Genomic DNA, 55,867 nt, shown 5'->3' on the forward strand with positions numbered 1-55,867 from the left:
GCCCGGGAGGCAAGGCAGGCTCGCCTCCCGGGCATCGGCGTCGACGCGGGTCACGCACACACGGGAACGGACGAGGTCACTTCCGACAGGGAACGGAAGAGCAGTTCGGTCGAGGCGGCCCCGGGGTCCAGATAGCCGATGCTGCGATGGCCGAGATAGGACGCCCGCCCCTTGCGCGCCAGCAACGGAATCGTGGACTCGGCGCCGGCCCGCGCCGCCGTCGCCGCGACGGACGACGCACGGCGCAGACACCTGACCTCGACGCAGGAGCCGCGGAAGGCATCCAGCGCAGGAACGAAGGCATCCACCATGGTCTTGTCCCCGGGGGCGGCGGCTCCCAGCTTGACGATGACGGCGAGCCCGGCGTCGAGCGCGTCCGCGAACTGTTCGGGGTCGGCCTCGGCGGTCGGCAGCGCGGCTCCGATCGCCTGGAAGGCCTTGCCGTACAGCACTCCCGAAGCACCGCCCACCCGGGCCAGAAGCAGCACTCCGGCCTCACTCAGCACGCCACCCACCGAGTCCGGTACGTCGCCCTCCTCCAGCCACCGGCAGACATGCGAGAGCCCTCGGCACAGATTCACACCATGATCGCCGTCGCCGATCGCGGAGTCCAAGATGGTGAGGTGGCCTCGGTTGTCGTAGGCCGCCCTTGCAAAGGCTCGTAACCAGTCTCGAGCCAGTACGCCATCCACTCGGTTTCCCTTCAGCCGTGACGATAGGGGGACGCCGTCCCTCGACCACACTGTCAAGCGACATCACAGGATGCTCACGCAAAGAGCACGAACCTCAGCAGAAATTTGACCGTAATGCCTCGCGTCACCGCCGACAACGAGCGATCAGTAAAAACGAGCCCAAGTAGAAGTTTCCCTAGAAGTCCGGACACACCATCTGCGGTTCGAACAAGGGTAGTTGATGGTCCGCGACCTACCGGCCCGTACACGGCAGACGTTCACACGCACGTCAAGAAGGCCTCGGCGCCGAGGAGTCGACGAGCTTGTATACATGGCCGGCTTCGACGGGTGCACCGTCGCCCGACCAGCCAAGTCGTGGTCCGGACCAGGATGTTGACGGAGCCTCAGGAGTAACGCGAGGGCCTCGGCGGCGCGCGCGTCACTCGCGCAAAACGCTGTTCAGCATTGCTGAATGACATTCTGCGAACTAGGCTCGGGTCCCGTCCAGGCCGCACATCCATGTGAAGGACGTACACATGTCTCTGGAGCGTGATCTCTTCGGCGCCGACCAGGCCGCCGACGAAAAGGTACGAATACTGGTGGCGGACCACGACCCGATCTCGCGGCACGTCCTCACGAGTGTCCTCCGCAGATCGCCGCACCTCGAGGTGGCGGGCAGCGTGAACGACCAACAACAGCTGCACCAGTGGCCGTTGGACCGGGTCGACGTAGTGGTCCTGGCCTCCGCCCCGCGCGACAACGTCACGGACCTGGTACGCCAGCTGGAGTCGCGGAAGGTGCGCGTGCTGCTCGTCGGCACCGCCTGGAGCAAGCGACGGCTCGACGCCGCCTTCGCGGCCGGCGCCACCGGCTGCCTGGTGAAGAACATTCAGGTCGCCGGACTCTCGGCGGCCATCCGCGCGGTGGCGTCCGGACACACCGTGCTCTCCCCGGAGTTGCGGGTCCTCTACGCGCAGCGGACGCCCGCCGCGTCGAGCGCGCACCCGGCCGGGTCCGAGCAACTGCTGCGCACGCTGACCTCACGCGAGCAGGAGGTGCTGAGGAGTCTGGCCGGCGGCATGTCGACGGCGGAGACCGCGGCCCAACTGCACGTGTCCCCCGCCACGGTCAAGAGTCACGTCTCCCACGTGCTGACCAAACTCGGTGCCCGCAACCGGCTGGAGGCCGTTCTGCTGTTCCAGCGTTCCGACGGTCTCGACACGGAGACGGTGCCGGGTCATCTGACGGCCATGGTCGGGTGAGACGGGCACTGGGGTCGAACCGGCCGGTGGCCGAACTGACCTTGCGCCGACGGCCCGTTGGCGTGCGCGCGCTCAGCCCGCCGGCCGGGACAGCATGACCGGCAGGCCCTCATCGCCGGCCACGGCTCCTCCCCCGGCGGCCACCTCACCTCACCACCAGGTGGTCCAGATAGCCCCGCACATTGCGGTGGGTCTCGGTGACGTGGTCGCCGCCGAACTTCTCCGCCACCGCGTCCGCCAGGACCAGAGCCACCATCGCCTCCGCGACGATGCCGGCGGCCGGCACCGCGCACACGTCGGAGCGCTGGTGGTGGGCTCTGGTGGCCTCGCCGGTACGGGTGTCGATGGTGGCGAGCGCACGGGGCACGGTCGCGATCGGTTTCATGGCCGCGCGCACCCGCAGCGGTTCACCGGTGGACAGGCCGCCCTCCGTACCCCCCGAACGGCCGGACCCGCGCCGCACGCCGTCCGCGCCCGGCAGGATCTCGTCGTGGGCCCGCGATCCCACCACGCGGGCCAGCTCGAACCCGTCGCCCAGTTCCACGCCCTTGATCGCCTGGATGCCCATCAGCGCCGCCGCGAGCCGTGCGTCCAGCCGCCGGTCCCAGTGCACGTGCGAGCCGAGGCCCACCGGCACGCCGTGGGCGATCACCTCGACGACTCCGCCGAGGGTGTCACCGTCCCGGTGGGCCTGTTCTATCTCGGCGACCATCCGCTTCGAGGCGTCCGCGTCCAGGCAGCGCACCGGATCCGCGTCCAGGCGCGCCTCGTCGTCCGGTACCGGCAGGATCCCGGCGGGGGCCTTCGCCGCACCCAGCTCCACCACGTGGGAGACCAGCTCGATGCCGCAGGTCCGCCGCAGATAGGAGCGGGCCACGGCGCCGATCGCGACGCGTGCCGCGGTCTCCCGGGCGCTGGCGCGCTCCAGGACCGGGCGGGCTTCGGCCAGCGAGTACTTCTGCATACCCGCCAGGTCCGCGTGACCGGGCCGGGGCCGGGTCAGCGGCTCGTTGCGGGCCAGCCCTGCCAGCACCTGCGGATCCACCGGGTCGGCGGACATGACCTGTTCCCACTTGGGCCACTCGGTGTTGCCCACCATGATCGCCACCGGGGAGCCCAGCGTCAGTCCGTGCCGGACCCCGCCCAGGAAGGTCACCACGTCCTGCTCGAACTTCATCCGGGCGCCGCGGCCGTGGCCGAGCCGCCGCCGCGCCAGCGCGCCGGCCACCAGCTCCGTGGTGACCGGCACACCCGCGGGCAGCCCCTCCAGCGTCGCGACGAGCGCGGGGCCGTGCGACTCCCCTGCCGTCAGCCAGCGCAGGGTGCTCATGGGCGCCACGTCCTTTCGAGTGCCTGTGTTGTCGGTGCGACGCGGTGTCCGGGGAGGTCCCGCCGGGACTCGGCGGGAGTGCAGCGAACGGACACCGGTCGCGGGGGCCGGGGGGCGGGGGCTGGGGGCGGGGGCCGGGGGCCGGGGGCCGGGGGACTTCACTCCCCGGTCACTCCCCCCGGTACATCTCCGCAACGAGAAAGGCCAGGTCGAGGGACTGGCTGCGGTTGAGCCGCGGATCGCAGGCGGTCTCGTAGCGCTGGTGGAGGTGGCCGACGAGGACCTCGTCGCCGCCTCCCACGCACTCGGTCACGTCGCTGCCGGTCAGCTCCACGTGGATGCCGCCCGGATGGGTGCCGAGGCCGCGGTGCACCTCGAAGAAGCCCTTGACCTCGTCCAGCACCGCGTCGAAACTGCGGGTCTTGTGGCCGCTGGACGCCTCGAAGGTGTTGCCGTGCATCGGGTCGCAGATCCAGGCGACCTGGGCGCCGCTCGCGGTGACCTTCTCCACCAGACCGGGCAGCTTGTCGCGGACCTTGCCCGCTCCCATCCGGGTGATGAAGCTCAGCCGGCCCGGCTCTCGGTCGGGGTCCAGCCTGTCGATCAGTGCCAGGGCCTCGTCCGCCGAGGTGCCCGGCCCGAGCTTGACCCCGATCGGATTGCGCACCTTGGACGCGAACTCGATGTGCGCCCCGTCCAGTTGGCGGGTCCGCTCACCGATCCAGATCATGTGCGCGGACACGTCGTAGAGCCCGCCGCCGCGTGAGTCCTCCCGGGTCAGGGCGGTTTCGTAGTCCAGTACGAGTGCCTCGTGGCTGGAGTAGAACTCGACGTTCTCGAACTCCTCGGGGTGCACCCCGCACGCCGTCATGAAGGCCAGCGCGCGGTCGATCTCCTGGGCCAGCTTCTCGTAGCGCTCGCCGCTGGCCGACAGGGCGACGAAGTCCCGGTTCCAGGCGTGCACCTGGTCCAGTGCCGCGTAACCACCGGTGGTGAAGGAGCGCACCAGGTTCAGCGTGGCGGCCGACGCGTTGTACATGCGCCGCAGCCGCTCGGGGTCGGGGGTGCGGGACTCGGGGGTGAAGGCCAGGCCGTTGACCGAGTCGCCGCGGTAGACCGGCAGCGTCACACCGTCCCGGGTCTCGGTGTCCTTGGACCGGGGCTTGGAGTACTGTCCGGCGATCCGGCCCACCTTGACCACCGGCACCGAGGCCGCGTAGGTCAGCACCGCGGCCATCTGCAGCAGCGTCTTGAGGGTGTTGCGGATCTGGTCGGCGGAGACCGCGTCGAAGGTCTCCGCGCAGTCACCGCCCTGGAGCAGGAACGCCTCGCCCCGGGCGACCGAGGCCAGCCGGAGGCGGAGCTGGTCGCTCTCGCCGGCGAAGACGAGGGGGACGGCGGTCGACAGGTCCGCGAGCACCGAGCTCAGCGCCTCGGGGTCCGGCCAGGTGGGCTGCTGTGCCGCCGGCTTCGTACGCCATGACTGGAGGCCGAGTTCATCTTGGGTCATGTTCGGATCGGGCGGCAGGTGACTACCGCCGCTCCCTTCCGTTGCAGTGAGAATTCTGAAGAGGGAATTCAGACCCGCGGCAGGGTCGCCGACAAAAGCGGGAGTACGGAACACGAGGTGAACGGTTCTGGCGGGGCCCCGATCAACTCCGGGACAATTCAAGCAGTCCCTTTCTCCTCCCCGCATCGGCTGATGGCCGAGTTCTTCTGAACTTAAGGAGGAGGAGAAACAGGACGAGGGGACCGCGCGGGCTCAGGAGGACGGGTCGGCCAGCGTCTGCCGGAAGCGGGTGTACTCCGCGCGCTCCTCGTCCACCAGCGGGTGGGGCTCGGCGTAGACATGGTCGAAGACCGCGTCCATGGACGGTGAGGGCAGCGCGCGCACCTGCTCGCGCACGCCGACCGCCAGCTCCTCGGCCTCCTTGTCCACCGTCGCGAAGTAGCCCTCGTCGGCCTGGCCTTCCCGGGTCAGGTAGGAGGCCAGCCGCGCCAGGGGATCCTTGCGTGCCCAGCGGGCGGTCTCCTCCTCGCCCCGGTAGCGCGTCGGGTCGTCGGAGGTCGCGTGGCCGTTCATCCGGTAGGTGAGGGCCTCGACCAGGACGGGGCCGGCGCCGCTGCGGGCGTGGGCCAGCGCCGCCCGCGTCACCGCGAGCACCGCGAGGACGTCGTTGCCGTCCACATAGAGGCCGGGGAAACCGAATCCGGCCGCCCGGCGGTGGATGGGGACGCGTGACTGCAACGCCACCGGGGTGGAGATGGCCCACTGGTTGTTCTGGCAGAAGAACACCACGGGGGCCTGTCGGACCGCGGCGAAATTGAATGCCTCGGACACATCGCCCTGGCTGGACGCGCCGTCCCCGAAATAGGAGAGGACCGCCGATTCCTCGCCGTCCATCGCGACACCCATGGCATAGCCGGTCGCGTGCAGGGTGGGTGCGCCGATCACCAGCGAGTAGATGTTCATGCCGTGGTCCGAGGTGGACCAGCTCCCGTTGTCCACACCGCGGTACAGGCGCAGCAGTGCCAGCGGGTCCACTCCGCGGTGCAGCGCGACGGCGTGCTCGCGGTAGGTGGGGAAGATGTGGTCGTCGCGCCGGGTGGCGTGCGCGGAGCCGACCTGGGCGGCCTCCTGCCCGCGCAGCGACGCCCACAGGGCCAGCTCGCCCTGGCGTTGCAGGGCGACCGCTTCGCTGTCGATCCGTCGGGCGACCACCATGTCGCGGTACAGCTCGCGCAGTTCACCGGGAGTGATGTCGAGCGGGTACCCGGGGTGTTGGACGCGTTCGCCTTCGGGTGTGAGCAGCTGAACGGGGTCGGTGCCCGGCTCCCCCGAGGGGAGGAAGGCGGCTTTCTGCTTCGTGTCCAACTCCGGCTCCTCATGAATGTCCCGTGCCGGCTGGTCTCGTGTGCACGGGCTGCGTAGGGTGCGTTTCCGCCGGGCGCTCGTGACGCCGGTCAGCGCGTCAGGATCGTATTCACTGCGGGACTTCCCTGGTTTCGAGCGCCGCGGCGAGGCGGTCGACGGCGGCCGTCAGGGTGTCGGATGACGCCGCGAAGGAAAGCCGGACATGCTGTTCCGCGGTGGGACCGAAAGCACTTCCGGGCGTGACGACGACCCCGGCGCGCTCGATCAGCCAGGCGGAGAATTCCTGTGCCGATCCGAATCCGAGCCGGGAGATGTCCGGCAGGACGTAGAAGGCACCTTCGGGGTCGGCGCAGGAAATACCGGGGATCTTGTTGAGCGCGCCGACGAGGAGCCGTCGCCGGGCGTCGTAGCTCGCCACCATCTCGTCGACGGCGACGCGGGACTCCCCGCTCAGCGCGGCGAGCGCGCCGCGCTGGACGAACGAGGCGGCGCAGCCGACGGTGTGCTCCTGCACCTTCACGACGTCCCGCATCACGGCCGCCGGACCCGCCACGTAGCCGAGCCGCCAGCCGGTCATGGCGTAGCTCTTGGAGAAGCCGTTGATGGTGAGCGTGCGGCCTTCGCAGCCCGGCCAGGCGGCCAGGCTGCGGTGCGGCCGGCCGTCGTAGCGGATGTACTCGTAGATCTCGTCCGCGAGTACGGCGAGGTCGTGCCGGCCGGCGACCTCCGCGATGGCGTCGGCCTCGGCGGCGGTGAGCATGCGGCCCGTCGGGTTGTTCGGGGTGTTCACCAGGATGGCCCGGGTACGCGGGGTGACCGCGGCCGACAGCTGCTCCGCGGTGATCGTGAACCCGTCCCGGGGATCGAGCGGTACGTCGACCGCGCGCCCCCCGAGCAGCGTGATCATCGGGGCGTAGCTGACCCAGGCGGGCGACGGCACGAGCACCTCGTCACCGGGCCCGATGACGCCGGCGAGGGCGATGAACATCCCGTGTTTGGCCGACGGGGTGACGATGATGTCGGTCCCGGGGTCCGCGACGATCCCGTTGTCGGCGTGCAGCTTGCCCGCGATGGCCTCGCGCAGCTCCAGGATGCCCCGGCTCGCCGTGTAGTGCGTGAAGCCGGCCTGCAACGCCTCGACGGCCGGCCGGACCACGTGGTCGGGCGTCGCGAAGTCGGGCTCGCCGCCGCTGAGGTTGACCACGTCGACGCCGCGGGCCTTCTGGCGCTGGACCTCGTCGAGGAGGGCGACGGTGGGCGACCGTCCGATGGACGCCGCGACCGGCGCGGACCGGGTGCTCATGCGGCGGCCCGCCCCGCCTCCGGGAGTGCCTGGTCGACGCTTGTGACCACGGCGGTGCGGGCGAGCATGAGCCGTGCGGCGTCCTGCAGTTCCTCGTCCCCGGTGGCCGTGGCGTCCTCGAGCACCTGGACGGCGAAGTCGCGGTCGTGCGCCTCGCGGGCGGTGGTGAGCACCACCAGGTCGGTGGCGACCCCGGTGAGCAGCAGTGTGTCGATCTTCCGGGATCTGAGCAGGAATTCGAGGTTCGTGCAGTAGAACGGGCTCACCCGCTGCTTGACCACGATGTCCTCACCGGGCTCGGGCGTCAGCCGCTCGTGGACCTGGGTGCCCCAGCTGCCGAGGGTGAAGCGGTGCTCCGGGTCGGGCGGCCCGAAGAGGCTGGACGCGGCGGGCCAGTCCTCGTAGTGGCTGCTGTAGCCGAGCACGACGTAGATGACGGGTATGCCGTCCGCGCGGGCGCGTTCGATCGCGGCCGCGGTGCGGTCGATCACCCCGCGGGCGGCCACCTGCTTGAGGGACACGTGCGCGTAGTGCCCGTCGGGGTGGACGAGTTCGTTGACCATGTCGAGCACGAGCAGTGCTGACCGTGACATCTTCAGCCTCCGATCACCAAGGACTGGTGGACGTTCAGTTCGGCGGAGCGCAGCAGGTGGGACGCGACGTCGTCCGCGTCACGCATGAACTCGCTCCACGCGGTGGGCCCGGTCGCGACGACCTGGGTGAAGAAGCGGGAGTACTCGGTGGGGATGCCGAGCACGTACAGACCCTGTACCGGCCGGCCGTCCGCGCCGATCGGGTGGAACGGCGACCGGGTCACCGCGACACCTCCGGTGTGGAACTCCCCGCCGTTGACGAACTCCCGCCACAGCCCACGGCGCAGCAGCATGCGGGTCAACGGGGAGGTGTCCGCCCGGACGTCGGGCGCCGGGATCCGGGCGTCGATGATGGTGTCGACCGCCTCGGACGCTCCCGGTATCGCGGGTGAGACGACGCCGAACTTCCCTGTCTCGGCATCGGTCACGTAGGTGGCCTGGGGCCCGATGACCCGCAGGATTCCCGCCTCGATCAGGGCGCGCGTCTCGCGCAGCCGGACCAGGGGCGGCCCGGCGGCGAGGAAGGCGCTGCGCGGTGCGTACCAGTCGACGAGGCCGTCCCGGTGCGATGCCGCAGCCAGCCCGCCGAAGTCGGTGAGCTCCCGGATGATCCAGCGCAGACTGCGCAGGATGTCGAGGCCGGCCTTGACCGGGGAGTCGACGTTGCCGCGCTCCGCCTCGCGCACGTCGGCGTCCAGCGCGACCAGCAGTTCCTTGTCGAAGGTGGCCCGGTCGGCGAAGGTCCGGTGGGCGAACGGAAGGGCCAGGGTGTCGAAGTCGAGACCTGGCAGGTCCCCGAGGCCGAAGTCCGCGGCGCACCGTGCGAGGTCGGAGACCGAGGCGCCGCCGCCGGCCCGCACCCGCGCGGCGAACTCGTCGGCGGTGGCCGCTCCGGAGCGTTCGCGCAGCACCGTGGTGAAGTAGACGAAGTCGACCTCCGCCCGCAGCCGGGGCAGCAAGTGCCGGTGGAAGTCCAGGCGTTCGGCACCCGCGGAGGCGCGGACGAGGTCCTCGGTGAAGAAGACGGGCCGGTAGCCGAAGCCGGACGGCTTCTGGTTGCGGCCGCGTCCCGGCTGCGGGAACCCGCTGCGCGAACCGGCGACGAGGTACGGCTCGTTCCCGCTCGGCGTGTAGACGAGACCGTCCGGCGACTCGGTGAAGCTGCCGCCGCGCCCGACCGTGAGGGCGGCCACCACGTCGTAGAAGGTGAGCCCCATCCCGATCACGCCGGCCTTGCTGCCCGGGGCGATGTCCGGCAGCGGCATGTCCGCGGCCGAACCCCCGGGAATGAAGCGGAGGTTGGGGTGGCTCTCCGCGAACCGCTGGAGTTCGAGCAGGCGCCCCGACAACCGCGGCCGGGCGTGGCCCGTGACGAGGGCCGCCTGGTCGGCGTACAGCTCGCTGCCGTCGTCGAGGGACAGGCGGAACCCCTCCCCCTCCCTGCGCAGGTCGCTCACGGTGGCGACGACCCGGTGCAGGGTGACGGAGGACGGCAGCGCCCGCTCGATCGTGTCGAGGAGGAAGAGCAGGTACCGGCCGTAAATGCCGCGCGGCGCGTAGTCGTTGGCGTGCTCGCGCCCCGGGTCGACCATGTCCCACCACTGGGCGAACGAGGGGCCGGCGCCCGGCCGGGCGGGCCCCCCGTCCGGCGGACCGGAGAACGCGGTGATCTCGCCGGCCACCGTGTTCATCAGGTACCAGTCCGGCTGGTCGGTGCGCCAGACCTGGCCGCAGCCGACCTGCACGGAGTCGATGAGATGGATCTCGACCGGTTCGAGGGACTCGGACGCCCGGGCGGCGAGCCGCTCCAGGATGCTCATGGCCCGGGGTCCGCCCCCGACGACGGCGATCCTGGTCATCGTGTCTGCCTCGCGTTTCCACGGCACAACTCGAGTACGAGATCCGCCAGTTGGGTGCCGGGGTCGCCGAGGCGGTCGGCGTACCGCTGGACGATCCACTGCTCGCGGTCCGAGGCGAGCCGGCTGCCGCCGTCGCTCATCCGGGTCCGCTGGATCTTCAGGGAGAACGCCATCCGCTGCTCCAGGAGCGAGATGATCCTCTCGTCGAGGACGTCGATCTCGGTCCGCCAGCTCGCGATGGTGTCCGTGGCCTCCGGACTCATGCCGCTTTCTCCTTCCGTGGGACCAGCGGCACGGCGACGGCCGACGCGACGCCCGCGAACAGCCACACCACGCTCCAGGTCGACCAGCCGAGCAGCAGCGGGATGAACAGCGGGATCACGAAGCCCATCGCGAACACCATGGTGTTCTCCAGGCCGAGCGCGGTGCCCGCGCGGCCGGCTCCCGCCATCGAGGCGATCTCGGTGTAGGCCACGCCGTGCCAGGCGTTGGCGAACACACCGCCGAGCACCAGCGCGACGACGGCGGCCGGGGAGGACGCCTGGGCGAGCAGCGCGGAGACGCCGAGCGCCACCGCGGACAGCGCACCGAGGATCCTGATCATCGGGCGCCGGTTGCCTCGCTTGTCCGTGAACCGGCCGCTCCAGATACGGGCCGCACCGCCGCCGAACTGCACGATGCACATGGCGACCACGGCGGCGAGAACGCCCGCGTGCTCGACGTCGTGCAGATAGATCGCGAGGAAGGTGATCACTCCGAACTGCGGCACGGTCAGCAGGGAGCTGGCCAGGGCCAGCCGCCAGACGTCCCAGCGGCGCAGCGGGGAGCGGCTGTCGACCTGCACGGCTCCGGCGGCCGCGGTGACCTCCGGGGGCTCGTGGAGCCAGCGCCAGGTGGCCGCGGCCGCGGCGAGGCACAGGGCGGCGAGCAGCAGATAGACCGGGCGGAAGCCGGAGCTGCTGGCCAGGCCCGGGAGTACGGCGATGCCGATGGCGCCGCCCGCGGGCATCGCCGTCTGCCGGATGCTCATGGCCAGACCGCGCTGACCGTCCTGGAACCAGGTCATCACCGCTCGTCCGGACGAGCCGTTGATGCTGCCGCCGAAGAGACCCACGAGGAGCATCGCCAGGACGAGCAGTGCGAGCGGTGGCGCGTCACCGTGACTGGGCACCAGGGCGACCCCCATGAGGGCGAGCACCGCGCCGGTGGAGAGCAGGCCGAGCAGCAGGACCCGGCGTTCGCCGAAGCGGTCCGTCCACACCCCCCAGAGGATCTCGGACGCGGCGATGCCCAGGTAGATCACGCCGATCACCAGGCCGAGCTGGAAGTTGCTCAGTCCGTACTGGGAGCGCAGCTGGGGGCCCGCCACCGGGAGCCCGGAGATCGCGGCGGAGAAGCTGGCCTGCGCCGCGACACCGATGCTGAGGATCACCCAGCGGTGGTTGGCGCCGACGGTGGGGAGGCGACGTTCGGCGGCCTTCACGTTCGTGCTCATGCGCCGATCACCGCCAGGACGTCGGCCTCGATCAGCAGTTCTCCCGGCAGGTGCACCCATACCGTCGTGCGGGCCGGCCGGACCTCGCCGAACACCTCGTCGAAGATCTCGTTCATGGCCGCGAAGTCCTCTTCACGGGCCAGATAGAGCCTGACCATCAGGACGTCGGAGACACTGGCGCCGGCGGTCTCGAGCAGCTCCTGGAGGTAGGTGAACACCGTCCGGGCCTGCTCACGGAAGCCCGGGGTGGGACCTTCGAGCTGACCGGGGAGAAACGGGACCTGCCCCGAGACCGCGAGCAGCGGTCCCCGGCGGACGACCGGTGAATACCGTGCTGCCGGCGCCGGAGCACCGGGCGCGGAGAACGTTTGGCTGAGCATGAATGACCTTTTCCGAAGGATATGGGGGGAGTTCGGCGCGCGATGTGATGGTTCGTCAGTTCCGCGTTACGCGCGATCCGCGGACGTCGTCTGTCCGCTGTCCGCTTCCGAGCGGTGCCCGGAAGAAGCTGTGCCCGGTCCGGCCGGGTCCGTTGCTGCCGGCCTCGACCGTCACAGGGCGGGTTCCTTCGCCTCGTACTCCTCGATCTCGGCGAGGTGGGCCAGCGTCTCGGCGATCCGGTCGCCCGGCTCCAACAGGCGGCGCCGCAGCGGCTCGTCGATCCGGAACGGGCTCTCCACGGCACCGCAGCTCAGGCGCCGGGTGGCCAGGTCGACCGTGACGGTCAGCCACGGGTCCGCCTCGATCTCCGCCCACAGCCGTTCGATCACCTCGTGGTCGACCTCGGCCGTCCACAGGCCCCGGGTCGTGGCGTTGCCCCGGAAGATGTCGCCGAACCGGTCGGCGACGACCACCTGGAAACCCGCGCTCTGCAGGGCCCAGACGGCCGACTCACGGGATGACCCGGTCCCGAAGTCGCGACCCGCGACGAGGACCGTCGCCCCTTGGTACTGGGGCTGGTTGAGGACGAAGGCGGGATCGCTGCGCCAGTCCGCGAGCAGGATGTTCGTGAAACCGTTCGGCCGGTAGTACGGGACGAACCGGGCCGGCGCGAGCTGGTCGGTGTCGACGTCGTCGCGCCGCAGCGGAACCGCGGTCCCGGTGCGCAGGGCGGGCTCGCTCACAGGTCCTCCGGTGTGGTGAAGTGGCCGGAGACCGCGGTGGCGGCCGCGACCCGGGGCGAGACGAGGTGGGTCCGTGACTGCTTGCCCTGGCGTCCCTCGAAGTTCCGGTTGCTGGTGGACGCGGCCCGCTCGCCCGGCGCCAGCCGGTCCTCGTTGAGCGCACAGCACATCGAGCAGCCGGCCCCGGCACGGAAGTCCGCGCCGGCCGCGTCGAACACCTTGTCCAGGCCCTCGTCGACGGCCTGGCGCCGGACGGCCGCGGAGCCGGGCACGATCAGCATGCGTACGCCGTCGGCGACACGACGCCCGTCAAGGACGGACGCGGCCTCGCGGAGGTCCTCGATCCGCCCGTTGGTGCACGAGCCGAGGAAGACCGTGCTCACCTCGAGGTCCCGCACCACCTGGCCCGGACGCAGGCCCATGTAGTCCATGGACCGCTCGGCGGAGGCCCAGTCCTCGGCGGTGGCGAAGTCCGTCCTGGACGGGACCCGCCCGTCGATGAGCAGGTTCTGCGCGGGATTGGTACCCCAGGAGACCCGGGGGCCGACGCGGGTGGCGTCGAGGTGCACGACGTCGTCGAACCGGGCGTCGTCGTCGCTGCGCATCCCGCGCCACCGGGCCTCGGCGGCGGCGAAGTCCTCGCCCTTGCCCAGGGCGGCCGGCCGGGCGCGCAGGTAGTCGATCGTCACGTCGTCGGCCGCCACCAGGCCGGCCCGCGAGCCGGCCTCGATGCTCATGTTGCAGAGCGTCATCCGGCCTTCCATGGACAGCCGGCGGATGGCCTCGCCGCGATACTCGATGACGCTGCCCTGCCCGCCCCCGGTGCCGATCTGGGCGATCAGCGCGAGCGCGAGATCCTTGGCCGTGGCCCCGTCCGGCAGCACGCCGGAGACCTCGACGGCGAGGTCCTTCGGCCGGTGCACGGGCAGGGTCTGGGTGGCGAGCACGTGCTCGACCTGGCCGGTCCCGATGCCGAACGCGAGCACGCCGAGGGCGCCGAGCGTCGAGGTGTGCGAGTCGCAGCAGACGATCGTCATGCCGGGCCGGGCCAGGCCCAGTTCGGGGACGATGACGTGCACGATCCCCTGGTCGGCGTCGCCCAGCCGGTGCAGCTGGATGTCGAACTCGGCGCAGTTGGCGCGGATCAGCTCACGCTGCCGCCGCCCCGCCAGGTCCTCCAGCGCGCCGTCCCTGGTCGGGGTGTTGTGGTCCTCGACCGCGAGGGTGCGGTCCGGGCGGCGGACGGTCCTGCCCGACGCCCGCAGATCGTCGAAGGCCCGTGGCGTGTTGACCTCGTGCAGGACGTGCAGGTCCACGTAGAGCAGATCGGCACCGTCGTCGAGGGGCCGCACGACATGGCTGGACCAGATCTTCTCGGCGAGCGTCCTCCCCATGTCAGGCCGCCACGGGGTCGACGGCCCGGGCCAGGCGGAAGACCGACCAGAGCATGTCGATGGGCCGGGTTTCCGAGATGAACGTCAGCCCGTACCGCTCGGCCGAGGGCTGGGTGGTCAGGGCCGCGTCGACCCGGCCCGACCGGGCCGCGAGCGCGGCCGCGCTGGTGGAGTCGGCCGGCACGACCTCCTTGACGCTCAGGTCCTTCGGCAGCAGCTGCTCGATCAGGGGGACCGGCGCCGGGTGGCTGGCGATCCGGACCGGCCCGGTCAGTGTGACGCCGGCCGGCGCCGCGATCCCGTACTGAGGGGTCTGGTAGTGGTACGCACCGACCAGGCTGAGCGTGGTGTCCATGTAGAACTCGGAGACGTTGGCGTAGGCGTTGGCCACCACCAGCAGGTCGGCCGTGCCCTGGATCACCGCCCTCGACGCCATCTCGTAGCTGTGGAACAGCTCGGGAGTCGGCTCGACGGCCACGCCGGGAAGCCGCTTGATGAGGTGCTGGGCCGCCAGCTCACTGCTCGTGCCGGTCGGGCCCAGCGTGGCCACCTTCCACCCCTTGGCCGTGGTGGGCAGCGAGATGTCCAAGAACCCCTGGTCTATTGATTGCTCCACTGCTTTCCTTCCCCCTGTACCTCGGTGCATCAGTCGTGCGGAGTCATATGGAATGGACGGGCGTGAGCCAGGAGGCGTAGTCGGGGCGCCGGCCGCGCACCACCTCGTCGTAGACATCGCGGAGTTTCGAGGTCACGGCCCCCGCCCGTCCCGTGCCGACCTTGCGGTGGTCGATCGATGTCACAGGGCAGATCTCGACCCCCGTGCCGGTGGTGAACACCTCCTCGGCCTCCGCCAGTTCAGCCGCGGCCACCGGACGCTCCTCGACCGCTGTGCCGAACTCGCGCTCGAACAGCTCGATGGCGGTCGCCCGGGTGATGCCAGGCAGGATGTCGGCGGTGACCGGGGGTGTCGCGACGCTTCCGTCCCGGCCGACCACGAAGACGTTGGACGTGCTCGCCTCGGTGAGGTTGCCGTCGAGGCCGAGCATCAGCGCGTCGTCGCACCCCTCGGCATGGGCTTCCTCGACGGCCAGCGCGTTGTTGGCGTAGGTGCCCGTGATCTTCGCCCCGGACGGGACACTCACCGACGGCACCCGGCGGACCGTGCTCACCTTGCAGCGCAGGCCTTCGCTCGGCACGTACGAACCCATCCGCACCGTGGTGACGGTGAACTGCGCGGAGACACCGCTCAGCCGGACACCGAACGGCGTGCCGGGTTCGAGCGCGAGCTTGTAGGCGAGAGGACGGATGTACGTGTCGCCGCCGCTGTTGTTGCGCCGCAGCAGGTCCAGTACGACTTCGGTCAACTCCTCAGTGCTGAGCGGGAGTTGGATGCGCAGCGTACCGGCGGACCGTTCCAGGCGCTCCAGGTGCTCCCGGAGCCGGAACACCGCGAGCTTGGCCGGGCCTTCCTGGGCGTACGCGCGAATGCCCTCGAAGACACCGGTCCCGTAGTGCAGGGCCTGTGTGCTCAGCGGCAGCCGGACGGCGGCCGCCTCCACGAACTCCCCGTTGTGGAAGGCGTATAGGGGTGCGGCCACGGCGGTCGTCATCGCGCGTCACGTCCCGTGGCGATCGCCAGCGCGGCCAGTCGCTCCGGCTCGGGCTCGCCGGCCCGCCGGTCGTGGATCCGCGCGGCCTTCCAGCTGACCATGGCGCCGGTGCTGGTGATGGCGTCCATGGAGCCGAGTACGACCTCGCAGCGGACGCCGAAGGTGCCGGCGACGGCCCGCCGGATCGCCTCCCGGTCGATGCGCAGGCCCGCCGCCTCGTCCGCCGGCTCGAGATTGACGGTGACCAGGTCCTGCCCGTCCACCTCGTCGATGAACAGGAAGTAGTCGATGACACCGCGGATGTGGGTGAACAGAGCCTGTTCCAGGTCGAAGGCGGTCACCCGCCGGCCGCCCAGGTGCAGCGCGTCCCGGACCCGGCCGATCGGCTGCAGCACCTCGTGGACCGAACCGTCCTGCGCGGAGAGCCGGACCATGTCACCGGTGCGGTACCGCACCAGGGGCTTGGCGCCCTGGTACAGGTGCGTGACGACGAGCTCGCCCTCCCGCACCCCGTTCACCGCGTCGACCGCCTGACCCGTCTCCGGGTCGACCACCTCGAAGTAGTTGTTCAGCGGGACCGTGTGCAGCTGTCCGTCCGCATGGCAGGCCGCCATGATCGACGCCTCCTGCGAGGCGTACATGCAGTTGTAGACGCTCGCCGACCACAGGTCGCCCAGGTTCTCCAGCATGGCCGGCGAGGTCAGCTCACCGAGGGTGAGGATGAGCCGGATCCCGAGGCGGGACTTCAGGTCGACACCGGCGGCACGGGCCGCCTTGGCCAGCGAGATGGCCATGCCGGGGGTGCACACCAGCGCGGTCACGCCGAGCTGCTCCAGCAGGGCCAGCGCACGCGGGAACCCGACGACCGGCGAGTGCGGCCACATCTTGACCACGGTGTGGCCAAGATTGCGCAGTACGTCGCCGAAGGTGTCGCCGGTCGAGTGGAGTTCGGTCGGCCCCATCACCGCGACCACGTGACGCTCGCCGTGCTGGGCGAAGATCTCCTCGTACGCCAGCGTCAGGGCGGTGTTGTTGACGATGGAGTCGCGCTCGTCCCGGGGGCACGGGGTGGCGCGGCCGGTCGTGCCGGTCGTCTCGTAGAAGACCCAGGCCTTGTCGATCGGCTGCGACATGACGTCGAACAGGTCCGCGCGCAGGTCGTCCTTGGTGGTGAACGGCACCGCCGCGAGCTCCTGCGCGCTGATCGGCCCGGCTGGGGCGAGGCCGACATCGCTCAACCGGTCCCGGTAGAAAGCCGAGTTGGCCCGGACGTAGCGGATGGTCTCCGCGGCCCGCTCCATCTGCAGCGCGTGCAGATCCCCGGCCGACCAGCCGCCCTTGTGGAGCTGTCGCTGCTCCGTGATGGCTTCGCGGGCAATGGCCTCGAGTTCCGGCCTGAAGAGGGTGAACACCGCTGTCCTTTCGGTCTGTCGTGGCTGAGGTCTGCGGATGCCGGCGGAGGTCAGCGCATCAGCGGAAGGCTGCCGACGATCTTGTTGACCGGCTTCCGCGGGCCGAACACACCCACCCCGACGAAGTCGAGATCCTGTGTCGCCGTCCCGGACAGCCGGTCGGTGTACTCGTCGTACGTGCGGCAGGACTGCGCCAGTGAGCTGAAGCCGACCCGGACCACATCGCCGTGCCCGGCGAGCTCCCAGATCTCCCGGAGCCGGTCGTTCGACGCGGTCAGCACGGGCACCGGGATCAGGACGATCCCCGGGTGCACGACGCCGTCGGCGTCCTTGACATCCGGCCCGAGCAGCCCGGGGACCCGGTGGCCCAGGGTCATCGTGAGGACCGAGGCGGCGTTGGCCCCCAACCCGGCGGGAAGCTGGTCGCTCACCACCACCGCGCACTTGCCGCCGGTGATCTCCGAAGCCGTGAACTCGGCGCTCATCGGGCCGGCTCCGCGAGCAGCGCGTCCTCGGAGTCGTCGAGGTCGACCACCACCCACGTGCTCAGCTCGGTCCAGGCCCGCACGCCCCGCTGGTGGTCGGGGTGGACCCGGTACCGGTCGAGCGCGGCCCGGTCCTCGAACTGGCCGATCACGGCGAAGTCATGGGCGGCTTCACGGATCGTGGTGTTGCGTCCCACCGACCAGGACACGATGTCGGGGATGTGCTCGGGATGGGCGCGGGAGATGGCCTCGGCCGCGACGGCCCGTGGGTCCGCCCAGGTGATCCCCGGCAGAAACCGGAAACAGACTATGTGGCTGATCATTTCGTGCTCCCCGGTCAGCTCGGCACCGGAGCGAGCTCGGCGGCCAGGCGTTCCCGCAGCACGGAGATGTCCTCGCAGTCGCTCTCGACCCGCTCGGCGATGTACTCGCGGTAGATCTCGTTCAGCTTGAACTCGTCGATCTTCAGGCCCAGTTCACTCAGCAGGTGACGCAGTACGGCCCGGCCGGAGTGCCGGCTGATCAGCAGGGTGCGCTCCCTGCCGAAGCGGGACGGCTCGACGTACTCGTACGTCGCCGGGTTGCGGAGCATGCCCGCCTGGTGGATGCCCGCCGCCGTCCCGAACGCGTACTTGCCGAAGATGGCCTTGTTCCGCGGCTCTTCTAGGCGGATGACCTCGCGGAGACGGTTGTAGACGGCGTAGATGCCGGCGAGGTCGACCTCGGTGTACAGGCCCAACTGGTCGCCCTTGTAGGCGAGAAGGGCGGCGACCTCCTCCATGGCGGTGTTGCCGGCCCGCTCGCCGATGCCGCCGACCGTGACCTGGACGTCGTCCGCGCCGGCCTGGAGTCCGGCGATCGCGTTGGCGGTCGCGAGGCCGAAGTCGTTGTGGCAGTGCACGCCGATGCGCACCGGCGCCGGCGCCCACTCCCGGATCTTGGCGATGAGGTCGCCGAACTCCTGGGGGGACGCGCACCCGGAGGTGTCGGCGATCGGGACATAGCGGGCCCCGGCCTCCACCGCGCGCTCGGTCAGCTGCTGGAGATAGCCGAAGTCGCCGCGCGTGGCGTCCTCGATCCCCACCGCCACGGTCTCCACCCCGAGGGAGGTGGCCAGCTTCGCCGCGTCCACGGCGTCGTCGATCGCCTGCTGCCGGGTGATGCCGAGCTTGTGCTCCAGGTGGATGTCGCTGCCGGTCCCCATGATCTGCAGGACGTGGTTGCGGCTGCCCGCGGCCTGGACCGCCTTCTCGATGTCGTCCCTGCGGGCCCGGGACAACGTTGCCACCTGGGCCCGGCTCAGTGCCGCGGAGACCGCCTGGGTGGCCTCGAAGTCGCTGGACGACGACGCCGGGAAGCCGGCCTCGATCACGTCCACGTTCAGCGCTTCGAGCCGGAGCGCCAGATCGAGCTTGTCCTGCGCGGACATGGCGTTGCCGGGAGCCTGCTCTCCGTCGCGCAGCGTCGTGTCGAATATCCCGATGCGTCGTGCGGCTTGCTTGTTGGTCATGTGATTCCTTGGGTGAAGGAGGGCCGTGCGGCGCTCTCCCCGCAGAAGCCCTGCCCTCTGCGGATACGGCTACTGCGCGAGTAGGTCCCGCACAGCCCTCAACGCTTCGAACCGATCACTGAGCAGGCCGTACCGGCTGCTCCCACACCACGAGTCCGACGGCACCCTTGGGGCTGCGCGGGGTGTGCACGCTGTCGGGAGGCATCACCAGCAGGCTGCCCGCGGGATAAACACCGTCGTCGGTCTCGAGCTCGCCCTCGACGATCCAGATGATTTCGTATCCGGGGTGCCGGTGCGGCTGAGCGTGCGCACTCGGCAGATAGCGGACTATGGCCGCCGCGGGGCCGTTCTCGCCGGTTTCTTCCGTCGAGTAGAGCGAATGAATCTCGGCGCCGATACGGCCATCTCGAATCAGCGGCTCGAACTTGTAGTTCACCGGTCCGAAAGACTCCCCGGGAACGCCGCCGTAAAGCTGCGGAAGTGCGCTTGAGTCACCCTGATCAGACATACGTATTCCTTTGCAGGTCGAGTGGAGAACAGGGATCAGTCGCCGACTTTGCCCGGGATCCCGTCGATCCAGGCGTCGCTGTGCGCATCGGCCGCGGCCTGGTCCGCAAAGGCGTAGGTCTTGAGCAGCCAGCGGCCGAGCGCGCGCTGGGCGTCGCTGATCTCGATCTGCTCCCGGTTGTGCAGGCCGTGCTGGTTGGCGAACGTGAGCACGTCGCCCTCCTGCATGCGGTGCCGCTCCTTGGGCACGCGGGTCAGCGCGTTCTTCAGCGCCAGCAGCGCGTCCTTGGCCTCGACGGGCGCGTCCGGGGCGGTCGAGGTGTGCGTGTCGAGGTAGCGCAGTGCGGAGACCCCGCTCAGGATCGCGTGCGTCGGCGTGCTGCCGAGCTCGGCGTTCGCGTCCCGGGAGACGACGTCGAACGGGGTGATGAAGTACGGCTTGCGCAGCACCTGCTGTATTTCCGGCGACAGTTCGGCGATGAGCCGACGGCCGGAGACGAAGCCGGTGAAGACCAGGTCCTCGGTCGGGCAGCGCATGCCCAGCAGGGTGATGTAGTCGGCCCGGACGGGGTGAGCGGTGCGGTCGTTGTGGAACACCACCTCGCCGCCGTTGTAGCCGGTCTGCTGTCCCAGGTACTTGTTGATGGCGATGACGTCGATGAAGAAGTCGCCGCCGAAGCGATTCGCGTAGGACAGCAGCGGTGTCTTGGTGATCTGGGCCAGCAGCTCCAGGAATCCCTCACCGATGAACGTGATCTTCCGGCTCTTCTTCTCGCTGGAGGGATCCTCGTTGCCGATCTCCGGGAGGTCCTCGTCCACCGGGCAGTTACGCAGGACATGCGCCTCGGCAAGTCCCTGGGAACGCTCGAGTCGAATCTGCTCGGCCGCCTCGAGGAGCCGAGCGGGAACTCCGCCGTCGGCCACGACCTTGGAAATAAGTTCGCTGAATGCCGGGTAGTCCTTGTAAGGACTGGCCTCGACGCCTTCGAGCTTCTCGACGAGCTGAGCCCGCTCACTGTCCGTCAGAACCAGCAGCGCTTCCAAATCCCGACCCCCACATTCTTTTGATTCGGCACGAGCATTCAACCAATGCACGCTCGTTCCCTGCATCGGCTGACGGTTGAGATCCGCCTCAACCTAAGGAGGAGACCGGGCCGTTGGCGGGGGCCCGGACACGCGCCCCGGAGCACGGGCGAACCCAAGGGGCCGGCCTCTTCCGGTCCGCTCAGCGCCGCGACGGCCACGAGGTGCCCCGGGGGAGGCGTGCCGGACGGCGGCCACGGGTGCGTGGCATAGCATCAGCTGCCCTCTCCACTGGGCCACTTACTCCGAAGGCCAGGGACGGTGACGAAGCTGAGCACGTGGAAGCGGAGCCTGACGGCGGCCGGGGTCCGGGAGCCGGAGCTCCGGAACGACTACGACGACGGGCGTCGGCTGGTGGCGCGGTTCCGCCGTAGTTCCTATCTGGCGGCCCGTCTGCTGCTGCCGCCGTCGGTGCTGCCGCATGTGGTGGCCGCGACGGCCGTGATGCACCACGGGGACAACCTGCTGGACACCGGCTCGAAGCCGCAGCGGGTCGCGGCGTGGGCGTCCTGGGAGCAGCACGTACGCAAGGCGCTGGACACGGGAGTGGCCGACGAGCCGCTGATCCGCACCTTGCTGCACACCGTCGCCGCGTATCCACGGCTTCGGGGCGCGGTGGAGGAGTATCTGTCCACCGCCGGCGCCGAGTTGGACTTCACCGGCTTCGTCTCCGAGGCCGACTACCAGGCCTACGTGGACGCCTACTCACTGCCCGCCTTCATGCTGGTCGCCGTACTGCTGGGCCCTGACGACGATGACGGCGGGTACCGGGCGATGTGCCGCACGCTCATGGAAGGCAGCCAGCGGCTGGACTTCGTCAATGATCTCGCCGAGGACGTCGCGGAAGGGCGTGTGGGCATTCCGGCTCAGACGCTGGCGCGTTGCTCCGTCACGGTGGCCGACCTCGCGGTGGGGCACGAGCCGCCGGGGCTCGTCCTGTTGGTGGAGCACGAGGTCAGGGCGGCCCGGGCCGCCCTGGAGGGAGCCCAGGAGCTGCTCACCCAGGTCTCGGCTCCCGGCCGGACCCTGCTGAACGCGTTCATCGAGATCGAGCTGCTGACCGCCGACGCGGCACTGGCGCGCGGAGCGGGGCTGCTGCACGGCTCCGCGAGCCCTCCGCTGCCGGGCACGCTGCGGGTCCTGCGGAATGCTCGCCGAAGGGCGAGAAGCGCCGGGCGTTGAACCGGAACATCCACCCGCGCGGGGCGGTGTCGTCCCGGTTTACGGGCGGGGCGGTGCCGTCCCCGTTTACGCGCGGGAGCCGTGCCGTCCCCGTTTACGGGCGGGGCGGTGCCGTCCCCGTTTACCCGCGGGGCCGTGTCGTCCCCGCTTCCCCGAACCGGGGACGACACGGCACAGGCAGGCCTCAAGCCGTCAACGTCGCGCGGGGAGTGCCGGGTTCTTCGGAGGGGTGAGCGTCCCGGTGCCCTCGTCGAGCTTCTTCTCGCCGTGCACGGTGAACAGCCGAATGCTCTTGTCGATCGGCGTACTGAAGACGGACAGGTGGGCGTTGAGTGTTCCGGTCACGTCATAGCCCCCGAACACCGCCCACGCGACCACGGCGCCACCGGACCCGGCGGAGGTCCCGGTGCCCCGGCCCGTTGCCGAGACGCGTGCGTACGGTGCGACGTCGACCGTGAGGTCCACGGCCCCGTACAGGCCGACGGACGCCTCCGCTCCCAGCGTGGCCTTCACGTTCCCCGCGGCCGTCACCGACGACTTGACGGGCGTGGCCGTCATGTCGGCCTCGTTGACCGGGGTCCACCCCTTGGTCCGGCTGTAGCTGCCGCCGGCCTTGAAGTCGCCCTTCGCGCTCTGCGAGACCTTGACGCTGACCTTTCCGTCGGCATCCACCTGGTAGTAGAGGACGTAGCCGAGGTTGACCACGACCGGCACCGGACCGACGTAGATCACGACATCGGTGTGCAGTTCGGCGAACGGCACTCGCGTGCCCTTCTGCGCGGCGGACGCCTGCCCGTCCAGCTCCCACTGGGAGGTCCAGTCACCGGAGAGGCCGAGGTAGGCGGAGTCGGGGTTGTCACCGCTTCCGGGGGCGTCACCGTCGTAGGCGAACTCGATTTCCGGAGCAAGCTGGACGTAGCCCTTGATCGACGCCTTGGCGGACGACGAAGCGCCATCGGCGGTCTGCACCGAGTCACTGACGTCCACACGCAGGCTCCCCAGCGGCACCTTCGCTCCGCCTGGACCGAAGGTGGCCCCGCTGCCCTTCTTCCCGGAGACCTCGACATCCGCGTCGAGTCCCTTGACCTCGATGCCGGAAGGGTCCACCGACGCCGTTTCGTTGACCTTGCTGCTGCCGAGCAGTTCGTGGAGCGTGGCCGGTTCGGTGTCGACCTTGGTGCCCTTGTCCGTCTCACCCAGCACCCGGGTGACCTTGACCAGCAGGCCTTCGGGGGCCGAGGGGACCGGTGCACTGGCCACGACGTCGCCGACGGCCACGGCGCTGCGGCTCGACGTACCGTCTGAGACGACGGCCCGTCCATTGCTGTCGTCGTACGAAGTCACCTTCAGCGACGACTTCTTCGCCGACGGCTCCCCGTCGGCGGCATGGGCCACCGCTGCCGAGGTGGTCTTGGACGCGGTGACCGCGGTGGAGGTGCCGGCCTTCTTGGCGGAGGAAGACGGCGCCACCGTCCCCGCCACCGGCTCCGCTCCGCCGCCCGCCGCGGCGCCTGTCCCGGCCGCTCCCGCCGCAGAGCAGCCAGTGACGAGCAGGGCGGTGACCACCAGGGCCGGTATCAGCGCATTTCTTGGGTTTTTGGGCAAGGTACATCCTCGGAAGAGTGCAGTGGGGGCCTGCCAACGTGCTGCGCACGAGCATTACATGCACACGCGTGTGCATGACAGCGCTTCCCCGCTACAGAGAAGATGACCTGACTCACACGTCCGGCCGGCCCGCAGCCCAGCCGACACCGAACGGTGATCACGATGTGAACGGGTGACGAGGGATCAGATGTCGCAGCAACAACGTCCGCGGTCTGATCGCGCTCACCAACCCCCGTACCGCGCCTGCAATCCACCACTCACAGCGGCCAAGCGGTCAGCAAATCTCCGGGGCCGTATGTGGCGTCGAGCCCCGGACAGTCGACTCCCCTGCGCGAGACCGCCACGACTGGAACAGGTTCATCGGTGAGGGCGGCCCGGTGCCGATGGAGAGCTGCCAGATCGTGCCCGTCGAAGGGCGACTGCTCCAGCCACTTGATGGAGCCGACGAAGAGCAGCTCCTTGGCAATGGGGGCGCGGTCCGCCCCGACGATATCGATCTCAACGTCATTGGTGCGGGTCCAGTAGCCGCCCACTGCGGGGCCCCCGTGAGCAGCTCCAGCGCGCGCTGCAAGGGTGTGGCCCCGATTCCGCCGGCTGCACGAGCGATGTTGGTGAAGGTCCGCTCGCCACTGCCGATGGCCGCCAGCACCGTACGCGCCTGAGCCTGCGGGGGAAATTCGGCAGCCAGCGAACGCTCGGCCGACACCAGCAGGGCCGAGACCGGGTCGCTCAGCGCCTCACCGAGGAAGTCCCACAGCCCCGTGCCCCGCGGCCACTCCGCGCAGATCAGCGGCAACCCGCCGGTGACCAGCGCGGCGTCGAAGGCTTCCGCCGGTTCCAGCCCGAGCATCCGCCCCACCTCGGCGGGGTTCAGCGGTCCCAGCACCATCTCCCGGCCCTCGGGCTCCCTGCTGCTTGTGATGACGGTGCTCAGCGGTGGCCGCGCGCCGGCCGACCCGTCCGAGCCGGGGGAACCCAAACCACCCGCAGCGCCGACGGAGCGGCCGTACCAGGAGACGCGGGTGGTCGACGCGGCGCTGCCGAGCGCGGCAGAGGGCTACGACTTTCTCTTCTCCGCCACCGTGTGGTGGAGGCCGGCCTCCGACCACACCGACCGGTCCGACGGTGCCTACCCGCAGCACCACGCAGCACGGAAAGAACCAGGGGCTCGACCCAAAAGAGTCGAGCCCCTTCTGACCTGCGCGTTTGCAGATCAGTAACGTGGTGCTGCGTCGCCTGCTAGACGTTGAACCGGAACTCCACCACAAGGCTCTGACCTGCGGAAATGCAGGCGCATCCCAGCACCGTCCCAGCACGGAATTCGCGACAAAGTACAAGAAGATCCAAGGGCGCCAAGACTACGCATCAACGATGCGGGCTGCACAGCACCCCGACGTTGTAATAGTTCCTGTACTAGACTGGCCTCATGAAGTCACCCCGCCCCGGCGGCACGGAGAACATCTCCGTCTCGATGCCCTCGGAACTCCTCGGCGCTCTGCGCACGCGCACCGGCAAGCGCGGCGTGTCCGCGTACGTGACGGAGGCGGTCCGACATCAGCTGGCGATGGACGGCCTCGCCGAGATCGTGGCCAGCTACGAAGCCGAGCACGAGCCGTTGAGCGAGGCCGAGGTCCAGGCCGCGCAGCGTGAATTGTTCGGCGACGCACCGGCACCGTACGCGTCCGGCGACAGCGCCGCATGAAGGCACCCGCGGCCAGGTCCCTGGTTCTGGACTCCCAGGCGCTGTCGCTGCTCCTGCGCAACGACCGCCAGATGGTCACAAGGATCGAGGCCGCTCGGCGCGTAGGGGTGCCCGTCCTCGTGTCGGCTCTCACGGTGGTGGAGGCCGTCTACGGGAAGACGGATACCGCCCGGCTGCACTGGGTGCTCTCCCGTCTTCAGGTCCAGGACGTCACCCAGGCGGACAGCCTCACCGCAGTGCAGTTGCTGAGCGACGCCGGTGGTCTGCACGGCCACAAGTACGCCATCGACGCTCTCGTCGCCGCGATGGCGCTCCGCGTCCCGGCTCCCGTCCTGGTGCTGACCTCGGACCGCGACGACTGGTCGAAACTGTGCGGCGACCGCGTACAGATCAAGGACGTCTGAGCCAGGCGACGCCCCCTGTGTCGATGGCTCCGAAGGGGCGTTGTTCGCGGCACCAGGTGTGCCGCGTGTCCGCGATGTTCAGCATGGAGGTTCTCCGGCGCGAAGGGACGGGCGGATGGGTTGGGCCGCTGCCGTGGCCCGTGGGGGCGGGTACGACAGCGGCCCTGTCCTGCGCACCGGGTGGGTCTGACGGCCGCGCGGGGTTGCACGCTCGCGCGTGCGGGTGATCGGGTCAGAGCAGGGAGTCGGCGGTGATGGGGAGTTGGCGGATGCGGCGGCCGGTGGCGTTGAAGACCGCGTTGGCGATCGCGGGTGCATCGTGGAAAGGATCAACAGCACTGCAGTGGCGCCCGTGCAGGAGAGAGATGGGCATGGCGGGGCCGCCCCCATGGCCAGGCGGCTGATACCGGATCGGATCTGTTCGGGCGAGCAGGTCAGGCAGGTGCCCAGTTGCCGACCCGGCAGACCGGGCGCGTCCTGCGGGCTCGGGCCGGCGGGTGATTACTGAGCGGTGTAGCCGCCGTCGACGGGCAGCGCGACGCCGACGACGAAGCCGGCTCCGGGGCTGCACAGCCACAGGACGGCCTGGGCCATTTCGTCGGCGGTGCCGAGCCGGTTGATGGGCTGGTTCGCCTCCGCCTCGGCGCGGTCGAGTTCCCCCTTGGCGATCATGTCGCTGACCATGGGGGTGTCGATGGTGCCGGGGCAGATGGCGTTGATGCGGATGCCACGCGGCGCGTACTCGATGGCGGCACTCGTGGTCAGGCCGATCACGCCGTGCTTGGAGGAGTGGTAGGAGGCACGGCCGGGCAGTCCGACGAGGCCGCCGAGGGAGGAGCAGTTGACGATGGCACCGCTGCCCTGAGTGCGCATGTGGCGCAGCTCGTGCTTCATGGACGCCCAGATGCCGCGCAGGTTGATGGCGTGGACCTTCTCGAACTGGTCGATGCTCTCCTCGGCGGCGTCGGTGGGCGGGACCTGGATGCCGGCGTTGTTGTAGGCCATGTCGAGCCGGCCGAAGGTCTCCACGGTGCGGTCGACCGCGGCGGCGACCTGGTCCTCGTCGGTGACGTCGCAGACCAGGGCGAGCACCTGGTGGCCTTCGTCGGCCAGCTGCTTGGCGGCCGTGTTGAGGGCGGTTTCGTTGACGTCGGCCAGAGCGACGGCGGCACCGGACTGAGCGAAGGCGCGGGCGGTGGCCAGGCCCATACCGGAGCTGGCGCCGGTGACGAAGGCGACCTGGCCGCTGAAGTCGTAGGTGGGATTCATGGGTACGCGGGGTCCTTTCGCGAGGCTTGGGCAGGTCAGACGGTCTGGCCGCCGTCGACGACGAGGGCGGTGCCGGTGGTGAAGGCGGCGTCGTCGGAGCACAGCCACAGCACGGCGGAGGCGATCTCCTCGGGCTTGCCGAGACGGCCGACGGGTTCGTCGGCGATGAGCCCGTCGTGTCCGCCGGGGCGCGTGTCGCCGAAGCGGCGGATCATCTCGGCATCGATGATCCCGGGGCACACGGCGTTGATACGGATCCCGTCGGCGGCGTGGTCGAGCGCGGCGGAACGGGTGAAGCCGATGACGCCGTGCTTGGCGGCGGCGTAGGCGGCCTGACCCTTGAAGCCTTTGACGCCGGCGCCGGAGGAGACGTTGACGATGGCGCCGCCGCCGTCCTGCCGGAGCATCTGACGGATCTGGGCCCGGGTGCACAGGAACGCCCCGGTGAGGCTGACTCCGATGATGCGGTCCCAGTCGTCCTTGGCGGTGTCGGCCGCGGACTGGACGGGTTGCTCGACGCCTGCGTTGTTGAAGGCGGCGTCAAGGCGTCCGAAGTCCTCCACGGTCCGGTCGACCGCCGATTGGACGTCTTCCTCGCTGGTGACGTCGCAGATGAGAACGAGGGAGTGGCCGCCGTCGGCCCCGAGGAGGCGGGCGGTCTCGCGCAGCCCGTCGGCGGACCGGTCCACGAGGGCGACCTGCGCGCCGGCCCGGGCGAAGGCAAGGGCCGTGGTACGGCCGATGCCGGAGGCGGCGCCGGTGACGAACGCGGCCTCGCCCTGGAAGTCGTAGGTGACGTTCATGCGTGTACTCCTTCGAAGATCCGAACCGTGGCGCGCCCGGTCAGAGGTCAGTGGCGCGGCGGTACCGGTGTGGAGGAGGCGTCGTCCCGTACACGGTCAGAACGGGGCGGAGTGGTGCGCTGGGCAACGATCCGACCGGCGTGGGACGTGCCGCTGAGCGCGAGGGCAATGAGCGGGAGCAAGGTGAGCGCGGCCGAGACGGCGCCGACCAGGGCGGGGCCGGTCAGGCCGAGGGAGGAGTCCAGGGCCATGCCGGCGATCGCGGATCCGGCGGCGATGCCGGTGTTGTACGCGGAGGTGGTCAGCGCCGAGGTGAGGGTCGGGGCGTCGCCTGCGAAGCGGACGGCGAGGGAGGTGACGACCGGGTTGACGGTGAACCCGGCCAGGGCCATGACGAACACCAGGACCACGGCGGCCACCGCGCTGTTGGAGCCGGGGATCAAGACCAGCAACGTGACGGCGGTGGCCGCCGCCGCGGTGATCGTCGTGGCCATCGGGCGGCGGTCGCCGAGACGCCCGCCGATGGCGGTACCGGCCAGCGCGCCGACGCCGAAGGCGATCAGCACCAGCGGCACCGCGCTCGCGGCGATGCCCGCCCGGTCGGTCAGCAGCGGCGTGATGTACGTGTAGGTCGCCAGGACACCGCCCATGATCAGCACGGCGGCGGCGAGCGCCAGCCACAGCCGTCCCTGCCGCAGAGCCCGCACCTCGGCCCGCACCGACACCTCGGCCTGCTGCTCAACGCGCGGGATGAACCGGCCGACGAACACGGCCGCCAGGGCGGCGAGGACGGCCAGCGCCCAGAACGGGCCGCGCCAGCCGGTGAACTGGCCGACGAACGAGCCGATCGGCACCCCGACCACGTTGGCCAGCGTCAGCCCGCCCATCATCACGCCGACCGCCCGCGTCGCGCTGCCGGGGCCAGCGGCGGTGGTGGCAATCACGAATCCGACCGCCCAGAACGCCCCGGTGGCCAGCGCGGTCACGACCCGGGCGGCCAGGACGACGGTGAAGGAGGTGGTGAGCGCGGCGACGACGTGGCCGAGTGCGAAGACGGCCAGCGCGCCGATCAGGGTGTGGCGTTGGGGCAGGCGCAGGGTGGCCAGGGCCATGGTCGGCCCGCCGACGATCATGCCGATGGCGAAGGCGGTGATCAGGAGGCCGGCATGGGAGACGCTGACGTCGAGGTCGGCGGCCATCTCGGGCAGCAGTCCGGCGATGACGAACTCGGTCGTGCCCATCAGGAACGTACCGGCGGCCAGCACCCAGACGACGAAGGGGAGCTTGCCGGGGGCGGGCCCGGTGGCGGAAGGCATGCGGAAACTTCTTCCCGTACGAGGGGTGGGCGAGGTCAGGGGGCGGCTTCGATGGTGATGCGTTCGGCCCTGCCGATCTGAGCGGGATCGGCGTCGATGTGGCCGAGGATCAGCAGGTCGGCGGAGGCGGCGGGGCCGTCCTGGTAGAAGAGGGCGAGGTTGCCCCACGGGGCGTAGTAGGCGATATCCCCGGCCTTGGGCGCGGCGGGTTCGGGGGCGCCGTCGGTGGTCAGCTTGCGCGGCGGGTCGCCGATCCGCTCCGTGCCGTGGAAGTCCTTGAGGTCCACGGTGAGCGGGAGCAGGGAGGCGAGGTCGCGGGCGGCGGGGCTGTCGTTCAAGGTGGCGTCGACGGACTGCCCGTCGAGGGTGACGCGGATGTCCATCGGGTTGCTCCTGTCTGAGCCGGACGGGGCGCTGGACGCCGGTGTCTTCGGCTGGCCCGCCGACGCCGATGACGTCGGGGAAGCGGACGCCGCAGCATCGCGTGGTGCGTCGTTGGAGCAGGCCGTCACGGCCAGCAGCAGCGCGGCTGCCAGGGCTGTACCGTCCAGGGCGCGGCGAGCTAGCAAGGTCATGGGCGGTCGTCCCTCACTCGGGCAGCGGCTCGGCGTAGTGCCTGAAGCCGTCGCGCTCGGTGTGCAGGGCGTACAGCCGCTCGGCCAACACCTCGGGGCTGGAGTGCTCGGCGTCGGGGCTGATCGCGCCGGGGATGATCAGCTGCGTGGCGTGGATGTTCTCCGGCGCGAGCGCGTCGTGCAGCATCGCCGCGTACGCGCTCTCGCCGGCGAAGGCGATGGAGGTGCCGGCCACCCTGGGGTTCGGGCGGACCGCGCTGCCGCCGTTGACGAACAGCAGTGTGCCCCCGCCCAGCGCCCGCATGCCGGGCAGGACGGCGTTCACGCAGGTGATCGGGCCCTTGACCGAGAAGGCGAGCGGGGCGTCCAGATCTGACGGGTCGGTGTCGAGGAGGGGCTTCATGAAGTCGGCGCGCGGCACCGGGCTGTACTGCAGGATCTCGATGGGCCCCAGCTCATCGCTCGCCGCCTGGAGGGCGGTGGTGAGTGAGGCGGGCTCCAGGACGTCAGCCGTATAGCCGCGGACCTGAATCCCGTCCTCGGGCAGGGCGGTCACGAGGCTGTCGAGACGTTCCTTGTTACGTGCGAGCAGCGCGACGCTGTGGCCCGCCTTTCCGAAGCGGCGGGCGGTGGCCAGGCCCAGACCGGGACCTGCGCCGACCAGTGCAAACGTAGTCATGGTGAGTCCTTGGCGTAGAGAGATGAGTCGTTGGTGGGGAGGGGTCAGGGCGTGAGGAGGGTCTTGATGGCGCGGCGCTCGTCCATCGCCCGGTAGCCCTCGGCGACCTGCTCCAGCGGCAGGGTGAGGTCGAAGACCTTGCCCGGGTCGATCGCGCCGGTCAGGACGCGCTCGACCAGGTCGGGCAGGTAGCGGCGCACGGGGGCGGGGCCGCCGCGCAGGCCGACGTGGGAGAAGAACAGCTCCTGCCCGTCCACGGCGACCTCGTGCGGGACACCGACGAAGCCGACGTTGCCGCCCGGCCGTGCGGATTGCAGCGCCTGCTGCATCGCCTGGGCGGTGCCGACGCACTCCAGGACGGAGTCGGCACCGATCCCGCCGGTCATCTCCTTGATCCGGGCCACGCCCCCCTCGCCGCGCTCGGTGACGATGTCGGTCGCCCCGAACTCGCGCGCGAGCTTCTGCCGGGACTCATGACGGGACATCGCGATGATCCGCTCCGCGCCCAGCTCCTTCGCGGCGATGACACCGCACAGGCCGACCGCGCCGTCGCCGACCACCACCGCGGTCGAACCGGGCTTCACCTCGGCCGCGTCGGCGGCCCACCAGCCGGTACCCATCACGTCGGAGACGGCCAGCAGCCCGGGCCAGAACGCCTCGTTCGGTGTCCCGTCGGTGGCGACCAAGGTGCCCTGGGCATTGGGGATGCGGACGTAGTCGGCCTGACAGGTGCTCATGAACTCGCGGTTCAGACAGCTGGACTGGAAGCCGTTACGGCAGTTCGCACAGGTGTTGTCCGAGGTGGCGAACGAGCCGACCACGAACTGCCCCGGCTTCACCGAAGTGACCTGGGCCCCGACCTCCTCGACGAAGCCGACGTACTCGTGGCCCATCGGATGCGCCGCGTCGGTCGGCTCCGCGCCCCGGTAGGGCCACAGGTCCGAGCCGCACACGCAGGTGACCGCGGTGCGGATGATCGCGTCGGTGGGCTTGAGGATCTTCGGGTCGTCCAGGGTCTCGAAGCGGACGTCGCCGGGGGCGTGGATCACTGCTCCGCGCATGATGGTCGGTGCCTTTCTGGTGGTGCCGAGATCTGCTGCCGGTCCTTGTCGACCGGTTACTCAGAACGGTGGGGCCGTCAGCGGCCGACGGCGCTGCGGGCGGCGGCGTACTGCTCGTCCGTGACCGGCTCCAGCCACGTGGTGCCGTCCCCCTGGCCGTCCCCGACCACCATCGCGACATGCGCCATCAGGGTCGTGCCGGTGGCGCCGTGCCAGTGCTCCTCGCCCGCCGGACACGTGACGACCTCCCCGGCGCTGACGCGGACCACCTGGCCGTCGCGGGTCCCGACAAGGCCGACGCCGTCGGTGACGAAGAGGGTCTGGCCGTGTGCGTGGGAGTGCCAGTTGGTGCGAGCGCCGGGAGTGAAGCGCACGAGCGCGGACGCCAGGCGGTCCGGCTCGGACGGGGTCGCGATCATGTTCAGGTAGACATCGCCGGTGAAGCGGTCGGCCGGCGCCTTGGCGGTGGGGGTTTCGGTGAGGTGTTCCACGAGCGACTTCCTGATTCCGGTACGAGGGGGGAGAGCGGCGGCGTCGGGATCGATCGCCCCGCATATCCAGGTAACCGACTGTTCGCGCGCGTAGCGAGTCACCAGCGAAGGGTGTACCGGCAGTACATCCCTATGGCCGCGTGCGGGCCGTACCGTCGAGGGTGTGGACAACCGTGAAGAGGTCCGCGAGTTCCTCACCTCGCGGCGCGCAAAGATCACCCCCGAGCAGGCCGGACTGCCCGCCGGCTCCCGACGCCGCGTGCCGGGCCTGCGCCGCAGCGAGGTCGCGGCCCTGGCCGACATGAGCGTCGAGTACTACGCCAAACTCGAACGCGGCAACCTCGCCGGCGTCTCCCCGGCCGTCCTCGAAGCCCTGGCCCGCGCTCTCCGGCTCGACGACGCCGAACGCGCCCACCTGCTGAACCTGGCTCAGGCCGCGGACGGCTCCGACGTCCTCACCCGGCCCCGCCGCCGACGCAGCAGGGACCAGTGGAAGCCCCACCGCAGCCTGCAGTGGACCCTCGACGCCATCACCGCCGGCCCGGCGTTCGTCCGCAACGGCCGCATGGACATCCTTGCCGCCAACCCGCTCGCCCGCGCCTTCTACGCCGACGTCTACGCCACCCCCGGCAACCAGGCTAACCTGGCCCGCTTCAACTTCCTCGACCCCGCAGCCCGCCGCTTCTACCCCGACTGGGACCTCTTCGCCGACGTCGCCGTCGCCATCCTGCGCACCGAAGCCGGCCGCAACCCGCACGACAAGGATCTGCACGACCTGGTCGGCGAGCTCTGCACCCGCAGCGACGAGTTCCGCACCCGCTGGGGCGCCCACAACGTTCGCCACCACGGCACCGGCACCGGCACCGGCACCAAACGCTTCCACCACCAGGCCGTCGGCGACCTCACCCTCGCATTCGAGGGTCTGGAAATGGCCGCAGAACCCGACCTCACCCTCACCATCTACACCGCCGAACCCGGCTCCCCCTCCGAAGAGGGCCTACGCCTCCTCGCCTCACTAGCTGCCACCCAGGAAGCCGACTCGGCTACCGAACCGTCGACAACCAGCAGGCCAGGTCACGCCAGATAGGCGGAGTTCCCGACGACGCAGCCCCATCAGAAAGGCGGGGAGCGCAACATAGCGGCGGATGCCCGGCTACCGAAACAAGAAGACGTGCAGATGGAACCCCTCCTCCCACCCCCTCGCATCGCACCGCGCCCTGCCCGAAACCCAGCACGGTCGCCTCCATCCCATCCCAGCACGATCCCAGCGCGGTACGGATGACCAGGGATGACGACAGGTGACGAGGGGTCAGCTATCCCAGCACCATCCCAGCACGGGAAAATGCAAAGGGCCCGACTCCGAAGAGTCGAGCCCCATCTGACCTGCATGTTTGCCAGGTCAGCGACGTCGTGATAAGTCAGCCGCTACACGTTGAACCGGAACTCCACCACATCCCCGTCCTGCATCACGTAGTCCTTGCCCTCCATGCGGGCCTTGCCCTTCGCGCGGGCCTCGGGGACCGAACCGGTCTCGACGAGGTCCTCGAAGGAGATGACCTCGGCCTTGATGAAGCCCTTCTGGAAGTCGGTGTGGATGACTCCCGCGGCTTCGGGGGCGGTGGCGCCCTTCTTGATGGTCCAGGCGCGGGATTCCTTCGGGCCTGCCGTCAGGTAGGTCTGGAGACCGAGGGTGTTGAAGCCGACGCGGGCGAGGGTCGTGAGGCCCGGCTCCTCGGCGCCGACGGACTGGAGGAGCTCCATCGCGTCCTCCTCGTCGAGCTCGGCGAGGTCCTGCTCCAGCTTGGCGTTGAGGAAGATCGCCTCGGCGGGGGCGACCAGCGCGCGCTGCTCGGTCTTGAAGTCCTCGTCGACCAGCTCGTCCTCGTCGACGTTGAAGACGTAGAGGAACGGCTTGGTGGTGAGCAGGTGCAGGTCGTGCAGGAGCTCCTCGTTGCCGGAGCCCTGGACGATGCCCTGCGAGAAGAGCGTGTCGCCCCGCTCCAGGATCTCCTTGGCCTCCTCGACCGCCTTGACCTTCGGCGCGATGTCCTTCTTGATGCGCGAGTCCTTCTGGAGGCGCGGCAGGACCTTCTCGATCGTCTGGAGGTCGGCGAGGATCAGCTCGGTGTTGATCGTCTCGATGTCGTCCTTGGGCGAGACCTTGCCGTCCACGTGCACGACGTTCTCGTCCTTGAAGGCGCGGATGACCTGGCAGATCGCGTCGGACTCACGGATGTTCGCGAGGAACTTGTTGCCCAGGCCCTCACCCTCCGAGGCGCCCTTCACGATGCCCGCGATGTCGACGAAGTCGACGGTCGCCGGCAGAACGCGCTGCGAGGAGAAGATCTCGGCCAGTTTGGTGAGGCGCGGGTCGGGGACACCGACGACGCCCACGTTCGGCTCGATCGTGGCGAACGGGTAGTTGGCCGCCAGCACGTCGTTCTTGGTCAGGGCGTTGAACAGGGTCGACTTGCCGACATTCGGCAGACCGACGATTCCGATCGTGAGCGACACGTTGCGACTTCCCGTACGTGAGGATGGGCGGCAGGGCCCACGCGGTGAGCGGGCCGATCCACCAGTCTACGGCGTGCGCGCCCTCGCCCCGGCGACGTATCGAACGCATGGCCAAGGTCCAGCCAACGGCGTGTCCCAGAGGCCATTCCACACATAAACCGACCTAAGTTGGTCCAGTGGAGCAACACAGGACGCGCCCCCCTCAGCCCGGATCCCGACGTGGCACGCCCCTTCCCCCGCAGACGGGACGGGGCGGCGCCGGCACGAGCCGGCCCGTCCGGGTGCCGGCCGGAGAGCGGGGGCCCGCCGCAGGACGCGGTACGGCGCCCGGTCAGCGGGGCGCCGCGGCGCCCGCCCGGAGTGCCTCCGGCCCCCGGCGGTCGGCCGCTCCGCTGGTAACGGCGGTACGGCGGATGCCCAACCCGCGGCTCACCGGTCTCGGCAGCGGGCTGTTCTGCGGTGCGGTGATGTTCGCGCTCGCCTGTCTCGACCAGCTGCTCTTCGGGGCGTCCCTGGCGGTGTACGGGGTGCTGTTCCTGCCGGTCTGCGCGCTGACCGCCGTATGGGTGCGGCGCGGCGACCTCGGCACCGCGCCGGTGGTCGCGCCGATCGCCTTCGCCTTCGGGCTGCTGCCGGTCGCCGACGGCGGCGGGGGGCTCGGCGGGCGTGTGATGGGGCTGATCACGGCGCTCGCCACCCAGGCGGGCTGGCTGTACGGCGGCACGCTGGTCGCGGGCGTCATCGCGTCCGTCCGCAAGATCCGGCTCATGACCCGCCGCGCCGCCCAGCGCCGGGCCCAGGCCTCCCGCCCCGCCACCACCGCACCCCGCCGCCGCCCGGCCTGAGCCCCGCCCCCGGACGCCGTGGGCCGAACCCGGCCCCACGGCCGGCTGGGCCCCGACCACCCCCCCGGAGGGCTACGGCGTCTTCGCCGCCCGCATCGCCGCTCCCACGATCCCCGCGTTGTTCTGCAGTCCGGCCGGGACGATGTCCGCCTTGATGCCCTCGATCAGGGGCAGGAACTTCTGGGACTTGCGGCTGACGCCGCCGCCGATGATGAAGAGGTCGGGCGAGAAGAGCATCTCGACGTGGGCGAGGTATTTCTGGACGCGGGACGCCCAGTGCTCCCAGGTGAGGTCGTGGTCTTCCTTGGCCTTGGTGGAGGCGCGCTTCTCGGCGTCGTGGCCGTGCAGTTCGAGGTGGCCCAGCTCCGTGTTCGGGACCAGGGCGCCGTCGACGAAGAGGGCGCTGCCGATGCCCGTGCCGAAGGTGAGCAGGATGACCGTGCCCTGCCGGTCGCGGCCCTGGCCGAACTGCATTTCGGCGACGCCCGCCGCGTCCGCGTCGTTCAGGACCGTCACCGCGTGGCCGCCGAGCCGGTCGCTCAGCAGGGCGCGCGCGTCGGTGTCGATCCACGCCTTGTCGACGTTGGCCGCCGTGCGGACCGTGGAACCGCCGGTGACGACGCCGGGGAAGGTGACGCCCACGGGGCCCGTCCAGCCGAAGTGGTCCACGACCTCCTTCACGCCGTCGGCCACCGCGTCCGGCGTGGCCGGGTGCGGGGTCAGCACCTTGTATCGCTCTTGGGTCAGTTCGCCCTGATCCAGGTCCACCGGGGCACCCTTGATCCCGGATCCGCCGATGTCCACGCCGAAGATCTGCATGGCTCTACGTTAAGTCCTACGACTGACAGTCACGCCCCGGCCCCGGACCCCTGCGGAACCTTCACTTCTCGGAAGTGCGGCCCGCGATCAGCTCCGCCGCCTCCGCGCGCAGGTCGCGGCGCAGCTCCTTGGGCAGCGAGAAGGTGATGGACTCCTCGGCGGCCTTGACGAGCTCGACGTCCTCGAAGCCGCGGGTGGAGAGGTACTCCAGGACCTGCTCGACGAGGACCTCCGGGACGGAGGCACCCGAGGTGACGCCGACCGTGTTCACGCCCTCCAGCCAGGCCGCGTCGATCTCGTCGGCGAAGTCCACGAGGTACGCCTCCCGGGCGCCCGCGAGCTTGGCCACCTCGACGAGCCGTACGGAGTTGGAGGAGTTGCGCGAGCCGACCACGATGACCAGGTCGGCCTGCTCGCCCATCTGCTTCACCGCGAGCTGGCGGTTCTGCGTGGCGTAGCAGATGTCGTCGCTGGGCGGGGAGATGAGCTGCGGGAACTTCTCCTTGAGCGCGTCGACCGTCTCCATCGTCTCGTCGACCGACAGCGTGGTCTGGGAGAGCCAGACGACCCTGGAGGGGTCGCGGACCTCGACCTTGGAGACGTCCTCGGGACCGTCGACGAGGGTGATGTGCTCGGGTGCCTCACCGGACGTGCCGATGACTTCCTCGTGGCCCTCGTGGCCGATCAACAGGATGTCGAAATCGTCGTTGGCGAAGCGGACGGCTTCCTTGTGGACCTTGGTGACCAGCGGGCAGGTCGCGTCGATGGTGGCGAGCTTGCCGGCCGCGGCCTCGTCGTGGACGACGGGGGCGACACCGTGCGCCGAGAACATGACGATCGACCCCTCGGGGACCTCCGCCGTCTGCTCGACGAAGATGGCGCCCTTCTTCTCCAGGGTCTGCACCACGTACTTGTTGTGGACGATCTCGTGCCGGACGTAGATGGGGGCCCCGTACTGCTCCAGGGCCTTCTCGACGGCGATCACGGCGCGGTCCACGCCCGCGCAGTAGCCACGAGGGGCGGCGAGCAGGACACGGCGGCCAGACGAAGCAGTCATGGCAACCATCGTAAGGCCGCGCTCGGCGGGTCAAAGATCGCCTCCTTGGGGAGACTGGTGAGGGACTGGGAGGGGTGGGGCCAGGCGCGAGGCTCGGGAGGCAGGGATGTCGGACACGCGGACCACGACCGGAGCGGCCGGTGAGTCCGGTGCGGAACACGGGCTGCGGCGCAGTCTCGGCTTCCGGGATCTGGTCGTCTACGGGCTGCTGTTCATCGCCCCGATGGCTCCGGTCGGTGTGTTCGGGACCCTCGACGCCAAGTCGCACGGCGCGGTGGCGCTGGTCTACGTCGTCGCCACGGTCGCGATGGCGTTCACCGCGTTCAGCTACGCCCAGATGGTCCGTGTGGTCCCGCAGGCGGGTTCGGTGTTCGCCTACGCGCGCGCGGCGCTCGGGAACGAGGCCGGGTTCATCGCCGGGTGGATGGCGATGCTGGACTATCTGCTCATCCCGGCGGTCGCCTACCTGTTCTCCGGGATCGCGATGAACGCGCTGGTCCCGGAGGTCTCCCGGTGGGTGTGGACGGCCCTCGCGGTGGTCGTGACGACCCTCCTGAACCTGTGGGGCGTACGGGCGGCGGCCCGGGTGGGCATGCTGGTGCTGGCGATGGAGATCGTGGTCCTGCTCGTCTTCGCCGTGGCGGCGATCGTGGTCCTCGCGCGCGACGGGGCCGCCCGCGTCTGGCTGTCACCGCTGTTCGGGGACGGCTCGCAGGGGGCGTTCGCGCTGTCGGCGGTCATCGGCGCGGTCTCCGTGGCCGTCCTGTCGTATCTCGGCTTCGACGCGATCGCCACCTTCGCGGAGGAGGTCACGGGCGGCTCGCAGAAGGTGGCCAGGGCGCTGCTGTTCTGTCTGGCGCTGGCGGGTGTGCTCTTCGTGGCGCAGACGTATCTGGTGGCGCTTCTCGAGCCGGTGTCGTCGGCCGGGCTGGCCGCCGATCCCGGCAAGCAGGGGTCGGCGTTCTACGACGCCGTGGACGTCTCCGTCGGGTCGTGGCTGCACAATCTGGTGGCCGTGAGCAAGGCGATCGGTGCCGCGTTCGCGGCGCTGGCGGGGCAGGCGGCGGCCGGGCGGCTGCTGTTCGCGATGTCCCGCGACCGGCGGCTGCCCCGGGCGCTGTCGAAGACCGACTCGGGGGTGCCGCGGGCGGCGCTGCTGTGCGCGGCCGTCATCACGTTGGTCGCCGCGGTGTGGGCGGCGCGGCGGGACGACGGTCTCGACCACCTCGTGTCGGTCGTCGACATCGGCGCGCTCACGGCGTTCACGCTGCTGCACGCGAGCGTGGTGGGCTGGTTCGCCGTACGGCGGCAGGACGGGCCGGTGGTCTGGTGGCGGCACGTGCTGATCCCGGTCCTCGGCGCCGCGATCACCGTCGCCGTGATCGTCGAGGCCTCGGGTACGGCCCAGGTGGTGGGCACGATCTGGCTGGTGATCGGGCTGGCGGTGCTGGTGGCCCAGCGGAGGCGGCCGGGACCGTCCGGCGCCTGAGGGCGGCGGTCCCGTCGAGCCCCGCACCGACCCGGGGAGCCGTCCCGGGCTGGGCCGCATTGTCACAACCGGCCGTTACGCTCGGGCGCATGGCTCTGAACACGTCCGCGGACGCCCCGCTGCCCGTCGGCGAGGTGTCGCGGCTCATCGGAGGGTGGATCGACCGGCTCGGCGCGGTGTGGGTCGAGGGGCAGATCACCCAGTTGTCGCGCCGCCCGGGCGCGGGCGTCGTCTTCCTGACACTGCGCGATCCGTCGTACGACATCTCCGTGGGCGTCACCTGCTACCGACAGGTGTTCGACGCCGTGGCGGACGTGGTGAGCGAGGGCGCGCGCGTGGTCGTCCTCGCGAAGCCCGAGTGGTACGCGCCGCGGGGGCAGCTGTCGCTGCGGGCCACCGAGATCAAGCCGGTGGGCGTGGGTGAACTGCTCGCCCGCCTCGAGCAGTTGAAGAAGTCCCTGGCCGGCGAGGGGCTGTTCGCGGCCGACCGCAAGAAGGCGCTGCCGTTCCTGCCGCAGCTCATCGGGCTGGTCTGCGGGCGCGCCTCGGCCGCCGAGCGGGACGTGCTGGAGAACGCGCGGCACCGCTGGCCCGCCGTCCGCTTCGAGGTGCGCAACGTCCCCGTGCAGGGCGTGCACGCGGTCCCGCAGGTAGTCCAGGCCGTGAAGGAGCTGGACGCGCTCGACGGCGTGGACGTGATCATCGTGGCGCGGGGCGGCGGCAGCGTGGAGGACCTGCTGCCCTTCTCGGACGAGCAGCTGGTCCGCGCGGTGGCGTCCTGCCGTACGCCGGTCGTGTCGGCCATCGGGCACGAGCCCGACACTCCGCTGCTCGACTACGTGGCGGACCTGCGCGCGTCCACCCCGACCGACGCCGCCAAGAAGGTCGTACCGGACGTGGGCGAGGAGTACGAGCGGGTGCAGTTCCTGCGGGACCGGGCGCGCCGCGCCGTCCAGTCCTTCGTCGACCGTGAGGAGCGCGGTCTCGCCCACGCGCTGGCCCGGCCCTCGATAGAGGATCCGCACCGCATGATCGACGAGCGGGCGGACCACGTCGTCTCACTGCTGGACCGGAGCCGGCGCTGCCTGGGCCATCAGCTCGACCGTGCCGACTCCGAGCTGACGCACACCCACGCGCGCGTGGTGGCCCTCTCCCCCGCCGCCACCCTCAAGCGGGGGTACGCGGTGCTGCAGAAGGCCGACGGCCACGCGGTCCGCGACCCGGGCGAGGTCACGGCCGACGAGCCGCTGCGGGCGCGGGTCGCCGAGGGCGAATTCACGGTACGAGTCGATGCATAGGGTGGGCGGATGACCAGCAAGACGGACGAGGCGCTCGGGTACGAGCAGGCGCGGGACGAGCTGATCGAGGTCGTACGGCGCCTGGAGGCGGGCGGTACGACCCTCGAGGAGTCCCTGGCGCTGTGGGAGCGGGGCGAGGAGCTGGCGAAGGTGTGCCGGCGCTGGCTGGACGGCGCGCGGGCCCGGCTCGACGCGGCGCTCGCCGAGGAGGACACCGCCGAGGACGCGGCGGACGAGGAGTAGACACCCGCTCGTGGCTCTGTGAAGTGGATCACGAGGCTTCGATTTGGTTGAACCTTGAACTTCATCGACGTACTCTCGGAGATGCCAGCTGATCCCCAGGGATCCGTCGCACGCCCGAGAAGGTTTCTCCATGTCTCTCGTTCTTGACCCCACCGCCCAGGACCTGCTGTTCCGCGAGGCCCGCACCGCGAACGCGTTCACCGACGAGCCGGTGACCGAGGAGCAGGTGCAGGCGATCTACGACCTGGTCAAGTACGGCCCCACGTCGATGAACCAGTCGCCGCTGCGCATCACCCTGGTCCGCTCCGCCGAGGCCCGCGAGCGGCTCGTCAGCCTCATGGCCGAGGGCAACCAGCCGAAGACGGCCGCCGCCCCGCTGGTCGCGATCCTCTCCGCGGACAACGAGTTCCACGAGGAGCTCCCCCAGCTCTTCCCGCACTTCGCCGGCGCCAAGGACATCTTCGGCGGCTCGCGCGAGGGCCGGGAGCGCTCGGCCGCGCTGAACGCCACGCTGCAGGCCGCCTACTTCATCATCGGCGTCCGTGCCGCCGGCCTGGCCGCGGGCCCGATGACCGGCTTCGACCTCCCCGGCGTCCAGAAGGAGTTCCTGGACGACGACCACACCCCGCTGATGGTCGTCAACATCGGCAAGCCGGCCGAGGACGCCTGGTTCCCGCGCTCCCCGCGCCTGGAGATCGACCAGGTCGTCACCAGCGTCTGAGCCACACACGAGCGCCCGGTACCGGCGCCACGCGGAAGGGCCCCCGGCCGTGAGCCGGGGGCCCTTCTGGTGTCTCGTGGGCGAGGGACGCAGATGGCGCCGGGGGACGGGGCCCGTAGGCCGGGCGTCCCACAGACCTCAGGAGGCTCAGGAGGTCTCCAGCGCCTCCGCCATCTTCGTCAGCTGCGCGAAGGACCCCGTGCCGGCCACCACCGTCGTGGACCCCTTGTCCTTCAGTACGAGGGCGTCGTACCTGCCGCCTTCGTACCGCTGCCACGTGCGGTCGCCGATGCGCTGGGTGGCCTTCGTCTCCTTGGCGCCCTGACTGGCGGAGTCGATGAACGCGGACGGCTTCTGCGCGGACTGCTCCACCCCTACGTACTGGCCGTCCGGGGCGTTGAAGCCGAGGTGCCAGGCGTCGAACTTGTCGCCCCGGAAGCGCACGGACGTCGCCTTCCAGGTGTCGGGCAGGCCCTCGGGTGCCGCCACCGGATAGGTCGCCGCTCGGCGGGCCGTGCTGAGCTCGACCGTGTAGTCGACGCGCGGGAGATCCGGCGCCTTGTCGTCGTGCGGGACGAAGATGTAGATGAAACCCGCCACGACCCCGATGAAGCCCAGGGACAACACCATGTCCCGGACCGTCTGCTTGCCTTTCGTACCTGCCACGCTCCCTATCGTCGCAGGTGCAGTGCTCTGCTCATCCGTGGGGCCCCCTGCTCATTTTTTCTGCCTGACGATAGAGTCGGGGCACACCCTCATCCGGCCGTCGTCGTATCAGAAAGGTGCGCTCCGATGACCGAGCATCACTTGCCGTCCGAACTCGAGGTCCCCTCCGAGGCCCCCGACCGCAACCTCGCCCTGGAACTGGTCCGGGTCACCGAAGCCGCCGCGATGGCCGCGGGCCGCTGGGTCGGCCGCGGGGACAAGATCGGCGCCGATGGTGCCGCCGTGCGCGCCATGCGGACCCTCGTCTCCACCGTCTCGATGAACGGCGTCGTCGTCATCGGTGAGGGCGAGAAGGACGAGGCGCCCATGCTCTTCAACGGAGAGCACGTCGGCGACGGGACCGGCGCCGAGGTCGACATCGCCGTCGACCCCATCGACGGAACGACGCTGACCGCCAAGGGCATGACCAACGCGATCGCCGTGCTCGCCGCCGCCGACCGGGGCACCATGTTCGACCCGTCCGCGGTCTTCTACATGGACAAGCTGGTCACCGGCCCGGATGCCGCCGACTTCGTCGACATCAACGCGCCCGTGTCGGTGAACATCCGCCGGGTCGCCAAGGCGAAGAAGTCCTCGCCCGAGGACGTCACCGTCGTCATCCTCGACCGGCCGCGCCACGAGGGGATCATCAAGGAGATCCGGGAGACCGGCGCCCGCATCAAGCTGATCTCCGACGGCGACGTCGCGGGCTCCATCCTGGCGCTGCGCGAGGGCACCGGCATCGACCTGCTGCTCGGCATCGGCGGTACGCCCGAGGGCATCATCTCGGCCTGTGCGGTCAAGTGCCTCGGCGGCACCATCCAGGGCAAGCTGTGGCCCAAGGACGACGAGGAGCGGCAACGCGCGGTCGACGCGGGCCACGACCTCGACCGCGTCCTGTACACCGACGACCTGGTCTCCGGCGAGAACGTCTTCTTCGTCGCGACCGGCATCACCGACGGCGAACTGCTGCGCGGGGTGCGCTACCGCGCCGAGACGGCCACCACCGACTCGATCGTGATGCGCTCCAAGTCGGGCACCGTCCGCCAGATCACCTCGGAGCACCGGCTGAGCAAGCTGCGTGCGTACAGCGCGATCGACTTCGACCGCGCGAAGTGACCCGGGCCGCCCCCTGACCCGGACGGCCGCGTGACGCGGACCGCCGGGCGGGAACGGCACACGCGAGAGGGGCGCCCCCCGTGCGGGGAGGGCGCCCCTCTCGTGTGTGCGATGCCCGTGTGCGGTGCCCGACCGGCGGCCTCAGCCCGCCGCGGCTATCGTCCCGGTGGCGCTCGATGCCTTCTTCAGTTCGACGTCACGGCGGCGGCGCCGGGCCAGCACGACGCGGCGCTCGGCGGCGGTGAGGCCGCCCCACACTCCGTACGGCTCGGGTTGCAGCAGCGCGTGTTCACGGCACTCGACCATGACGGGACAGCGCGCGCAGACCCGCTTCGCCGCCTCCTCGCGGGACAGCCGGGCGGCGGTGGGCTCTTTGGAAGGCGCGAAGAAGAGGCCCGCTTCGTCACGCCGACAGACGGCCTCCGTATGCCACGGAGCTTCCTGATCCCTGTCCCGCACTGGCGCCCGCTGCGCCGGAACGGCAGCTACCTGCAGGGACTGATGCGGCGGTTGCAGCACGGTCTACTCCTGACGACGGCTTCGCGAGCGTGCCGGGCGCCGCAGACCTTCCCGCAGCGCCCTCCAAGAGACGATGCAGCAAGGCCTACCCGCTGTGCGCGGGCCTATGCACTGCGTTCCGAAGCCCGGGGATTCTCGGCCGCGATCGATCTCGCACAACTGGACCAATTCACTCCGGGCGCCGGTCAGTTCACTGCCGTCAATGCCCCAGGTGTTTGCGCAAACTGCGGTCGACCCGGTCCGAGACATGGTCCGCGACCCGGTCCCTGACCCGGTCGAGGATGTCGGCAACGAGCTTGCCGCGCTTGGGCCGCGCCTCGATGTTGCCGAGAACCGCCATCCCCTCCACGTAGACCACCGGGGCGTCCGGATCGGCCGAATCCAGCGTGTCCACCTCGAAGTTGCCGAGGACTCCGCCGCCGCTGCCGCGCAGCGACACGTTCTCCGGGACGCGAACCTCGACGTTGCCGAAGACCGAGATGGCCTTGATCACGACCTGTTGGTACTCGAAGACCGCCTCGCTGAGGTCTATCTCGATGTTGCCGAAGACCGCGTACGCGTGGATACGGCGGCCGGCGCGCCAGCGGCCCTTGCGGACGGCGGCGCTGAAGACCGCCACCACGTTCTCATCGGCCTCCGCCGGGATCGCGCCCTCCGTGGGGCGGTTCGGCGCCGGGTGGTACGCCGGGGTGGCGCGGCGCTGGTGGGCGGCGGGCAGGTCCCGGACGAAGAGGTCGAGCTCCCCCACCGTCTTGGCGCTCAGCACCCCCTCGACCCGCTCCGAGTGCTCGTCGGGGGTGAGGCGGCCCTCGGCGAGGGCGTCGCGCAGGATGTCCGCGATGCGGTCGCGGTCGGCGTCGGAGCAGCGCAGCTCCGCCGGCGCGACGGGGCGGCCGTCGGTCGGTGTGACGAGCCGGCTGTCGGTCGGGGCGGCGCTCTTGTGAAGGTCCACGGCAGCAGCGTACCCAAACGCGATAGATCGCGACTACCCCTTCTCGGCACCTGTGGAAAACCCGGCCGCCGACCGGACCCGCAGTGCGTTCGGCTCTCGAACTGAGCCTTACCTCACAAGCCCGCCGCGGCCATCAGGTTCTACGCTGGTGGACGCCGCCGACGGAGACCCGGCCTCCGGCGCGCCCCGGAGGCGAACCGAGCCTCCCAAAAGGACCTTCAGTGAGGAATGGGCGAGATGCCTGAGTTCGCGTACACCGATCTGCTCCCTCAGGGAGAGGACACCACCCCCTACCGGCTGGTGACCCCCGAGGGTGTCTCCACCTTCGAGGCCGACGGGCGCACGTTCCTCAAGGTCGAGCCGGAGGCGCTGCGCAAGCTCGCCGAAGAGGCGATCCACGACATCCAGCACTACCTGCGGCCCGCCCACCTCGCTCAGCTGCGCCGCATCATCGACGACCCCGAGGCGTCGAGCAACGACAAGTTCGTCGCGCTCGACCTGCTGAAGAACGCGAACATCGCCGCCGCGGGCGTCCTGCCCATGTGCCAGGACACCGGCACCGCGATCGTCATGGGCAAGCGCGGACAGAACGTGCTGACCGACGGCGGCGACGAGGCCGCGCTCAGCCGCGGCATCTACGACGCGTACCTGAACCTGAACCTGCGCTACTCGCAGATGGCTCCGCTCACCATGTGGGAGGAGAAGAACACCGGCTCGAACCTGCCCGCGCAGATCGAGCTGTACGCGGCCGACGGCGGCGCCTACAAGTTCCTCTTCATGGCCAAGGGCGGCGGCTCCGCCAACAAGTCGTTCCTCTACCAGGAGACGAAGGCGGTCCTCAACGAGGCCTCCATGATGAAGTTCCTGGAGGAGAAGATCCGCTCGCTCGGTACGGCCGCCTGCCCGCCGTACCACCTGGCGATCGTGGTCGGCGGCACGTCCGCCGAGTACGCCCTGAAGACGGCGAAGTACGCCTCCGCGCACTACCTGGACGAGATCCCGGCCGAGGGTTCCGAGCTCGGGCACGGCTTCCGGGACAAGGAGCTGGAGCAGAAGGTCTTCGAGCTGACCCAGCGGATCGGCATCGGGGCGCAGTTCGGCGGCAAGTACTTCTGCCACGACGTGCGCGTCGTGCGGCTGCCGCGGCACGGGGCGTCCTGCCCGGTCGCCATCGCCGTGTCCTGCTCCGCCGACCGGCAGGCCGTCGCGAAGATCACCGCCGAGGGCGTGTTCCTGGAGCAGCTGGAGACGGACCCGGCGCGGTTCCTGCCGGAGACGACCGACGAGCACCTCGACGAGGCGGGCGACGTCGTCCGGATCGACCTGAACCAGCCGATGGACGACATCCTCGCCGAGCTCACCAAGTACCCGGTGAAGACCCGGCTCTCGCTGTCCGGTCCGCTGGTCGTGGCGCGCGACATCGCGCACGCCAAGATCAAGGAGCGGCTCGACGCGGGTGAGGAGATGCCGCAGTACCTGAAGGACCACCCGGTGTACTACGCCGGCCCGGCGAAGACGCCCGAGGGCTACGCGTCCGGTTCCTTCGGTCCGACGACGGCCGGCCGCATGGACTCCTACGTCGAGCAGTTCCAGGCCGCCGGCGGCTCCAAGGTGATGCTGGCCAAGGGCAACCGCAGCAAGCAGGTCACCGACGCGTGTGGCACGCACGGCGGTTTCTATCTCGGCTCCATCGGTGGTCCCGCGGCGCGTCTCGCGCAGGACTGCATCAAGAAGGTCGAGGTCGTCGAGTACGAGGAGCTCGGCATGGAGGCGGTCTGGAAGATCGAGGTCGAGGACTTCCCGGCGTTCGTCGTCGTCGACGACAAGGGCAACGACTTCTTCCAGGATCCGGCGCCTGCGCCGACGTTCACGTCGATTCCGGTGCGGGGGCCGGGGCTGGCGTAGCCCTTCTCGGGCGGGGCGCCTTGACCGGGGCCGGCGTAACGCCCGTCCCGGGCGGGGGCCTGTGCGGGCGTAGCGCCCGTCCTGGGCGGGGGCCTGTGCGGACGTAACGCCCGTCCCGGGCGGGGCCTGGGCCGGCGGGGCTCTCGTCCCGTGCGTGCCTGGGCCGGCGTGCTTCCGCGTTCGCCTGCGGCGGGCTGGTTTCGCCCCCTCCGCCCCTACCCGTCCCGTACCTGGGGCTCCGCCCCAGACCCCGCTCCTCAAACGCCGGAGGGGCTGATTGTCAGCCCGTCCGGCGTTTGAGGACGAGTGCGTCGGCGCGACAACGTCCTCAAACGCCGGAGGGGCTGATTCTTGGCCCGTCCGGCGATTGAGGACGAGTGCGTCGGCGCGACAACGGGGTTCTGGGGGCGACACCCGATCGGACCCGGCGGGGAACATAGGCCGCCGCTCGCACGCTGTACCGGTCATGACCGACTACCGCACCGAGCACGACTCCATGGGAGAAATCCGCGTCCCGGCGCACGCCAAGTGGCGGGCGCAGACGCAGCGGGCCGTGGAGAACTTCCCGATCTCCGGCCAGCATCTGGAGCGCGCGCACATCGAGGCCCTCGCCCGGATCAAGGCGGCCGCCGCCAAGGTGAACGCCGAGTTGGGGGTGCTCGACAAGGACGTGGCCGAGGCCATCCAGGACGCGGCGGCCGAGGTGGCCGACGGGCGCTGGGACGAGCACTTTCCCGTCGACGTCTTCCAGACCGGCTCCGGGACCTCGTCCAACATGAACACGAACGAGGTCATCGCCACCCTCGCGACCGAGCGGCTGGGCCGGGACGTGCATCCCAACGACCACGTCAACGCCTCCCAGTCCTCCAACGACGTCTTCCCGTCCTCGATCCACATCGCGGCCACCGCCGCCGTCACCCGTGACCTGATCCCCGCCCTGGAGCACCTGTCGGCGTCGCTGGAGCGCAAGTCCGAGGAGTTCGCCGACGTCGTGAAGTCGGGCCGGACGCATCTGATGGACGCGACGCCGGTGACCCTGGGGCAGGAGTTCGGCGGGTACGCGGCGCAGGTGCGGTACGGGGTCGAGCGGCTCAACGCCTCGCTGCCGCGGCTGGCCGAGCTGCCGCTCGGGGGCACGGCCGTGGGGACCGGCATCAACACGCCGGTCGGATTCGCGGCCGCCGTGATCGAGGAGGTCGCCCGGACGACGGGGCTGCCGCTGACCGAGGCCCGCGACCACTTCGAGGCACAGAGCGCGCGGGACGGGATCGTCGAGACCAGCGGGCAGCTGCGCACCATCGCCGTCGGGCTGACGAAGATCGCGAACGATCTGCGGTGGATGGCCTCCGGGCCCCGGACGGGACTGGCCGAGATCAATCTGCCCGACCTCCAGCCGGGGTCCTCGATCATGCCCGGCAAGGTGAATCCGGTCATCCCCGAGGCTGTACTGATGGTCGCGGCTCAGGTGACGGGCAATGACGCGACCGTGGCCGCCGCCGGCGCCGCCGGGAACTTCGAGCTCAACGTGATGCTCCCGGTCATCGCCAAGAACGTGCTGGAGTCCGTGCGGCTGCTCGCCAATGTCTCGCGGCTGCTGGCCGACCGGACCGTGGACGGCATCACAGCCAACCGCGAACGGGCCCGCGAGTACGCCGAGTCGTCGCCGTCCGTCGTCACCCCGCTGAACAAGTACATCGGGTACGAGGAGGCCGCCAAGGTCGCCAAGAAGGCGCTGGCGGAGCAGAAGACCATCCGCCAAGTCGTCCTGGAATCCGGGTACGTGGAACGCGGCGACCTCACCCGGGAGCAGCTGGACGAGGCGCTGGATGTCCTGCGGATGACGCATCCGTAACGTCATGTGTCTCCTGGCGCGAACCGTGACGCGTACCGCAGCGTCGTATGCCTGTGGCACCTAATATCTGTTCATGACGGACGACGGAGCGGTGAGGCGAGTGGAAGCGGGCGGATCGACGGCGCACTGGGCCCCCGGGAGCCGCATCCTGTGGAGGTACCGGGAGAACGCCGGCGAGCGCTTCCACATCTGCCGCCCGGTGACCGTCGTACAGGACGACGACGAGTTGCTGGCGGTGTGGATGGCGCCCGGGACGGAGTGTGTGCGGCCGGTGCTCGCCGACGGCACGCCGGTGCACTCCGAGCCGCTGGAGTCGCGCTACACCAAGCCGCGTACGGTGCGGCGCGACCGCTGGTTCGGCACCGGGGTACTGAAGTTGGCGCGGCCGGGCGACGCGTGGTCGGTGTGGCTGTTCTGGGAGCCGGGCTGGCGGTTCAAGAACTGGTACGTGAACCTGGAGGAACCGCTGGCGCGTTGGGCCGGCGGTGTCGACTCCCGGGACCACTTTCTGGACATCGCCGTGGCGCCGGACCGGAGTTGGCGCTGGCTCGACGAGGACGAGTTCGCGCAGGCCCAGCGGGTCGGACTGATGGATGCTCAACTGGCCGGGCGGGTGCGGGAAGCGGGACGCTCCGCGGTGGAGGTGATCAGCGCCTGGGGCCCGCCGTTCTCCGACGGCTGGCCGCACTGGCGCCCGGACCCGGCCTGGGGCGTACCCTCTCTGCCGGACGACTGGGACCGTACGCCCGCGCACGTGTCCACATGAGACCCTTGATGCGCCCCCGTGGTACAAACGTAGGATCGTCCTCCGCAAGGGCGCACAGCAGCAACTCCCGCAGCATGCGCTGGGCTTGACCATACGTCACCGAGGGGCGGCAGGACGTGAGCGAGGGGTACGAGGGCTACACCGGTACGGCCTGCGGACGGCCGGGCGGACTGTCCGCACCGGCGGCCGCGGCCGCATCGCGGACGGTGTCCGTGCCGCACGCGGAGACCGCCCGGCGGGCGGCGCCGGGCCGGCCCGCTCCTGTTGACGCGGAGATTCCGTTCCTGGGGCACGTATTCCGGGTATCGGCATTTCTGCGGGACGAACTGCGCGTACGGCGCGCAGCCCCGGACGGATGGATTCGACACGCGTGACGGAGCACCCGACCTCGCATGAGCGCCAGCGGCCCAGCGCCGGCCGGCCGCCTGCCCCCGCGGACCCCCGCGGGGCGCTCCTGCGTACCCCGGAGCCCCTGCAGACCCCGGGGAACGCACCCTTATCCGCCCAGGCCCGCACGGGCGACGCGCCCGCGGGGCCGAGTACGGCCTCGCCGTGCCCCAAGAGCTCGTCCGGCGGCCAGGGCACCGGCACACCTCCGTCCGGAGCGGCCACCCCGTCCTCCCCCGGCCCGGGCACACCTGCGCCCGCCGGCCCGGAGCACTCCCAGCCGTCCGCCGCCGAGTCCGATCCGCACCGTCCGCGCCCGCCGGAGAGCATTCCGGTCCAGCCGACCGCCGAGCAGGACCGGCCCGGTATCGCCGGCGGCAAGGACCGGCGCGGCGGGGGCCAGGGGCTTCCGCCGGCCGGCCCGATGCCCATGCGGCGTGACGGCGACCGGCTGCGCTTCGTGGGTGCGGCGACCCGCCGGATCGCCCGCGGCATCGACCTCGACGAGATCGTGATGGGCCTGTGCCGGGCGACCGTACCGACCTTCTCGGACGCGATCCTCGTCTATCTGCGTGATCCTCTGCCGGTCGGCGACGAGCGGCCCACCGGGCCCGTCGTGCTGCGGCTGCGGCGCACCGACCGGATCCCCGAGGAGCGGGACTCCGAGGGCGGCTTCATCGCGGCGCTCCAGCCCGAGACCACCGACCTGTCGACGGTGACCGCCGAACTGTGCGAGGTGCGCCCCGGCGGCGCCCTGGCCGAGGTGCTGCGCGGTGTACGGCCCGTCTTCGCGGACGCGCCCGCCGCCCGGGCCGCGCTGCCCGAGCTGCTCGGCGACGCACCGATCGTGCCGGGCGGCCAGCGCGCCATCCTGGCCCCGCTGCGCGGCCGCCGCCGGGTGATCGGCGCGGCGCTCTTCCTGCGCCGGCCCGAGCGGATGGCCTTCGAGGCCGACGATCTCCTGGTCGCGGCCCAGCTCGCCACGCACAGCGCGCTCGGCATCGACAAGGCGGTGCTGTACGGCCGCGAGGCGTACATCGCCGACGAGCTCCAGCGCACGATGCTGCCCGAGACGCTGCCGCGGCCCACGGGCGTGCGGCTGGCGTCCCGCTATCTGCCGGCCGCCGAGACGGCCCGGGTGGGCGGCGACTGGTACGACGCGATCCCGCTGCCGGGCAGCCGGGTCGCCCTGGTGGTGGGTGACGTCATGGGGCACTCCATGACGTCGGCGGCCATCATGGGCCAGCTGCGCACCACCGCGCAGACCCTCGCTGGCCTCGATCTGCCGCCGCAGGAGGTGCTGCACCACCTCGACGAGCAGGCCCAGCGGCTGGGCACCGACCGCATGGCGACCTGCCTGTACGCCGTATACGACCCGGTCGCGCACCGGATCACCATCGCCAACGCCGGCCACCCGCCGCCGGTGCTGCTGCACCTGGGCGGCCGGGCGGAGGTGCTGCGGGTGCCCCCGGGCGCCCCCATCGGCGTGGGCGGGGTGGATTTCGAGGCGGTCGAGCTGGACGCGCCCGCGGGGGCGACGCTGCTGCTGTACACGGACGGGCTGGTGGAGTCCCGGCTGCGGGACGTGTGGACCGGGATAGAGCAGCTGCGGGAGCGCCTCGCCGCGACCGCACAGCTGACCGGTCCCGACCATCCGCCGCCCCTCGAGGCGCTCTGTGACGAGGTGCTCGACATGCTGGGCCCCGGCGACCGGGACGACGACATCGCGCTGCTCGCCGCCCGCTTCGACGGGATCGCCCCGAGTGACGTGGCGTACTGGTTCCTGGAGCCGGAGGACTCGGCTCCCGGCCGGGCCCGGCGGCTGGCCCGGCGGGCGCTGTCCCGCTGGGGCCTGGAGGACATGACCGACTCGGTGGAGCTGCTCGTCAGCGAAGTCGTGACCAATGCCGTGCGCTATGCGTCGCGGCCGGTCACCCTGCGTCTGCTGCGCACGGACGTGCTGCGCTGCGAGGTGGGCGACGACGTGCCGCAGCTGCCGCGGCTGCGGCAGGCGCGGGCCACGGACGAGGGCGGACGCGGGCTGTATCTGGTGAACAAACTGGCCAGGCGGTGGGGAGCGACCCGGCTGAGCACCGGAAAGGTCGTCTGGTTCGAGCTGAACCGGAGCTGAGGGGGCACCCGGCTCCTGGGGTCCTCCGCGGGCCCCACGACCCGGGCCCCTCCGCTCAGAACCGCCCCGAACTTGGACCCCGTCCAAATGTTGCCGACATCCCGTCGGCGGAGTTGACTGCGGAAGTGAGCGAAGCGACCTACCTACCCCCTTCTCAGACGGGAGGACGCTCGTGACGCAGGAATCCCAGAAGGCTCCGTACACCACGAACAACGTCGGCATTCCGGTGGAAAGCGACGAACACTCGCTGACCGTCGGGCCCGACGGCCCGATCCTGCTCCAGGACCACTACCTCATCGAGAAGATGGCCCAGTTCAACCGGGAGCGGGTCCCCGAGCGCGTGGTGCACGCCAAAGGCAGTGGCGCGTACGGATTCTTCGAAGTCACCAACGACGTCAGCCAGTTCACGAAGGCCGACCTCTTCCAGCCCGGCAAGCGCACCGAGATGCTGGCCCGCTTCTCGACCGTCGCGGGCGAGATGGGCTCCCCGGACACCTGGCGCGACCCCCGTGGCTTCGCGCTCAAGTTCTATACCGAGCACGGCAATTACGACATGGTGGGTAACAACACCCCGGTCTTCTTCGTCCGTGACACGATCAAGTTCCAGGACTTCATCCGCTCGCAGAAGCGCCACCCCGTCACCGGACTGCGCAGCAACGACATGCAGTGGGACTTCTGGACACTCTCGCCGGAGTCGGCCCACCAGGTGACCTGGCTGATGGGTGACCGCGGAGTCCCGAAGACGTACCGCCACATGAACGGCTACAGCTCCCACACCTACATGTGGATCAACGGCGCCGGTGAGCGGTTCTGGGTGAAGTACCACTTCAAGACCGACCAGGGCATCGAGTTCCTCACCCAGGCGGAGGCCGACGAGCTCGCCGGTTCGGACGCCGACAAGCACCGCCGGGACCTGTTCGAGTCGATCGATGCGGGCAACGCGCCGAGCTGGAGCCTCAAGGTCCAGATCATGCCGTTCGAGGACGCGGCGGACTACCGCTTCAACCCGTTCGACCTGACCAAGGTCTGGCCGCACGGGGACTACCCGCTGATCGACGTCGGCCGGATGACCCTCAACAAGAACCCCGAGGACCACTTCATCCACATCGAGCAGGCCGCCTTCGAGCCGTCCAACCTGGTGCCGGGCATCGGCCCCTCGCCGGACAAGATGCTGCTGGGCCGGCTGTTCTCGTACCCGGACACCCACCGGTACCGGATCGGCCCGAACTACGCCCAGCTGCCGCCCAACCGGCCGCACTCGCCGGTGAACTCGTACGCCAAGGACGGCCCGATGCGGTTCGTGCCGTCGAACGCGGCGCGGCCCTACGCGCCCAACTCCTACGGCGGCCCCGCGGCCGACTACGGGCAGTTCGGCGACCCGGCGGGCTGGGCGACCGCAGGCGAGCTGGTCCGTGAGGCCACCAAGCGGCACCGCGAGGACGACGACTGGGGCCAGGCGGGCACGATGGTCCGCCAGGTGCTCGACGACGCGGCCCGCGACCGTCTCGTGTCGAACGTCAGCGGCCATCTGAAGGCCGATGTATCCCGCCCGGTCCTCGACCGGGCCGTCCAGTACTGGCGCAACATCGACAAGGAAGTCGGCGACCGGATCGCCGGCAACGTCAACGGAGGCTGAGTACGCGACAAGGAGGGCGCCCGGTGGAGTACCGGGCGCCCTCCTCGTGCGCGCTTACTGACCGTGCCCGTTCTGCGGGCCGGTCGGACGGACTCGTCGTGCTCGCTTACTGACCGTTCCCGTCCAGCGGGTTCTGCGGGAGCCGGTCGGAGGGACTCGTCGTCGGGGTGGCCGGCGGGCTCGACGTGGGCGGCTTGGTCGACGGCGAGTTCGTCGGCGGCGGGCTGCTGCTGGTCGGCGGCTTGGACGTGGGGTCCTTGGTCGACGGGCTCGACGACGGCGTATCGCTCGGCGACTGCGTGATCGTCGGCGTGTCGGTCGGCGTCACCGCCGCGCCCTGCGTGGTGTCCAGGTCGAACTTGCTGACCTTGCCCATGGCGTCGAAGGTGAACGCCGCCCAGATCTGGGCCGGGAAGCCACCGCCGTTGACCCGGCCGCCGCCGGCCGCGCCCTTCAGGGACACCTGCTTGCCCTGCTTGACCACCTTGCCGGCGGAGTCCTTGCGGTCCTTGGGGACCTCACCGAACAGACCGACCGAGGTGACCAGGTTCGGCGTGTAACCGGTGAACCAGGCCGACTTGTTGTTGTCGGACGTACCCGTCTTGCCCGCGACCTGCTGCCCCTTGCGGTTGGGGGCCTGCGCCACCGAGACGCGGGCGGTGCCGTCGTCGACCACACCGGTCAGCACGGAGGTGACCGTGTCGGCCGCCTGCCGGCTGATGACCTGGTCCCCGATCGGGTTCGGGAACGTGACGCTGGTGTCCTTGTGCTCGGCCGACTTCACCAGGGCCGGGGTGACCTTCTTGCCGTGGTTGTCGAGGGTCGCGTAGACGCCGGCCATCTCCAGCGGGCTCGCGCCCATGGTGCCCAGGGTCTGCGCGGGCACCGCCTGCAGCCCCTTGGTCTGCATGCCGAGGTCGCCCGCGACCTTCAGGACCTCGTCCATGCCGACGTCGACGCCCATCTGCGCGAAGACGGAGTTGATGGACTTGTTCATCGCGGTCTGGACGTTCACGTTGCCGTAGTTCTGGTCGTCCTCGTTCGGCGGTGCGAACCCGACCTTGTTGCCGTTGTCCAGGACGGGACGCCTGCTCGTGCCGTCGTAGACCGTGCTCGCCGTGATCGGCTTGCCGGTCTGCGTCTCGGCGTTCTGGTCCAGGGCGGCCGCGAAGATCAGCGGCTTGAAGGTGGACGCGGGCTGGTAGTCGCGACGGGTGGCGTTGTTCACGTAGTGCTTGAAGTAGTCCACACCGCCGTACATCGCCAGGACCTTGCCGGTCTTGGGATCGACGGACGCGGCACCGGCCTCGACATCGCCGTCGACCTGGCGCTTCTTCGCGTCGAGCTTGCTGGTCAGCTTCTCCTTGACGGACTGCTCCAGCTGCTCCTGCTTCTTCTTGTCGACGTTGAGCTTGATGGTCCAGCCGCCCGCCGTGACCATGGCCTTGGCGGTGTCCAGATCGTCGGCGGTCCCCTGGTCGACGAGCCGCGCGGCCAGCGCGTTGTCGGCTGCCTCCACCAGATAGCCGGTCTGGCCCTCCATGCCGGGCGCGCCCTTGGGGTCCTTGGGTATCGGGAACGTCATGCCCTCGCGCTTGCCGGCGTCCAGCCACTTCTGCTCGACCATGTTGTCGAGGGTGTAGTTCCAGCGGGCCTTCACCAGCTTCCGGCCGGTCGGCGTGGCCGCCGCCCAGTCGTACTGGCTCGGGGCCTGGAGCAGCGAGGCGAGATACGCGCCCTGCCTGACATTGAGCTCGCTCGCGTCGATCCCGTAGTACGCCTGCGCCGCGGCCTGGATGCCGTACGCGTTGCGGCCGTAGTAGCTGGTGTTGATGTAGCCCGCGAGGATGTCTTCCTTCGACTGCTGGCGGTCCACCTTCAGCGAGATGACCAGTTCCTTCAGCTTGCGCGTGACGGTCTGGTCCTGGGTCAGGTAGTAGTTCTTGACGTACTGCTGGGTGATCGTCGAGCCACCCTGCTTGCCCTTGCCGGACAGGGTGTTGATCAGGCCGCGGGCCGTGCCCTTGAGGTCGACGCCGGAGTCGCTGTAGAAGGACTTGTTCTCGGCCGCGACGAAGGTCTGCTGGACCTCCTTGGGCACCTTGGACAGGTCCACGACCTCACGGTTGACCTTGCCCGTACGGGCCAGGGTCTTGCCGTCGCTGTACTGGTAGATGTTGCTCTGCAGCTGCGCGGCGGCGTTGCCCTTGGGGACGTCGACCACCAGATACAGCACGACGAAGGCGCCCATACCGAGGAGGCAGGCGCCCAGGAACGTGCCGAGGATCGTCTTCAGGTTGACGAACCGGCGTATGCCAGTGCGGCGCGGCTTGGTTCCGGACGAGCGCTTGGGCGCCGCGCGACGGCCACCGCGCTGCCGCGCTCGTCTCTCTTCCGCTCGTCCCATGGGTCCGATCCGTCCTCGTGCGTCTCATAGGTTCGTCGCTCAGGTCAGCTCAGCAAACTAACACCGCGCGATATGACAAAGGGCCGCCGATCCGGGCTTTTCCGGACGTGAGAATCAGCACGCGCCGCGCACCGGCCCCAACGGAACCGACGACCGAGGGGCGCGGAAGGTTGCCGTATGCGCTAAAGTGATATCACTTAGCTAGATGGGTGCTAGCGGCTGTGCCGAGTCGCCGTCGCGTGCACCGAAACAGAACGGGGGACCCTCCATGTCCACAGATGGCACATCACCAGCCACGTCACACGACACCTCGCAAGGTTCCGAGCCCGCCGACGTGCCCGAGATGCCCGCCCCGCGCGTACGGGAGTTCGCCGCGCACAGCATCGGCGGCGGACTCGCCCTGCTGCTCGGACTGCTCGGGCTGGCGGTCGGGGTCGGCATGATCGCGACCGCGACGACGTCCGTTCACGCGACCGGCGGCCAGGCCGCGCTGATCGTCGGCGGCATCGTGCTCGGCATCGCCGCCTTCTTCGCGATGTGCGGCCTGAACACGGTGGCACCGGGTGAGGCCCGGGTCGTCCAGCTCTTCGGGCGGTACCGCGGGACGATCCGGCAGGACGGGCTGCGCTGGGTGAACCCGCTGACGTCGAGGACCAAGATCTCGACGCGGGTACGCAACCACGAGACCGCCGTCCTCAAGGTCAACGACGCCTACGGCAACCCGATCGAGCTCGCCGCGGTCGTGGTGTGGAAGGTGCAGGACACCGCGCAGGCCAGCTTCGAGGTGGACAACTTCCTGAAGTTCGTCGCCACCCAGACCGAGGCGGCCGTACGGCACATCGCCATCGAGTACCCGTACGACGCCCACGACGAGGCCGGTCTCTCGCTGCGCGGCAACGCCG

Annotated in this window: 53 protein-coding genes and 1 pseudogene (1 of these 54 cut by a window edge); 17 read left to right on the forward strand and 37 right to left on the reverse strand. The window is 70.2% G+C overall.

Translation table 11 applies throughout. The features are described 5' to 3' along the window. Nucleotides 1–50: 50 nt before the first annotated feature. The gene (gene dhaL, locus ACFVYF_RS36475; RefSeq protein WP_389462401.1) at nt 51–743 is read right to left on the reverse strand and encodes a dihydroxyacetone kinase subunit DhaL; all 693 of its coding nucleotides are present in this window, start codon (nt 741–743) and stop codon (nt 51–53) included. Between the two features lie 464 nt (nt 744–1,207). On the opposite strand from dhaL, the gene ACFVYF_RS36480 reads away from it, so the two are divergent. Continuing rightward, nucleotides 1,208–1,933: a LuxR C-terminal-related transcriptional regulator gene (locus tag ACFVYF_RS36480; RefSeq protein WP_389462346.1), complete on the forward strand. Its 726-nt coding sequence runs from the start codon at nt 1,208–1,210 to the stop codon at nt 1,931–1,933. Between the two features lie 145 nt (nt 1,934–2,078). Here the strand turns inward: ACFVYF_RS36480 and aroC are convergent, their stop codons facing one another. The 19 genes from aroC to ACFVYF_RS36575 all read right to left on the reverse strand — a co-directional run bounded on the left by aroC (nt 2,079) and on the right by ACFVYF_RS36575 (nt 20,474). Next, nucleotides 2,079–3,263, reverse strand: a complete 1,185-nt coding sequence (aroC, locus tag ACFVYF_RS36485; RefSeq protein WP_389462347.1) for a chorismate synthase — start codon at nt 3,261–3,263, stop codon at nt 2,079–2,081. A gap of 169 nt (nt 3,264–3,432) precedes the next feature. Then, entirely contained in the window at nt 3,433–4,773 is a 1,341-nt protein-coding gene (locus ACFVYF_RS36490; protein ID WP_389462348.1) for a class II 3-deoxy-7-phosphoheptulonate synthase, read from the reverse strand. A 252-nt stretch (nt 4,774–5,025) separates the two neighbouring features. Further along, nucleotides 5,026–6,231: a pyruvate dehydrogenase (acetyl-transferring) E1 component subunit alpha gene (pdhA, locus tag ACFVYF_RS36495; RefSeq protein WP_389462402.1), complete on the reverse strand. Its 1,206-nt coding sequence runs from the start codon at nt 6,229–6,231 to the stop codon at nt 5,026–5,028. 16 nt (nt 6,232–6,247) lie between these two features. Next, nucleotides 6,248–7,441, reverse strand: a complete 1,194-nt coding sequence (locus tag ACFVYF_RS36500; RefSeq protein ID WP_389462349.1) for a pyridoxal phosphate-dependent aminotransferase — start codon at nt 7,439–7,441, stop codon at nt 6,248–6,250. Continuing rightward, on the reverse strand, nt 7,438–8,034 hold the full coding sequence (locus ACFVYF_RS36505) for a cysteine hydrolase family protein (protein ID WP_389462350.1): 597 nt from the start codon (nt 8,032–8,034) through the stop codon (nt 7,438–7,440). The genes ACFVYF_RS36500 and ACFVYF_RS36505 overlap by 4 nt, the downstream gene beginning before the upstream one ends. 2 nt (nt 8,035–8,036) lie before the next feature. Next, the gene (locus ACFVYF_RS36510) at nt 8,037–9,893 is read right to left on the reverse strand and encodes an FAD/NAD(P)-binding protein (protein WP_389462351.1); all 1,857 of its coding nucleotides are present in this window, start codon (nt 9,891–9,893) and stop codon (nt 8,037–8,039) included. Continuing rightward, entirely contained in the window at nt 9,890–10,156 is a 267-nt protein-coding gene (locus ACFVYF_RS36515) for a chorismate mutase (RefSeq protein WP_389462352.1), read from the reverse strand. Before ACFVYF_RS36515 ends, ACFVYF_RS36510 begins: the two co-directional genes overlap by 4 nt. Beyond that, nucleotides 10,153–11,388: an MFS transporter gene (locus tag ACFVYF_RS36520; RefSeq protein WP_389462353.1), complete on the reverse strand. Its 1,236-nt coding sequence runs from the start codon at nt 11,386–11,388 to the stop codon at nt 10,153–10,155. The genes ACFVYF_RS36515 and ACFVYF_RS36520 overlap by 4 nt, the downstream gene beginning before the upstream one ends. Continuing rightward, the gene (locus ACFVYF_RS36525; protein ID WP_389462354.1) at nt 11,385–11,768 is read right to left on the reverse strand and encodes a RidA family protein; all 384 of its coding nucleotides are present in this window, start codon (nt 11,766–11,768) and stop codon (nt 11,385–11,387) included. Before ACFVYF_RS36525 ends, ACFVYF_RS36520 begins: the two co-directional genes overlap by 4 nt. A gap of 171 nt (nt 11,769–11,939) precedes the next feature. Then, nucleotides 11,940–12,512 (reverse strand): 3-isopropylmalate dehydratase small subunit, encoded by a 573-nt coding sequence (leuD, locus tag ACFVYF_RS36530; RefSeq protein WP_389462355.1) that lies wholly within the window; start codon nt 12,510–12,512, stop codon nt 11,940–11,942. Further along, nucleotides 12,509–13,906, reverse strand: coding sequence for a 3-isopropylmalate dehydratase large subunit (leuC, locus tag ACFVYF_RS36535; protein WP_389462356.1), 1,398 nt, complete (start codon nt 13,904–13,906; stop codon nt 12,509–12,511). Before leuC ends, leuD begins: the two co-directional genes overlap by 4 nt. Nucleotide 13,907: 1 nt before the next feature. After that, entirely contained in the window at nt 13,908–14,522 is a 615-nt protein-coding gene (locus ACFVYF_RS36540; RefSeq protein WP_389462357.1) for a prephenate dehydratase domain-containing protein, read from the reverse strand. Nucleotides 14,523–14,565: 43 nt separating this feature from the next. After that, a complete protein-coding gene (locus ACFVYF_RS36545; RefSeq protein ID WP_389462358.1) occupies nt 14,566–15,516 on the reverse strand; it encodes a branched-chain amino acid transaminase in 951 nt (316 codons plus the stop codon). Beyond that, entirely contained in the window at nt 15,513–16,928 is a 1,416-nt protein-coding gene (locus ACFVYF_RS36550; protein ID WP_389462359.1) for a phenylacetate--CoA ligase family protein, read from the reverse strand. Before ACFVYF_RS36550 ends, ACFVYF_RS36545 begins: the two co-directional genes overlap by 4 nt. 50 nt (nt 16,929–16,978) lie before the next feature. Continuing rightward, a complete protein-coding gene (locus ACFVYF_RS36555) occupies nt 16,979–17,413 on the reverse strand; it encodes a DUF2000 domain-containing protein (protein ID WP_389462360.1) in 435 nt (144 codons plus the stop codon). Further along, nucleotides 17,410–17,736, reverse strand: coding sequence for a Dabb family protein (locus ACFVYF_RS36560; protein ID WP_389462361.1), 327 nt, complete (start codon nt 17,734–17,736; stop codon nt 17,410–17,412). Before ACFVYF_RS36560 ends, ACFVYF_RS36555 begins: the two co-directional genes overlap by 4 nt. Nucleotides 17,737–17,750: 14 nt before the next feature. Further along, nucleotides 17,751–18,923, reverse strand: coding sequence for a LeuA family protein (locus ACFVYF_RS36565; protein WP_389462362.1), 1,173 nt, complete (start codon nt 18,921–18,923; stop codon nt 17,751–17,753). Nucleotides 18,924–19,038: 115 nt separating this feature from the next. Then, complete coding sequence (locus ACFVYF_RS36570) at nt 19,039–19,431, reverse strand: cupin domain-containing protein (protein WP_389462363.1); 393 nt, start codon at nt 19,429–19,431, stop codon at nt 19,039–19,041. 35 nt (nt 19,432–19,466) lie between these two features. Next, complete coding sequence (locus ACFVYF_RS36575) at nt 19,467–20,474, reverse strand: TauD/TfdA family dioxygenase (protein ID WP_389462364.1); 1,008 nt, start codon at nt 20,472–20,474, stop codon at nt 19,467–19,469. A 300-nt stretch (nt 20,475–20,774) separates the two neighbouring features. On the opposite strand from ACFVYF_RS36575, the gene ACFVYF_RS36580 reads away from it, so the two are divergent. Beyond that, nucleotides 20,775–21,695, forward strand: a complete 921-nt coding sequence (locus ACFVYF_RS36580) for a squalene/phytoene synthase family protein (protein WP_389462365.1) — start codon at nt 20,775–20,777, stop codon at nt 21,693–21,695. 192 nt (nt 21,696–21,887) lie between these two features. Here the strand turns inward: ACFVYF_RS36580 and ACFVYF_RS36585 are convergent, their stop codons facing one another. Together ACFVYF_RS36585 and ACFVYF_RS36590 are read right to left on the reverse strand one after the other, a co-directional pair. Further along, the gene (locus ACFVYF_RS36585; RefSeq protein ID WP_389462366.1) at nt 21,888–23,300 is read right to left on the reverse strand and encodes a hypothetical protein; all 1,413 of its coding nucleotides are present in this window, start codon (nt 23,298–23,300) and stop codon (nt 21,888–21,890) included. A gap of 257 nt (nt 23,301–23,557) precedes the next feature. Continuing rightward, nucleotides 23,558–24,198 (reverse strand): annotated as a pseudogene (locus ACFVYF_RS36590) (ATP-binding protein); the annotation flags it as partial. A gap of 528 nt (nt 24,199–24,726) precedes the next feature. On the opposite strand from ACFVYF_RS36590, the gene ACFVYF_RS36595 reads away from it, so the two are divergent. Further along, a complete protein-coding gene (locus tag ACFVYF_RS36595; RefSeq protein ID WP_389462367.1) occupies nt 24,727–25,002 on the forward strand; it encodes a hypothetical protein in 276 nt (91 codons plus the stop codon). Further along, nucleotides 24,999–25,406 carry a type II toxin-antitoxin system VapC family toxin gene (locus tag ACFVYF_RS36600; RefSeq protein ID WP_389462368.1) on the forward strand — a complete coding sequence of 136 codons (408 nt, stop codon included), beginning with the start codon at nt 24,999–25,001 and terminating at the stop codon, nt 25,404–25,406. The genes ACFVYF_RS36595 and ACFVYF_RS36600 overlap by 4 nt, the downstream gene beginning before the upstream one ends. A 232-nt stretch (nt 25,407–25,638) precedes the next feature. On the opposite strand, the gene ACFVYF_RS36605 is transcribed toward ACFVYF_RS36600, so the two are convergent. The 8 genes from ACFVYF_RS36605 to ACFVYF_RS36640 form a co-directional block, all read right to left on the reverse strand. Further along, nucleotides 25,639–25,779: a hypothetical protein gene (locus tag ACFVYF_RS36605; protein ID WP_389462405.1), complete on the reverse strand. Its 141-nt coding sequence runs from the start codon at nt 25,777–25,779 to the stop codon at nt 25,639–25,641. Between the two features lie 128 nt (nt 25,780–25,907). After that, nucleotides 25,908–26,675, reverse strand: a complete 768-nt coding sequence (locus tag ACFVYF_RS36610; RefSeq protein ID WP_389462369.1) for an SDR family NAD(P)-dependent oxidoreductase — start codon at nt 26,673–26,675, stop codon at nt 25,908–25,910. Nucleotides 26,676–26,710: 35 nt separating this feature from the next. After that, complete coding sequence (locus ACFVYF_RS36615; protein WP_389462370.1) at nt 26,711–27,478, reverse strand: SDR family oxidoreductase; 768 nt, start codon at nt 27,476–27,478, stop codon at nt 26,711–26,713. A 47-nt stretch (nt 27,479–27,525) separates the two neighbouring features. After that, nucleotides 27,526–28,794 carry an MFS transporter gene (locus ACFVYF_RS36620; RefSeq protein ID WP_389462371.1) on the reverse strand — a complete coding sequence of 423 codons (1,269 nt, stop codon included), beginning with the start codon at nt 28,792–28,794 and terminating at the stop codon, nt 27,526–27,528. 35 nt (nt 28,795–28,829) lie between these two features. After that, nucleotides 28,830–29,369 carry a cyclophilin-like fold protein gene (locus ACFVYF_RS36625; protein ID WP_389462373.1) on the reverse strand — a complete coding sequence of 180 codons (540 nt, stop codon included), beginning with the start codon at nt 29,367–29,369 and terminating at the stop codon, nt 28,830–28,832. 13 nt (nt 29,370–29,382) lie between these two features. Beyond that, a complete protein-coding gene (locus ACFVYF_RS36630; RefSeq protein ID WP_389462374.1) occupies nt 29,383–30,048 on the reverse strand; it encodes an SDR family NAD(P)-dependent oxidoreductase in 666 nt (221 codons plus the stop codon). A gap of 44 nt (nt 30,049–30,092) precedes the next feature. Further along, nucleotides 30,093–31,109 (reverse strand): zinc-dependent alcohol dehydrogenase family protein, encoded by a 1,017-nt coding sequence (locus ACFVYF_RS36635; RefSeq protein WP_389462375.1) that lies wholly within the window; start codon nt 31,107–31,109, stop codon nt 30,093–30,095. Between the two features lie 77 nt (nt 31,110–31,186). Then, nucleotides 31,187–31,600 (reverse strand): cupin domain-containing protein, encoded by a 414-nt coding sequence (locus tag ACFVYF_RS36640; RefSeq protein ID WP_389462376.1) that lies wholly within the window; start codon nt 31,598–31,600, stop codon nt 31,187–31,189. 163 nt (nt 31,601–31,763) lie between these two features. Between ACFVYF_RS36640 and ACFVYF_RS36645 the strand changes: the two genes are divergently transcribed. After that, the gene (locus ACFVYF_RS36645) at nt 31,764–32,687 is read left to right on the forward strand and encodes a helix-turn-helix transcriptional regulator (RefSeq protein ID WP_389462377.1); all 924 of its coding nucleotides are present in this window, start codon (nt 31,764–31,766) and stop codon (nt 32,685–32,687) included. A gap of 338 nt (nt 32,688–33,025) precedes the next feature. Here the strand turns inward: ACFVYF_RS36645 and ychF are convergent, their stop codons facing one another. Continuing rightward, entirely contained in the window at nt 33,026–34,114 is a 1,089-nt protein-coding gene (gene ychF, locus ACFVYF_RS36650; RefSeq protein WP_389462378.1) for a redox-regulated ATPase YchF, read from the reverse strand. 413 nt (nt 34,115–34,527) lie between these two features. Here ychF and ACFVYF_RS36655 point away from each other — a divergent pair, with 413 nt between their 5' ends. Further along, nucleotides 34,528–34,959, forward strand: a complete 432-nt coding sequence (locus ACFVYF_RS36655) for a DUF6542 domain-containing protein (RefSeq protein WP_389462379.1) — start codon at nt 34,528–34,530, stop codon at nt 34,957–34,959. A gap of 72 nt (nt 34,960–35,031) precedes the next feature. Here ACFVYF_RS36655 and ppgK read toward each other — a convergent pair whose 3' ends face one another. After that, nucleotides 35,032–35,778 carry a polyphosphate--glucose phosphotransferase gene (gene ppgK / locus ACFVYF_RS36660; RefSeq protein WP_389462380.1) on the reverse strand — a complete coding sequence of 249 codons (747 nt, stop codon included), beginning with the start codon at nt 35,776–35,778 and terminating at the stop codon, nt 35,032–35,034. Nucleotides 35,779–35,839: 61 nt separating this feature from the next. After that, entirely contained in the window at nt 35,840–36,844 is a 1,005-nt protein-coding gene (locus tag ACFVYF_RS36665) for a 4-hydroxy-3-methylbut-2-enyl diphosphate reductase (RefSeq protein ID WP_389462381.1), read from the reverse strand. A gap of 97 nt (nt 36,845–36,941) precedes the next feature. Here ACFVYF_RS36665 and ACFVYF_RS36670 point away from each other — a divergent pair, with 97 nt between their 5' ends. The 4 genes from ACFVYF_RS36670 to ACFVYF_RS36685 all read left to right on the forward strand — a co-directional run bounded on the left by ACFVYF_RS36670 (nt 36,942) and on the right by ACFVYF_RS36685 (nt 40,586). Continuing rightward, complete coding sequence (locus ACFVYF_RS36670; RefSeq protein WP_389462382.1) at nt 36,942–38,324, forward strand: APC family permease; 1,383 nt, start codon at nt 36,942–36,944, stop codon at nt 38,322–38,324. 89 nt (nt 38,325–38,413) lie between these two features. After that, nucleotides 38,414–39,622 carry an exodeoxyribonuclease VII large subunit gene (xseA, locus tag ACFVYF_RS36675; protein WP_389462383.1) on the forward strand — a complete coding sequence of 403 codons (1,209 nt, stop codon included), beginning with the start codon at nt 38,414–38,416 and terminating at the stop codon, nt 39,620–39,622. Between the two features lie 9 nt (nt 39,623–39,631). Next, nucleotides 39,632–39,865: an exodeoxyribonuclease VII small subunit gene (locus ACFVYF_RS36680; protein WP_389462384.1), complete on the forward strand. Its 234-nt coding sequence runs from the start codon at nt 39,632–39,634 to the stop codon at nt 39,863–39,865. Between the two features lie 130 nt (nt 39,866–39,995). Then, nucleotides 39,996–40,586, forward strand: coding sequence for a malonic semialdehyde reductase (locus ACFVYF_RS36685; RefSeq protein ID WP_389462385.1), 591 nt, complete (start codon nt 39,996–39,998; stop codon nt 40,584–40,586). 147 nt (nt 40,587–40,733) lie between these two features. On the opposite strand, the gene ACFVYF_RS36690 is transcribed toward ACFVYF_RS36685, so the two are convergent. Continuing rightward, entirely contained in the window at nt 40,734–41,252 is a 519-nt protein-coding gene (locus tag ACFVYF_RS36690) for a DUF4245 domain-containing protein (RefSeq protein ID WP_389462386.1), read from the reverse strand. 126 nt (nt 41,253–41,378) lie between these two features. Between ACFVYF_RS36690 and glpX the strand changes: the two genes are divergently transcribed. Further along, entirely contained in the window at nt 41,379–42,410 is a 1,032-nt protein-coding gene (glpX, locus tag ACFVYF_RS36695; RefSeq protein WP_389462387.1) for a class II fructose-bisphosphatase, read from the forward strand. 141 nt (nt 42,411–42,551) lie between these two features. Here glpX and ACFVYF_RS36700 read toward each other — a convergent pair whose 3' ends face one another. Continuing rightward, nucleotides 42,552–42,929 (reverse strand): WhiB family transcriptional regulator, encoded by a 378-nt coding sequence (locus ACFVYF_RS36700; protein ID WP_389462388.1) that lies wholly within the window; start codon nt 42,927–42,929, stop codon nt 42,552–42,554. 199 nt (nt 42,930–43,128) lie between these two features. Further along, nucleotides 43,129–43,881: a DUF1707 domain-containing protein gene (locus ACFVYF_RS36705; protein WP_389462389.1), complete on the reverse strand. Its 753-nt coding sequence runs from the start codon at nt 43,879–43,881 to the stop codon at nt 43,129–43,131. A 237-nt stretch (nt 43,882–44,118) separates the two neighbouring features. Here ACFVYF_RS36705 and ACFVYF_RS36710 point away from each other — a divergent pair, with 237 nt between their 5' ends. From ACFVYF_RS36710 to ACFVYF_RS36730, 5 genes are all read left to right on the forward strand, one after another. Continuing rightward, complete coding sequence (locus tag ACFVYF_RS36710; protein ID WP_389462390.1) at nt 44,119–45,786, forward strand: fumarate hydratase; 1,668 nt, start codon at nt 44,119–44,121, stop codon at nt 45,784–45,786. Nucleotides 45,787–46,252: 466 nt separating this feature from the next. Continuing rightward, complete coding sequence (locus tag ACFVYF_RS36715) at nt 46,253–47,638, forward strand: class II fumarate hydratase (protein WP_389462391.1); 1,386 nt, start codon at nt 46,253–46,255, stop codon at nt 47,636–47,638. Between the two features lie 73 nt (nt 47,639–47,711). After that, nucleotides 47,712–48,404 (forward strand): DUF402 domain-containing protein, encoded by a 693-nt coding sequence (locus tag ACFVYF_RS36720; protein ID WP_389462392.1) that lies wholly within the window; start codon nt 47,712–47,714, stop codon nt 48,402–48,404. A 355-nt stretch (nt 48,405–48,759) separates the two neighbouring features. After that, complete coding sequence (locus tag ACFVYF_RS36725) at nt 48,760–50,922, forward strand: SpoIIE family protein phosphatase (protein WP_389462393.1); 2,163 nt, start codon at nt 48,760–48,762, stop codon at nt 50,920–50,922. Between the two features lie 172 nt (nt 50,923–51,094). Continuing rightward, nucleotides 51,095–52,558 (forward strand): catalase, encoded by a 1,464-nt coding sequence (locus ACFVYF_RS36730; RefSeq protein ID WP_389462394.1) that lies wholly within the window; start codon nt 51,095–51,097, stop codon nt 52,556–52,558. 106 nt (nt 52,559–52,664) lie between these two features. On the opposite strand, the gene ACFVYF_RS36735 is transcribed toward ACFVYF_RS36730, so the two are convergent. After that, nucleotides 52,665–54,965, reverse strand: a complete 2,301-nt coding sequence (locus ACFVYF_RS36735; protein WP_389462395.1) for a transglycosylase domain-containing protein — start codon at nt 54,963–54,965, stop codon at nt 52,665–52,667. A gap of 268 nt (nt 54,966–55,233) precedes the next feature. On the opposite strand from ACFVYF_RS36735, the gene ACFVYF_RS36740 reads away from it, so the two are divergent. Next, a protein-coding gene (locus ACFVYF_RS36740) for an SPFH domain-containing protein (protein ID WP_389462396.1) crosses the window boundary here: on the forward strand, nt 55,234–55,867 show its 5' portion. It continues 338 nt past the right edge of the window; 634 of the gene's 972 nt are visible here — the first part of the coding sequence; the start codon lies at nt 55,234–55,236; its stop codon lies beyond the right edge, outside the window.

Source organism: Streptomyces sp. NPDC058274 (assembly GCF_042881375.1).
In the GTDB taxonomy this organism is placed as follows: Bacteria; Actinomycetota; Actinomycetes; order Streptomycetales; family Streptomycetaceae; genus Streptomyces.

Bases quoted from the DNA above. Each gene is read 5' to 3' on its own strand.
- ACFVYF_RS36630 (WP_389462374.1), bottom strand. From the start codon at position 30,048: ATGACTACGTTTGCACTGGTCGGCGCAGGTCCCGGTCTGGGCCTGGCC.
- aroC (WP_389462347.1), bottom strand. From the start codon at position 3,263: ATGAGCACCCTGCGCTGGCTGACGGCAGGGGAGTCGCACGGCCCCGCG.
- ACFVYF_RS36480 (WP_389462346.1), top strand. From the start codon at position 1,208: ATGTCTCTGGAGCGTGATCTCTTCGGCGCCGACCAGGCCGCCGACGAA.
- ACFVYF_RS36505 (WP_389462350.1), bottom strand. From the start codon at position 8,034: ATGTCACGGTCAGCACTGCTCGTGCTCGACATGGTCAACGAACTCGTC.
- ACFVYF_RS36610 (WP_389462369.1), bottom strand. From the start codon at position 26,675: ATGAATCCCACCTACGACTTCAGCGGCCAGGTCGCCTTCGTCACCGGC.
- ACFVYF_RS36515 (WP_389462352.1), bottom strand. From the start codon at position 10,156: ATGAGTCCGGAGGCCACGGACACCATCGCGAGCTGGCGGACCGAGATC.
- ACFVYF_RS36560 (WP_389462361.1), bottom strand. From the start codon at position 17,736: ATGATCAGCCACATAGTCTGTTTCCGGTTTCTGCCGGGGATCACCTGG.
- ACFVYF_RS36525 (WP_389462354.1), bottom strand. From the start codon at position 11,768: ATGCTCAGCCAAACGTTCTCCGCGCCCGGTGCTCCGGCGCCGGCAGCA.
- leuC (WP_389462356.1), bottom strand. From the start codon at position 13,906: ATGGGGAGGACGCTCGCCGAGAAGATCTGGTCCAGCCATGTCGTGCGG.
- ACFVYF_RS36715 (WP_389462391.1), top strand. From the start codon at position 46,253: ATGACCGACTACCGCACCGAGCACGACTCCATGGGAGAAATCCGCGTC.
- ACFVYF_RS36545 (WP_389462358.1), bottom strand. From the start codon at position 15,516: ATGACGACCGCCGTGGCCGCACCCCTATACGCCTTCCACAACGGGGAG.
- ACFVYF_RS36595 (WP_389462367.1), top strand. From the start codon at position 24,727: ATGAAGTCACCCCGCCCCGGCGGCACGGAGAACATCTCCGTCTCGATG.
- ppgK (WP_389462380.1), bottom strand. From the start codon at position 35,778: ATGCAGATCTTCGGCGTGGACATCGGCGGATCCGGGATCAAGGGTGCC.
- ACFVYF_RS36635 (WP_389462375.1), bottom strand. From the start codon at position 31,109: ATGCGCGGAGCAGTGATCCACGCCCCCGGCGACGTCCGCTTCGAGACC.
- ACFVYF_RS36720 (WP_389462392.1), top strand. From the start codon at position 47,712: ATGACGGACGACGGAGCGGTGAGGCGAGTGGAAGCGGGCGGATCGACG.
- ACFVYF_RS36570 (WP_389462363.1), bottom strand. From the start codon at position 19,431: ATGTCTGATCAGGGTGACTCAAGCGCACTTCCGCAGCTTTACGGCGGC.
- ACFVYF_RS36510 (WP_389462351.1), bottom strand. From the start codon at position 9,893: ATGACCAGGATCGCCGTCGTCGGGGGCGGACCCCGGGCCATGAGCATC.
- ACFVYF_RS36725 (WP_389462393.1), top strand. From the start codon at position 48,760: ATGGATTCGACACGCGTGACGGAGCACCCGACCTCGCATGAGCGCCAG.
- ACFVYF_RS36615 (WP_389462370.1), bottom strand. From the start codon at position 27,478: ATGAACGTCACCTACGACTTCCAGGGCGAGGCCGCGTTCGTCACCGGC.
- ACFVYF_RS36685 (WP_389462385.1), top strand. From the start codon at position 39,996: ATGTCTCTCGTTCTTGACCCCACCGCCCAGGACCTGCTGTTCCGCGAG.
- ACFVYF_RS36565 (WP_389462362.1), bottom strand. From the start codon at position 18,923: ATGACCAACAAGCAAGCCGCACGACGCATCGGGATATTCGACACGACG.
- ACFVYF_RS36670 (WP_389462382.1), top strand. From the start codon at position 36,942: ATGTCGGACACGCGGACCACGACCGGAGCGGCCGGTGAGTCCGGTGCG.
- ACFVYF_RS36735 (WP_389462395.1), bottom strand. From the start codon at position 54,965: ATGGGACGAGCGGAAGAGAGACGAGCGCGGCAGCGCGGTGGCCGTCGC.
- xseA (WP_389462383.1), top strand. From the start codon at position 38,414: ATGGCTCTGAACACGTCCGCGGACGCCCCGCTGCCCGTCGGCGAGGTG.
- ACFVYF_RS36620 (WP_389462371.1), bottom strand. From the start codon at position 28,794: ATGCCTTCCGCCACCGGGCCCGCCCCCGGCAAGCTCCCCTTCGTCGTC.
- ACFVYF_RS36520 (WP_389462353.1), bottom strand. From the start codon at position 11,388: ATGAGCACGAACGTGAAGGCCGCCGAACGTCGCCTCCCCACCGTCGGC.
- ACFVYF_RS36555 (WP_389462360.1), bottom strand. From the start codon at position 17,413: ATGAGCGCCGAGTTCACGGCTTCGGAGATCACCGGCGGCAAGTGCGCG.
- ACFVYF_RS36680 (WP_389462384.1), top strand. From the start codon at position 39,632: ATGACCAGCAAGACGGACGAGGCGCTCGGGTACGAGCAGGCGCGGGAC.
- ACFVYF_RS36600 (WP_389462368.1), top strand. From the start codon at position 24,999: ATGAAGGCACCCGCGGCCAGGTCCCTGGTTCTGGACTCCCAGGCGCTG.
- ACFVYF_RS36605 (WP_389462405.1), bottom strand. From the start codon at position 25,779: ATGCCCATCTCTCTCCTGCACGGGCGCCACTGCAGTGCTGTTGATCCT.
- ACFVYF_RS36490 (WP_389462348.1), bottom strand. From the start codon at position 4,773: ATGACCCAAGATGAACTCGGCCTCCAGTCATGGCGTACGAAGCCGGCG.
- ACFVYF_RS36500 (WP_389462349.1), bottom strand. From the start codon at position 7,441: ATGAGCACCCGGTCCGCGCCGGTCGCGGCGTCCATCGGACGGTCGCCC.
- ACFVYF_RS36625 (WP_389462373.1), bottom strand. From the start codon at position 29,369: ATGACCTTGCTAGCTCGCCGCGCCCTGGACGGTACAGCCCTGGCAGCC.
- ACFVYF_RS36665 (WP_389462381.1), bottom strand. From the start codon at position 36,844: ATGGTTGCCATGACTGCTTCGTCTGGCCGCCGTGTCCTGCTCGCCGCC.
- ACFVYF_RS36710 (WP_389462390.1), top strand. From the start codon at position 44,119: ATGCCTGAGTTCGCGTACACCGATCTGCTCCCTCAGGGAGAGGACACC.
- glpX (WP_389462387.1), top strand. From the start codon at position 41,379: ATGACCGAGCATCACTTGCCGTCCGAACTCGAGGTCCCCTCCGAGGCC.
- ACFVYF_RS36655 (WP_389462379.1), top strand. From the start codon at position 34,528: ATGCCCAACCCGCGGCTCACCGGTCTCGGCAGCGGGCTGTTCTGCGGT.